Below are 55052 nucleotides of genomic sequence, written 5' to 3' on the forward strand. Positions count from 1 at the left end.
AGAACGAGATCTCCACGAAGGCCGCGAAGACGCTGCTGGGCAAGATCAGCGAGCGCAAGCACGTGCTGCTGGTCGCCGAGCGCGACGACGAGTCCGCCTGGCTCTCCGCGCGGAACCTGCCCCAGGTCCACATCCTGGAGCCGGGCCAGCTCAACACGTACGACGTGCTCGTCTCCGACGACGTGGTCTTCACCAAGGCCGCCTTCGAGTCCTTCGTGGCCGGTCCGCAGAAGGCCGCCACCGCACAGCTCGAAGGGAGCGAAGCCTGATGAGCGAGGCGACACCCGCGCAGGCGCCCAGCAAGACGTTCTCGGACCCGCGGGACATCTTGATCAAGCCCGTGGTCTCGGAGAAGAGCTACGCGCTGCTGGACGAGAACAAGTACACCTTCATCGTCGACCCGCGCGCCAACAAGACCCAGATCAAGCAGGCCGTCGAGGCGGTCTTCTCGGTCAAGGTCAGCGGGGTCAACACGATCAACCGGCAGGGCAAGCGCAAGCGCACCCGTACCGGTTACGGCAAGCGCGCGGACACCAAGCGCGCCATCGTGACCCTGGTCGAGGGCGACCGCATCGACATCTTCGGCGGCCCGGTCTCCTGACGGAGACAGGACCGTCCGATATCGGACGAGGACTGAGAAATGGGTATCCGCAAGTACAAGCCGACGACTCCGGGCCGTCGTGGCGCCAGTGTCGCCGACTTCGTCGAGATCACGCGGTCCACGCCGGAGAAGTCACTGGTCCGCCCGCTGCACAGCAAGGGCGGCCGTAACAACGCCGGTCGTGTGACCGCTCGCCATCAAGGCGGCGGCCACAAGCGCGCCTACCGAGTGATCGACTTCCGTCGTCACGACAAGGACGGCGTGCCCGCCAAGGTCGCGCACATCGAGTACGACCCGAACCGCACCGCGCGCATCGCGCTGCTGCACTACGCCGACGGCGAGAAGCGCTACATCCTCGCGCCCGCCGGCCTCACGCAGGGCAGCCGCGTGGAGAACGGTCCGGGGGCCGACATCAAGCCGGGCAACAACCTGGCGCTGCGCAACATCCCGGTCGGTACGACCATCCACGCCATCGAGCTGCGGCCCGGCGGCGGCGCGAAGTTCGCCCGGTCCGCCGGTGCGTCCGTGCAGCTCCTGGCGAAGGAGGGCCGCATGGCCCACCTGCGCATGCCGTCCGGCGAGATCCGGCTGGTCGACGTCCGCTGCCGCGCCACCGTCGGCGAGGTCGGCAACGCCGAGCAGTCGAACATCAACTGGGGCAAGGCCGGCCGCATGCGCTGGAAGGGCGTCCGCCCGACCGTCCGCGGTGTGGTCATGAACCCGATCGACCACCCGCACGGTGGTGGTGAGGGTCGTACCTCCGGTGGCCGCCACCCGGTTTCGCCGTGGGGTCAGAAGGAGGGCCGTACGCGCTCGCCGAAGAAGGCCAGCAACAAGTACATCGTCCGCCGCCGCAAGACGAACAAGAAGCGCTAGGAGGCGGGTTTTAGATGCCGCGCAGTCTCAAGAAGGGGCCCTTCGTCGACGACCACCTGATCAAGAAGGTGGACGCGCAGAACGACGCGGGCTCCAAGAACGTCATCAAGACCTGGTCCCGCCGCTCGATGATCGTCCCGGCCATGCTCGGCCACACGATCGCGGTGCACGACGGCCGCAAGCACGTCCCGGTGTTCGTCACCGAGTCGATGGTCGGCCACAAGCTCGGCGAGTTCGCGCCGACCCGCACCTTCCGCGGCCACGTCAAGGACGACCGCAAGTCGCGTCGTCGCTGATGGCGGGGTGTGAAGACCTATGACTGACACCGAAGGGACAACCATGGAAGCCAGGGCCTCAGCGCGCTATGTGCGCGTCACGCCCATGAAGGCCCGCCGGGTGGTGGACCTCGTCCGTGGCTTGCCTGCCACGGAGGCTCAGGCGGTCCTGCGCTTCGCCCCGCAGGCCGCGAGCGTGCCGGTGGGCAAGGTGCTGGACAGCGCCATCGCCAACGCCGCACACAACTTCGACCACACGGACGCCGACAGCCTCGTCATCTCCGAGGCGTACGTCGACGAGGGCCCGACTCTGAAGCGTTTCCGTCCGCGCGCCCAGGGGCGTGCCTACCGGATCCGCAAGCGGACGAGCCACATCACCGTGGTCGTGAGCAGCAAGGAAGGAACCCGGTAATGGGCCAGAAGGTAAACCCGCACGGGTTCCGCCTCGGCATCACCACCGACTTCAAGTCGCGCTGGTACGCCGACAAGCTCTACAAGGACTACATCAAGGAAGACGTCGCGATCCGCAAGATGCTCACGCAGGGCATGGAGCGGGCCGGTATCTCCAAGGTGGAGATCGAGCGCACCCGTGACCGCGTACGTGTCGACGTGCACACCGCACGTCCCGGCATCGTCATCGGCCGCCGCGGCGCCGAGGCCGACAGGCTCCGGGGCAACCTGGAGAAGCTGACGGGCAAGCAGATCCAGTTCAACATCCTCGAGGTGAAGAACCCGGAGACTGACGCGCAGCTCGTTGCCCAGGCCGTCGCCGAGCAGCTCTCCTCCCGCGTCTCCTTCCGTCGCGCCATGCGCAAGAGCATGCAGACGACGATGAAGGCCGGGGCGAAGGGCATCAAGATCCAGTGCGGTGGCCGTCTCGGCGGCGCCGAGATGTCCCGCTCGGAGTTCTACCGCGAGGGCCGCGTGCCTCTGCACACCCTCCGGGCGAACGTCGACTACGGCTTCTTCGAGGCCAGGACCACCTTCGGCCGTATCGGCGTGAAGGTCTGGATCTACAAGGGTGACGTCAAGAACATCGCCGAGGTCCGCGCCGAGAACGCCGCCGCACGTGCGGGCAACCGCCCGTCCCGCGGTGGCGGCAGCGACCGCCCCCGTCGCGGTGGCGAGCGCGGTGGCCGAGGCCGTAAGCCGCAGCAGCAGAGCGCACCTGCCGAGGCCCCCAAGGCCGAGGCGGCGGCTCCCGCCGGTGCGGCAGCAGAGCCCGGCGCTGCCGGGAAGGAGGGCTGACCGCCATGCTTATCCCGCGCAGGGTCAAGCACCGTAAGCAGCACCACCCGAAGCGCACGGGCATGGCCAAGGGTGGCACCGAAGTCTCGTTCGGCGAGTACGGCATCCAGGCCGTCACCGCCGCGTATGTGACGAACCGGCAGATCGAGGCAGCTCGTATCTCCATGACCCGTCACATCAAGCGTGGCGGCAAGGTGTGGATCAACATCTACCCGGACCGCCCGCTGACGAAGAAGCCCGCCGAGACCCGCATGGGCTCCGGCAAGGGCTCTCCGGAGTGGTGGGTCGCGAACGTCAAGCCGGGCCGGGTGATGTTCGAGCTGTCCTACCCGAACGAGAAGATTGCCAAGGAGGCGCTCACCCGCGCCGCCCACAAGCTTCCGATGAAGTGCCGGATCGTTCGGCGCGAGGCAGGTGAGTCGTGATGGCGGCCGGTACGAAGGCCTCCGAGCTGCGTGAGCTGGGCGACGAGGAGCTTCTCGGCAAGCTTCGCGAGTCCAAGGAAGAGCTGTTCAACCTCCGCTTCCAGGCGGCGACCGGGCAGCTGGAGAACCACGGTCGTCTGAAGGCCGTGCGTAAGGACATCGCCCGGATCTACACCCTGATGCGTGAGCGTGAGCTGGGCATCGAGACGGTGGAGAGCGCCTGATGAGCGAGACGAATGTGACAGAGAAGAAGCAGGAGCGCGGCTTCCGCAAGACCCGCGAGGGCCTGGTCGTCAGCGACAAGATGGACAAGACCGTCGTCGTCGCCGTCGAGGACCGCGTCAAGCACGCGCTGTACGGCAAGGTCATCCGCCGTACCAACAAGCTCAAGGCGCACGACGAGCAGAACGCCGCCGGGGTCGGCGACCGCGTACTCCTCATGGAGACCCGGCCGCTGTCCGCGACCAAGCGCTGGCGCATCGTCGAGATCCTTGAGAAGGCGAAGTAGGCAGTTCCGCTGAGGAATTGGCTTGGCAATCAGCCTGGGTACCTCCCAGGACAGTTCCGCCAGGCTCGGCAGGGCGCACCCCGAGGGTGTGACCCTGCCGGGAACCGGCAGACGATCAGGAGATAGACGTGATCCAGCAGGAGTCCCGGCTGCGCGTCGCCGACAACACGGGTGCGAAAGAGATTCTCACCATCCGTGTGCTCGGCGGCTCGGGCCGGCGCTACGCGGGCGTCGGTGACGTCATCGTCGCTACCGTCAAGGACGCGATCCCGGGCGGGAACGTGAAGAAGGGCGACATCGTCAAGGCCGTCATCGTGCGCACCGTCAAGGAGCGCCGTCGGCCCGACGGCTCGTACATCCGCTTCGACGAGAACGCGGCGGTCATCCTCAAGAACGACGGGGACCCCCGCGGCACCCGCATCTTCGGCCCTGTCGGCCGGGAGCTGCGCGAGAAGAAGTTCATGAAGATCATCTCGCTCGCGCCGGAGGTGCTGTGACGATGAAGATCAAGAAGGGCGACCTGGTCCAGGTCATCACCGGCAAGGACAAGGGCAAGCAGGGCAAGGTCATCGTGGCCTACCCTCGCGAGGACCGCGTCCTGGTCGAGGGTGTCAACCGGGTCAAGAAGCACACCAAGGCCTACCAGACCGCTCGTGGTTCGAAGACGGGCGGCATCGTGACGACCGAGGCCCCGGTCCACGTGAGCAACGTGCAGCTCGTGGTGGAGAAGGACGGCAAGAAGGTCGTCACCCGCGTCGGGTACCGCTTCGACGACGACGGCAACAAGATCCGCGTTGCCAAGCGGACCGGTGAGGACATCTGATGACTGCCACCACAGAAGCACCGCGCCTCAAGCAGCGCTACCGCTCCGAGATCAAGGGCAAGCTGCACGACGAGTTCAAGTACGAGAACGTCATGCAGGTCCCCGGTCTCACGAAGATCGTGGTCAACATGGGTGTGGGCGACGCCGCCCGCGACTCAAAGCTGATGGACGGTGCCATCAAGGACCTCGCCACGATCACCGGCCAGAAGCCGGCGGTGACGAAGGCCCGCAAGTCCATCGCGCAGTTCAAGCTGCGTGAGGGCATGCCGATCGGCGCGCACGTGACGCTGCGCGGCGACCGCATGTGGGAGTTCCTGGACCGCCTGCTCTCCCTCGCGCTGCCGCGCATCCGCGACTTCCGCGGGCTGTCGCCGAAGCAGTTCGACGGGCGCGGCAACTACACCTTCGGTCTCACGGAGCAGGTCATGTTCCACGAGATCGACCAGGACAAGATCGACCGGGTTCGGGGCATGGACATCACCGTGGTCACCACGGCGACCAACGACGACGAGGGCCGCGCCCTTCTCCGTCACCTCGGCTTCCCGTTCAAGGAGAACTGACCATGGCGAAGAAGGCTCTGATCTCCAAGGCGAGCCGCAAGCCGAAGTTCGCTGTCCGCGCGTACACGCGCTGCCAGCGCTGCGGCCGTCCGCACTCCGTCTACCGCAAGTTCGGCCTGTGCCGTGTGTGCCTCCGTCAGATGGCACACCGCGGCGAGCTGCCGGGCGTCACCAAGAGCTCCTGGTAACCCGCGCCGTTCGCTCCTCGTGGGCGAACGGACACGGGCCAGCCAGGACTCTCGGTAAGAGCATCAAGGCCGGCCGGGTGCCCGCCGCACACTGCCCAGCGGCTGTGCGGCAGGCCGCCCGCCGACCGTGACCGTCTTACTACGCCGTAGGTCCCCGCACCCCACCTGTCCCGTCCCTGTACGGGGAGAAGGAGGGCGCATACAGGAAACCCCGGCGAGAGAGGCCGAAGGCCATCACATGACAATGACCGATCCGATCGCGGACATGCTGACGCGTCTGCGTAACGCGAACTCGGCGTACCACGACTCCGTCGCGATGCCGCACAGCAAGATCAAGTCGCACATCGCGGAGATCCTCCAGCAGGAGGGCTACATCACCGGCTGGCGCACCGAGGAGGCCCAGGTCGGCAAGAGCCTCGTGCTGGAGCTGAAGTTCGGGCCGAACCGCGAGCGCTCGATCGCCGGCATCAAGCGGATCTCGAAGCCGGGCCTGCGGGTCTACGCGAAGTCCACCAACCTGCCCAAGGTGCTCGGCGGCCTGGGCGTGGCGATCATCTCCACGTCCCACGGGCTCCTCACCGGCCAGCAGGCACAGAAGAAGGGCGTGGGCGGGGAAGTCCTCGCCTACGTCTGGTAACGGAAGGGAACGGAGGCAAAGCAATGTCGCGTATCGGCAAGCTCCCCATCCAGGTTCCCGCCGGTGTGGACGTCACCATCGATGGCCAGGCGGTCGCCGTGAAGGGACCCAAGGGTTCCCTCTCGCACACCGTTGCCGCGCCCATCGAGATCGTGAAGGGCGAGGACGGCGCGCTCGTCGTCTCGCGTCCGAACGACGAGAGCCGGAACAGGGCCCTGCACGGTCTGTCCCGCACGCTGGTGGCGAACATGATCACTGGCGTGACCACGGGATTCACCAAGGAACTCGAGATCAGCGGCGTGGGTTACCGCGTCCAGGCGAAGGGCTCCAACCTGGAGTTCTCGCTGGGCTACAGCCACCCGATCCTGGTCGAGGCGCCGGAAGGCATCTCGTTCAAGGTCGAGTCGCCGACCAAGTTCTCGGTCGAGGGCATCGACAAGCAGAAGGTCGGCGAGGTCGCCGCCAACATCCGCAAGCTCCGCCGCCCCGACCCGTACAAGGCCAAGGGCGTGAAGTACGCGGGCGAGACCATCCGCCGCAAGGTCGGAAAGGCTGGTAAGTAAGCCATGGCATACGGCGTGAAGATCGCTAAGGGCGACGCCTACAAGCGCGCCGCCGCCAAGCGCCGTCACATCCGCATCCGCAAGAAGGTCTCGGGCACTCCCGCCCGTCCTCGTCTTGTGGTGACGCGTTCGAACCGCCACATGGTCGCGCAGGTTGTGGACGACCTGGTAGCCACACGCTGGCTTCGGCTTCGTCGCTCGACGCGTCGATCCGCGGTGGTGACGGCGACAAGAGCGCGCAGGCCAAGCAGGTGGGCGCCCTCGTCGCCGAGCGTGCGAAGGCAGCGGGTGTCGAGGCCGTCGTGTTCGACCGCGGCGGAAACAAGTACGCAGGGCGGATTGCCGCTCTGGCTGACGCCGCCCGTGAAGCCGGGCTCAAGTTCTGAGCCGGTTCCCGCGCTGAGCGGATAAAGGAGAGAGGTAATTCCAATGGCTGGACCCCAGCGCCGCGGTGGCGGCGCCGGTGGCGGCGAGCGTCGGGACCGCAAGGGCCGGGACGGCGGCGCCGCCGCCGAGAAGACCGCGTACGTTGAGCGCGTCGTCGCGATCAACCGCGTGGCCAAGGTTGTCAAGGGCGGTCGCCGCTTCAGCTTCACCGCGCTCGTAGTGGTGGGCGACGGCGACGGCACCGTGGGTGTCGGATACGGGAAGGCCAAGGAGGTGCCGGCCGCCATCGCCAAGGGCGTCGAGGAGGCCAAGAAGCACTTCTTCAAGGTCCCGCGCATCCAGGGCACCATTCCGCACCCGATCCAGGGTGAGGAGGCCGCGGGTGTCGTGCTGCTCAAGCCGGCTTCGCCCGGTACCGGTGTGATCGCCGGTGGCCCGGTGCGTGCCGTGCTGGAGTGCGCGGGCATCCACGACGTGCTCAGCAAGTCGCTCGGCTCCGCGAACCCGATCAACATCGTGCACGCCACGCGTGCGGCGCTTCAGGGCCTTCAGCGCCCCGAGGAGATCGCCGCCCGCCGTGGTCTGCCGCTCGAGGACGTGGCGCCTGCCGCTCTGCTGCGGGCCCGTGCCGGGGTGAGTGCGTAATGGCCCGCCTGAAGATCACGCAGACGCGCTCCGTCATCGGTACGAAGCAGAACCACAGGGACACGCTGCGGACGCTCGGCCTGAAGAGGGTCCGCGACGTATCCGTACGTGAGGACCGTCCCGAGGTGCGCGGGATGCTGCACAGCGTCCGGCACCTCATCACGGTCGAGGAGGTCGACTGAGATGGCTGACTCTTCGTCGGGCAACCCGCTGAAGGTCCACAACCTCCGGCCGGCCCCGGGCGCCAAGACCGCCAAGACCCGTGTGGGTCGTGGTGAGGCGTCGAAGGGCAAGACGGCCGGACGTGGCACCAAGGGCACGAAGGCCCGTTACCAGGTTCCGGAGAACTTCGAGGGCGGGCAGATGCCGCTGCACATGCGGCTGCCCAAGCTGAGGGGCTTCCGCAACCCTGCCCACAAGCAGTTCCAGGTGGTGAACCTGGAGAAGCTGGCCGAGCTGTACCCCAAGGGCGGCGAGGTCACGGTGGCCGATCTGGTCGCCAAGGGCGCCGTTCGCAAGAACGAGCTCGTCAAGGTGCTCGGCACCGGCGAGATCTCCGTGGCTCTGACGGTGACCGTCGACAAGGTCTCCGGCTCCGCCAAGGAGAAGATCACCGCTGCCGGCGGCACCGTCACCGAGCTTGGCTGAGTTCGTTGACTGACTGGCCGGGGACGTCCCAACGGGGCGTCCCCGGTCCGTCGTTCCACGGCGGGCACCGTCGCCGGTAAGGTGGCGGGCACTGTTGGTATCTGTCGACCCCAAGACCGTCACCTCTCGCGCGAGACGCGGGGGGCGCAGGAGGCACCGTGCTCACCGCGTTCGCCCGGGCGTTCCAGACGCCCGACCTGCGAAAGAAGCTGTTGTTCACGCTCGGCATCGTGGTGCTCTTCCGGTTGGGGCAGCACGTTCCGGTGCCGGGTGTCAGCTTTGAGAACGTCAACCAGTGCATGAACGAGGCCAAGGGAAACCAGGGCCTCTTCGGGCTGGTCAATATGTTCAGCGGTGGCGCGCTGTTGCAGTTGACCATTTTCGCGCTCGGCATCATGCCGTACATCACCGCGAGCATCATTCTCCAGCTCCTCGTCGTGGTCATTCCGCGGCTGGAGGCGCTGAAGAAGGAGGGGCAGGCCGGGCAGGCCAAGATCACGCAGTACACGCGTTATCTGACGGTCGCTCTGGCGATCCTCCAGGCGACGGGGCTCGTCGCCACCGCCCGCAGCGGCACCCTGTTCCCGCAGTGCCAGGTACGCGACCAGATCATCCCGGACCAGTCGGTGTTCACGACGGTCACGATGGTGATCTGCATGACGGCCGGCACCGCGTTCATCATGTGGCTCGGCGAGCTGATCACGGACCGCGGCATCGGCAACGGCATGTCCATCCTGATGTTCATCTCGATCGCCGCGGGCTTCCCCGGTGCGCTGTGGGCCATCAAGAAGCAGGGCAAACTCGCCGACGGCTGGATCGAGTTCGGCGCCGTGATCGTCAGCGGTCTCGCAATGGTGGCTCTCGTGGTGCTGGTGGAACAGGCCCAGCGCCGCGTTCCCGTTCAGTACGCGAAGCGCATGATCGGGCGGCGCAGTTACGGCGGCACGTCCACCTACATTCCGCTGAAGGTGAATCAGGCGGGTGTGATTCCGGTCATCTTCGCTTCGTCGCTGCTCTACATTCCCGCGCTGATCGTTCAGTTCAGCGGTTCTCAGGCGGGCTGGGCGCAGTGGATCCAGGCCCACTTCGTCAAGGGTGACCACCCGCTTTACATCGTCACGTACTTCGTGCTGATCGTCTTCTTCGCGTTCTTCTACGTCGCGATCTCCTTCAACCCCGAAGAAGTCGCCGACAACATGAAGAAGTATGGTGGCTTCATCCCGGGCATCCGGGCAGGTCGTCCCACTGCCGAGTACCTGAGCTATGTGCTGAACCGCATCACATGGCCGGGGTCTCTGTATCTCGGACTGATCGCTCTGGTGCCGACCGTCGCGCTGATCGCGTTCGGTGCCCAGCAGAACTTCCCGTTCGGCGGGACGAGCATTCTGATCATCGTGGGCGTCGGGCTCGAGACCGTGAAGCAGATCGAGAGCCAGCTTCAGCAGCGCAATTACGAAGGGTTCCTCCGCTGATGCGTATCGTCCTCGTCGGACCGCCTGGCGCGGGTAAGGGAACGCAGGCCGCGTTCCTCGCCGAGAACCTGTCGATTCCGCACATCTCCACGGGTGACATCTTCCGCGCGAACATCAGCCAGGGCACCCCGCTCGGGCAGCAGGCCCAGGAGTACATGCGTGCGGGCCAGCTCGTACCCGACGAGGTCACGATCGGCATGGCGACGGACCGGATGTCGCAGCCGGACGCGGTGGACGGATTCCTGCTCGACGGTTTTCCGCGGAACATCGCGCAGGCCGAGGCGCTCGACCGTCATCTAGAGGAGCAGGGGCAGCGGCTCGACGCGGTCCTCGACCTGGAGGTCCCGGAGGAAGAGGTCGTCAAGCGGATCGCGGGCCGCCGGATCTGCCGCAGCGACAGCAGCCACGTCTTCCACGCCGAGTACAGCCCGCCGAAGAAGGACGGGGTGTGCGACGCGTGCGGCGGCGAGCTGTATCAGCGGGACGACGACCGCGAGGAGACCGTACGCAAGCGGTTGGCCGTCTACCACAGCGAGACGGAGCCGATCATCGACCACTACAAGCGTCAGGACCTCGTCACCACGATCTCGGCGCTGGGCGAGGTCGGCGAGGTGACCGGGCGCGCGATGCAGGCTCTGGACGCCGCCAGGGACTCGGTCGCCGACTGACGTCCCGGCCGGACGGGACGAAGCGTTCCGTCAGCTCAGCCCGCCGGCATCCGGCTTCGTACACGGTCGCGGTCCCTGGAGGGGCCGCGACCGCGGTGCATACGGCACAGGGCGCATACGGCACACTGAGTGAAGCGGCCCGGCGGGGGCCCGGGGCCGTCACGGCACGACCCCGGCGCCGAGCGGCCAGACCGCAGGACCTGATCCGTAAGACCCGACACGTACGTACCGGCCGAGGCAGGCCGTCAGACACCCGGAAGCAGAAAGAAGGGCACCGCCGCATGGTGGAGATCAAGACCCCGGAGCAGATCGCGAAGATGCGCGAGGCGGGCCTTGTCGTCGCGGCGATGCACGACGCCTGCCGGGCGGCGGCCGTGCCGGGCGCCAGCACCAAGGACCTGGACGAGGTCGCCGCGAAGGTACTCGCCGACCATGGAGCCAAGCCCAACTTCCTTGGCTATGGCGGCTTTCCTGGCAACATCTGCACTTCCGTCAACGACATCGTCGTACACGGCATCCCCGACCGGGCGACCGTGCTCAAGGACGGCGACCTCCTCTCCATCGACGCGGGCGCCATCGTCGACGGCTGGCACGGGGACGCCGCGATCACCGTGTTCGTGGGCGAGGGGCACTCGGCGGAGCTTCACGAGCTGAGCCGGGTCACCGAGGAGTCGATGTGGGCGGGCATCGCGGCCGTGCGCAAGGGGCACCGGCTCGTCGACGTCTCCCGCTCGATCGAGAGCTACATCAAGCGCCAGCCGCGTCCCGCCTCCGGCTCGTACGGCATCGTCGAGGACTACGGGGGCCACGGCATCGGCTCGCAGATGCACATGGATCCGCATCTGCTGAACTACGTGGACCGCAGGCGCGGCCGTGGGCCCAAGCTGGTGCCCGGCCTGTGCCTGGCCATCGAGCCGATGGTGACCTTGGGGACGCCCAAGACGCACGTCCTCTCCGACGACTGGACGGTCAAGACCAACGACGGCACCTGGTCCAGCCACTGGGAGCACTCGGTGGCGCTGACCGAGGAGGGCCCGCTGGTGCTGACGGCTCCCGACGGCGGCAAGGCGAAGCTCGCCGAGCTGGGGATCACGATCGCGCCCGATCCGCTCGCCTGACCGGGACTCCTGAGCCGGACCCTGGCCCTCGCCGGTCTCCCTCCGGCCCGGAGCCCGGCTGCCCCGCGGCCCGTACGCCGGAGTCCGATCGGCCCACCTGGCATAACGATCTTGATAGCCGGGGAGGCTACCCGAATTCGTCTTTGCGGGGCGCTTACCGTAGACTGGCTCGTCGGTCCCGGGGCATCGGTATGCCCGGGGGTCACCCCAGGTAGCCGATCCCGGAAGGTGAAGCGCTAGAGCATGGCCAAAAAACAAGGGGCCATCGAGATCGAGGGCACGGTCGTCGAGTCTCTGCCGAACGCGATGTTCAAGGTGGAGCTTCAGAACGGGCACCAGGTTCTCGCGCACATCAGCGGCAAGATGCGGATGCACTACATCCGTATCCTTCCCGACGACCGGGTCGTGGTGGAGCTCTCTCCGTACGACCTGACCCGCGGGCGGATCGTCTACCGCTACAAGTAGCTCGACAGATCGAGCCGTTGTCCCACTCGAAGGGGCGGCGGCCTGACCCGGAGAACCTCATCGAATGAAGGTCAAGCCGAGCGTCAAGAAGATCTGCGACAAGTGCAAGGTGATCCGCCGTCACGGCCGGGTCATGGTCATCTGCGACAACCTGCGCCACAAGCAGCGCCAGGGCTGAAGCACCCCGACCGCAAGCCTTCGCACGGCTCGCATTCTTCGCGCGACGCAAACGACAAGTACATACGCAGACGCCCGACCCCCCGCCTTGTGATTCTTGTCGGTGGGGACGACACCCCCGGTCGGAGGCCGGGGACCCTGTCCGTCGGCAGTGCGCACGAGCGCGGCTCGTACGGCACTCGCGTACAGGGGACGGTGCTGCGTCAGACCTCCGCAGAAGCAATCAGGAGCCTAAGGAATGGCACGCCTCGCAGGCGTCGACCTCCCGCGCGAGAAGCGCGTCGAGGTCGCCCTCACCTACGTCTTCGGCATCGGTCGCACCCTTGCCCAGCAGACCCTGGGTGAGACCGGCGTCAACCCCGACACCCGGGTGCGGGATCTGGCCGAGGAAGACCTCGTCAAGATCCGTGAATACGTGGACAACAATCTCCGGGTCGAGGGTGACCTCCGCCGTGAGATCCAGGCCGACATCCGCCGCAAGGTCGAGATCGGCTGCTACGAGGGCCTGCGGCACCGCCGCGGTCTCCCGGTCCACGGTCAGCGCACCAAGACCAACGCCCGCACCCGCAAGGGCCCGCGTCGCGCGATCGCCGGCAAGAAGAAGCCGGGCAAGAAGTAGTCCGCACCGGACTCGCTGCAAGCGGTCCGTGTTGCAGGACCGACGACCTCCACAGGAGTAAATCCATATGCCTCCGAAGGGCCGTACGGCCGCCAAGAAGGTGCGCCGCAAGGACAAGAAGAACGTCCCCGCCGGGCACGCTCACATCAAGAGCACGTTCAACAACACCATCGTTTCGATCACCGACCCGACCGGCAACGTGATCTCCTGGGCTTCCGCCGGACACGTCGGCTTCAAGGGTTCGCGCAAGTCGACGCCGTTCGCGGCGCAGATGGCCGCCGAGAACGCCGCCCGCCGTGCTCAGGAGCACGGCATGCGCAAGGTCGACGTCTTCGTGAAGGGTCCCGGCTCCGGCCGTGAGACCGCGATCCGCTCCCTCCAGGCCACCGGCCTCGAGGTCGGGTCCATCCAGGACGTCACCCCGACCCCGCACAACGGCTGCCGCCCGCCGAAGCGCCGCCGAGTCTGACGAGCTGAAACAGGAGAACTGAGACAAATGGCGCGTTACACCGGGGCCGACTGCAAGCGTTGCCGTCGGGAGAAGCAGAAGCTCTTCCTCAAGGGGAGCAAGTGCGAGAGCGCGAAGTGCCCGATCGAGATCCGTCCTTACCCCCCGGGTGAGCACGGTCGCGGGCGCACCAAGGACTCCGAGTACCTGCTTCAGAAGCGTGAGAAGCAGAAGGCAGCTCGTATCTACGGCGTCCTGGAGAAGCAGTTCCGCGGGTACTTCAACGAGGCCAACCGCCAGCAGGGCAAGACTGGTGAGAACCTGCTGCGCATTCTGGAGACCCGTCTGGACAACGTGGTCTACCGGGCCGGCTTCGCCAAGTCCCGCGACCACGCCCGTCAGCTTGTACGGCACGGGCACATCACCGTCAACGGCCGCAAGACCGACATCCCGTCGGCGCGTGTGTCCGTGAACGACATCGTCGAGGTCCGTGAGTCCTCCCGCAACATGACGCCTTTCCAGGTGGCGGCTGCGGAGGCAGGCGAGAAGACCGTTCCGGCGTGGCTGGAGGCCATCCCGTCGAAGATGCGGATCCTCGTCCACTCGCTGCCCGAGCGCCAGGTGATCGACACCCAGGTGCAGGAGCAGCTCATCGTCGAGCTGTACTCGAAGTAGCAGCTCGTACGGGACGGGTGGTACGGCACTCGCACGTGCCGTGCCGCCCGTACCCTGTCAGTACGGCATCAAATAGCGGTTGCCGAAGACTGGAGGCATCACCACATGCTGATCGCTCAGCGCCCGTCCCTGACCGAAGAGGTCGTCGACGAATTCCGCTCACGGTTCGTTATCGAGCCGCTGGAGCCGGGTTTCGGCTACACCCTCGGTAACTCCCTGCGTCGTACGCTCCTCTCGTCGATTCCCGGAGCGGCTGTCACCAGCATCCGGATCGACGGTGTCCTGCACGAGTTCTCGACCGTGCCGGGCGTCAAGGAGGACGTCACCGACCTCATCCTCAACATCAAGTCCCTGGTCGTCTCCTCCGAGCACGACGAGCCGGTCGTGATGTACCTGCGCAAGCAGGGTCCCGGCCTGGTCACCGCGGCGGACATCGCGCCGCCGGCCGGTGTCGAGGTCCACAACCCCGACCTGGTCCTCGCCACGCTCAACGGCAAGGGCAAGCTGGAGATGGAGCTGACGGTCGAGCGTGGCCGCGGCTATGTGTCCGCCGTGCAGAACAAGCAGATGGGTCAGGAGATCGGGCGCATCCCGGTCGACTCCATCTACTCGCCGGTGCTCAAGGTCACGTACAAGGTCGAGGCGACCCGTGTCGAGCAGCGCACCGACTTCGACAAGCTGATCGTCGACGTCGAGACCAAGCAGGCCATGCGCCCGCGTGACGCGATGGCCTCGGCCGGTAAGACCCTGGTCGAACTCTTCGGCCTGGCACGCGAGTTGAACGTCGACGCCGAGGGCATCGACATGGGCCCGTCGCCGACGGACGCCGCGCTCGCCGCCGATCTGGCGCTGCCGATCGAGGAGCTGGAGCTGACCGTCCGCTCGTACAACTGCCTGAAGCGCGAGGGCATCCACTCCGTGGGCGAGCTGGTGGCGCGTTCCGAGGCGGACCTGCTCGACATCCGCAACTTCGGTGCGAAGTCGATCGACGAGGTCAAGGCGAAGCTCGCCGGGATGGGTCTGGCCCTGAAGGACAGCCCGCCCGGATTCGACCCGACGGCCGCCGCCGACGCCTTCGGCGCGGACGACGACACTGACGCAGGTTTCGTCGAGACCGAGCAGTACTGAGCAAGAAGTACTGAACGGGCAGTACGAGCCGGGCAGTACGGGCGAGCAGTACTGAGCGGCACCCTGCGGCTCTGATCTACGGGGCGGGCCATGCGTCCGTCCCGTCGCCCCGGCCGGGAATCCGCCCGGCCGGGCTTCCCCTCGGCCCCGGCGGGCCTGGGGGACCACCGATTCCGGTACCTGATACGGCCGGAACTGCCATCGGTACCTGATACGGCCGGTGCAGGAACAGCGAAGGAGAAGCACGATGCCGAAGCCCACCAAGGGTGCCCGCATGGGCGGCAGCGCCGCGCACCAGAAGGCGATGCTGGCCAACCTGGCCACGAACCTCTTCGAGTACGGGCGCATCACCACCACCGAGGCGCGTGCCCGCCGGCTGCGTCCCGTAGCGGAGCGTCTGATCACCAAGGCAAAGAAGGGCGACCTTCACAACCGCCGCCAGGTCATGCGCACGGTCACGGACAAGAGCGTGGTCCACACCCTCTTCACCGAGATCGGCCCCCGCTTCGAGAACAGGCCGGGCGGTTACACCCGCATCACCAAGATCGGCAACCGCCGTGGGGACAACGCGCCCATGGCAGTGATCGAGCTGGTGGAAGCCCTGACCGTGCAGCAGGAGGCGGTCGGCGAGGCCGAGGCCGTCACCAAGCGGACGGCCAAGGACGCCGAGAGCGCCAAGGCCGCGGGCGGCGCGAAGAAGAGCGCCAAGACCAAGGCCAAGGCCGACGAGGCCAAGGCCGAGGAGAGCAAGGCCGAGGAGGCCAAGGCCGAGGCGGACGAAGCCGAGGCCGAGGGCTCCGAGTCCAAGGACGCCTGACGCTCGTAGAGCTCGTGAGCGGGCCCGTTCCCTTCGGGGGGCGGGCCTGTTCGTTCTCGTACGGAGAGGGACGGCTGCGTGCCCGCAAGGAGAGGAGCGGCTGCGTGACGGACGTGACCGACGCCGTGAAGCCCGGCAAGGTACGGGTCCGGCTCGACCTGAGCTACGACGGCAGGGACTTCTCGGGCTGGGCCAGGCAGCGGGGGCGGCGGACCGTTCAGCAGGAACTGGAGGACGCGATCGGCGTGGTGCTGCGCCTCGGGCGGCGCGGCGGTGACGCGGACGGTGATGTCGCCGGTGGCGCGGAGGGCGAGAGCGAGCACGGCGGCGAGGGCCGTCGGAAAGCCGACGGCCGTGCCGGCGACGGGGATTCGGCCGCGCCCGTGAGCCTGACCGTCGCGGGCCGTACGGACGCCGGTGTGCACGCACGGGGCCAGGTCGCCCACGTCGATCTGCCCGAGGACGTATGGGCCGAGCACGGCGGCCAGTTGCTGAGGCGCCTGGCGGGACGGCTGCCGATGGACGTGCGGGTGTGGCGGGTGACCGCGGCACCCGAGCACTTCAACGCGCGCTTCTCGGCGATCTGGCGGCGCTACTCGTACCGCGTCAGCGACCACGCCGCCGGTGTCGATCCGCTGTTGCGTTCGCATGTGCTGTGGCACAACCGGCCGTTGGACGTGGACGCGATGAACGCCGCCGCTCGGCATCTGCTGGGCGAGCACGACTTCGCGGCGTACTGCAAGAAGCGGGACGGCGCGACGACCATCCGCACGCTCCAGCGGCTGCACTGGGAGCGTCACGCGGACGGCGTGCTGGAGGCGACGGTGAAGGCGGACGCCTTCTGCCACAACATGGTGCGGGCGCTGGTGGGCGCGATGCTCTTCGTCGGCGACGGGCACCGTCCCCCGGAGTGGCCGGGACAGGTGCTGGCCGGGCGGGTACGGGACTCGGCGGTCCATGTCGTACGGCCGCACGGGCTGACCCTGGAGGAGGTCGGCTATCCACCGGACGAGGAACTGAAGGCACGCAACTCGGCCGCACGCAACCGGCGTTCACTGCCTACGGCGAGCGGGTGCTGCTGAGGCGCTCCGCTGTCGGCGGCACCGAGGCCGGGGAGCCGACGCCGGGGCGACGAGGTCGAGGGACGGGTCAGGGGCACGAGGGCCGGACTCGACGAAGTGTCCGGCCCCTCGGGTGAGGTGCCTCACTCCTCGGGTGAGGCCCCCACCGCTGCCGCCGCCTGGTCCTTGCCGCGCTTGAGGATGCGGGCGTAGGCGTACGTCGAACCGTCGCGCCCCGCCTGCTCCGCCTTCTTGTCGGCCGCGGTGGACGGCTTGCCGTTGGTGCGCCCGGCGATCGTGAAGTAGGCGTAGCGGCCGAAGGAGTTGGCGGTCGTACGGCAGGTGACGGTGCGGCAGAAGTCGGGGACTCCGCCGCCCTTGAGGGCCACGAGGTTCGGCTTGTACTGGCTCTTCACCTTCGCTGCCGTACGGGCGTCGTCGAAGACCGCGATGCCCACCGTGACGGCGAGTCCGGCGCGGGTGTAGGTGGCGCGGAAGAGGCTCTCGCAGCCGTTCTTGCTCAGCACGGGGCCGAGTCCGGCGTGTGCGGCGTCCGTGCAGCCCCTGCTCGTATCGGTCGAAGTGCGCTTGTACGGGCGGCCGTTGATGCTGACGGTCTTGGAGGGGTAGAGCGTGCCGACGTTGAGCGGGGCCTTGTCGCGCTTGGCGTTCGAGACGAAGTCGCGGGGCGGCGGGGGCGGCGGCGGCTCGTCCTTGAACGTCGGGTCGGCACCGGTGTCGGACGGCAGGTCCTCGGGCGTGGGGAGGGTCTCCGACGGCTTGTCGGAGGCGCGGCCACCGCCGCCGCCCTCGTTGACCACCGCGAAGGCGACGATTCCCGCCACGACGACCGTGGCGAGCGCACCGGCACCGGCGATCATCCAGCGGCGCTTGCGGTTGCGCTCACGCTCCGTCTCGTCGGCGAGCGCCGCCCAGTCGGGGGTGGAACCGCCTGGACCCTGACCCGGTCCATCCTGCCCAAAGCTCATGGGCGCATCATATTCGGTCGGTTTCGGGGTGACGCCACCACGAGTACGTCCAACTCCCTTATCCGGCGGGGCGAATGGCATGCAGAGCGCTCACAGGCCGAACTCCCTTGACGGCAGGGGCTGTTGGGGTCTCCGTGCCCTTCGGCTCGGTCCCGTAAGGGCGACAGCGCTCGCGCACTGAGGGCACCGTCGCGGCGGGCGGATGCCCGGACGGAAGCGGTGATGCGACGGTGACGCGGCCCGAGACGCGAACGTCGAAGCGGGCGCTGAGGCGGGCGGAGCGAGGTGCGGGAGAGCACGGATCGGAGGTGGTCACGGGCGGTGCACGGGCCGCTTTGACCCGTACGGGTGCGCCCCGGTAAGCTGCCTCTTCGTTGTGTATTGGCTTGCTCATTCTCACGTGGGAGGGCCTTACACCCGGCCCACCGGCCGATGACCAGCGATCAGCACACGCGGCTCGCGTCACCGCAGTGCGGTCAAGGCTGTCGTGATCTGCCAGGTGGCCTTGTCAGGACCTTTCCCCTGAGCTTCGGGCCCAGGGTGACCCACTCACAGAAGCGAAGGCTACGACCGTGCGTACGTACAGCCCCAAGCCCGGCGATGTTCAGCGCCAGTGGCACGTCATCGACGCGCAGGACGTTGTCCTGGGCCGTCTGGCCACCCAGGCCGCCACCCTTCTCCGGGGCAAGCACAAGCCGGTGTACGCGCCTCACGTCGACACCGGTGACTTCGTCATCATCATCAACGCCGACAAGGTGCACCTGTCCGGCAACAAGCGGACCCAGAAGCTGGCCTACCGCCACTCCGGCTACCCGGGTGGTCTGCGGTCCGTCCGCTACGACGAGCTGCTGGAGAAGAACCCCGCGAAGGCCGTCGAGAAGGCCGTGAAGGGCATGCTCCCGAAGAACACGCTGGGCCGTCAGATGCTCTCGAAGCTGAAGGTGTACGCGGGCGACCAGCACCCGCACGCCGCCCAGCAGCCCGTGCCGTTCGAGATCAGCCAGGTCGCGCAGTAAGTCCGGCCACCCGCCGATACAGAGAGAAGTTGAGGAGAACCGTGGCCGAGACCACTGCTGAGACCCCCGTAGAGGGCGTCGAGGAGTACACGACCGAGACCCCCGAGGCGCCGGAGGAGTTCACCTCCGAGTCGCTCGCGTCCCGCTTCGGCGACCCGCAGCCGGCCGCCGGCACCGGGCGCCGCAAGAACGCCGTAGCCCGTGTCCGCATCGTCCCCGGCAGCGGCCGGTGGAAGATCAACGGCCGCACCCTTGAGGGCTACTTCCCGAACAAGGTGCACCAGCAGGAAGTCAACGAGCCCTTCAAGGTGCTCGAACTGGACGACCGTTACGACGTCGTCGCCCGCATCAGCGGCGGCGGCATCTCGGGCCAGGCGGGCGCGCTGCGCCTCGGTGTGGCCCGCGCGCTCAACGAGGCGGACACGGACAACAACCGTGGCCCGCTGAAGAAGGCCGGATTCCTCACGCGTGACGCCCGCGCGGTCGAGCGCAAGAAGGCCGGTCTGAAGAAGGCCCGCAAGGGCACGCAGTACAGCAAGCGCTGACGCGCACTGCCGGCTGCGCTGCTCGCGGCAGCGATACGGAGACGCCCCGGGGGTACGAAGACGCCCCCGGGGCGTTCGTCTATCGGAGGGCGGGCGGCGCCGGGCCGGTCCCGGGGCTCGGCGGCGGGTTCCGCCGGGTCTGCCGCGTCTCGTCCCCGGTCCGTCCGGCGCCGTGCCCGGCGTACGTGGGGGCTCGGTATACAACGCGTGGTGCAGGGCACTTTTGCTGAGGGCGGGCGGCGTGTGAGCGTGCCGTACACGGGGGAGCGCCGAAGACGGGGGCTCGGCGGCTACCTTGCACGAACGGGCCGGGGCTCCGGCTTCCCGGTGGGGACCGCGTGGTGTGCGGTCCGTGCTCGCCTCGTGTGCATCCCATACGCGGCTCGTACAGCTCGTATCCGGTCGGGAACGCAAGGCGCCCTCGGCCCGGTACGGGGATTCGACTCGGACTCGGAGGAACCACAAGTGGCACGACTCTTCGGAACGGACGGTGTGCGCGGTGTCGCCAACGAGGGCCTGACCGCCGAACTGGCGCTCGGGCTGTCGGTCTCGGCGGCGCATGTGCTCGCTGAAGTGGGCTCGTTCGAGGGACACCGGCCGGTGGCCGTGGTCGGACGGGATCCGCGAGCGTCCGGGGAGTTCCTGGAGGCGGCAGTGGTCGCGGGCCTGGCGAGCGCGGGGGTGGATGTGCTGCGCGTGGGCGTGCTCCCGACCCCGGCAGTGGCGTATCTGACGGGTTCCCTCGGCGCCGATCTGGGCGTGATGCTCTCGGCCAGTCACAACCCCATGCCCGACAACGGCATCAAGTTCTTCGCGCAGGGCGGCCACAAGCTCGCCGACGAGCTGGAGGACCGCATCGAGGCGCTCTACCGCGAGCACGGCACGGGCCAGCCGTGGGCGCGTCCCACCGGCGCCGCCGTCGGCCGCGTCCGTGAGTACGACGAGGGCTTCGACAACTACGTGGCGCACCTCGTGGGCGTGCTCCCGAACCGCCTGGACGGGCTGAAGGTCGTCATCGACGGCGCGAACGGCGCCGCCTCCCGCGTCTCGCCCGAGGCGTTCGCACGTGCCGGGGCGGAGGTCGTCACCATCGGCGCCGACCCCGACGGCCTCAACATCAACGACGGCTGCGGCTCGACGCACCTCGACGGGCTGCGGGCGGCCGTGGTGGAGCACGAGGCCGACCTGGGCGTCGCACACGACGGTGACGCCGACCGCTGCCTGGCCGTCGACGCCACGGGCGAGACGGTCGACGGCGACCAGATCCTCGCCGTGCTTTCGGTGGCGCTGCGGGACGCGGGCCGCCTGCGTAAGGACACCGTGGTGGCCACGGTCATGTCCAACCTGGGCTTCCGGCTGGCCATGGGCCGTGAGGGCATCGAGGTCCTTCAGACTGCGGTCGGCGACCGCTATGTACTGGAGGAGATGAAGCGCGGCGGCTACGCATTGGGCGGCGAGCAGTCCGGCCACGTGATCGCGCTCGACCACGCCACCACCGGGGACGGCACCCTGACCGGCCTGATGCTCGCAGCACGCGTCGCCGCGACGGGCAAGCCGCTGGCGGAGCTGGCGAGCGTGATGGAGCGCCTGCCGCAGGTGCTGATCAATGTGCGCGACGTGGACAAGAGCCGGGTGGACACCTCGGGCGAACTCGCCGCGGCAGTCAACGACGCGGAACGCGAACTCGGCGCCACGGGCCGGGTCTTGCTGCGCTCCTCCGGCACCGAGCCGCTGGTTCGGGTGATGGTGGAGGCCGCCGACAGTGAGCAGGCGGAGTCGGTGGCGGGGCGGCTGGCGGACGTGGTGAAGAGTTCGCTGGGCTGAGCGGGGAGGCGGTCGGGCTTCTTGGAGGCCGGGGCCTGTACGGGGCGGTGCCTGTGCGGGGCGGGGCTTCGGGGCTTGCGGGGGATCAGGGTTTCCGCAGTGACAGCCGCGGACCTTGTGGTCCGCGCCCTTGTGCAGGCGCAGCGTCGCGCGCCCGCGTGTGGGCGCGATGTTCTGCCGCAGGTTCGGTTCGTTGACCGTGCGCCAGGTATGGCGGGCGAACTCCAGCGCCTCGTCCTCCGGCATCCGCGCGTAGCGGTGGAAGTACGAGCGCGGGTCCTGGAAGGCCGTCTCGCGCAGCGCCCGGAAGCGGTCCAGGTACCAGCTCTCGATGTCGCTCGTACGGGCGTCGACGTAGACGGAGAAGTCGAAGTGGTCGGCGAGTGCGAGCCGCGTGCGGCCGTCCTTGCCCGGCTGCGGGGGCTGGAGCACGTTCAGTCCCTCGACGATCAGTATGTCGGGGCGCCGCACGGTCAGGCGCTCCCCGGGGACGCGGTCGTAGGCGAGGTGCGAGTAGACGGGCGCGGTCACCTCGGGCTCGCCCGCCTTCACGTCGGCGACGAACCTGACGAGCGCCCGGCGGTCGTAGGACTCGGGGAAGCCCTTGCGCGACATCAGGCCGCGTTCCCGCAGTTCGGCCGTGGGCAGGAGGAAGCCGTCGGTGGTCACGAGTTCCACCCGGGGGTGTTCCGGGCGGCGCGCGAGGAGTGCGCGCAGCAGCCGGGAGACCGTGGACTTGCCGACGGCGACGCTGCCCGCGACGCCGATCACGAAGGGGGAGCCGGGCTCTGCGGTATGCCCTTCGCGCCCTTCGCGCCCTTCGCGCCCTTCTCGCCTCTCGCCCCTCTCGCCTCCGGCGTCGCCGAGGAAGGTGTGGACGGCGGAGCGAAGACCACGCGTTGCCGCCACATAGAGGCCGAGCAGCCGGGAGAGCGGCAGGTAGATCTCGCGGACCTCGTCGAGGTCGACCGAGTCGCCCAGGCCGCGCAGCTCCTCCACCTCGTCGGCGGTGAGCGGCAGGGGAGCGCGTTCGTGCGGCGCGCTCCATTCGGCGCGTGAGAGGTCCACATACGGGCTCGGCACGAGGCCATTCTGCGCCGCGCGCCGACCGGAACGACGCCCGGTGCGGAGATGCCGAGGAGGCCGGTGGGGCGGAAGAGGCCGGAGAGGCAGAGTGCCCCGAAGAGTTCGAGGAGACCGTACGAATCCTCCGTGAAAACGGGATGTGCGGACGGTGTACGGGCGGTGGGTTTTGCCGCTACGTTTCCCGGCATGTCCCTCCGCATCGGCCGCTTGAGCCTCAAGTACCACATACGAAGACGACCCGCCCGGCCGCAGCCGCCCCTGGGCGGGGACTTCGCGGCGCGAATACAGAGCGATCTGGCGCTCGACGACCTTCCCGACGAAGACCTGGCGGAAGACCTCTCCGAGAGCCTCGACATGTACGTGCTGGGCAGCAAGCCGCGCTGCGAGGAAGCGGAGTATCTGGAGCTGATGGAGGACGCCATAGAGCGCATCGCGCGGGGGCCCCGAAGCAACTGAACGGCGCGGCACACGCCCCCCGGGGTCGCTGCTTCGCCGTGCGCCCCCGGCCCCCGGTGCCTTACGTGTCTTCCAGCGCGGCCGTGGTGCCTGGCGGCGTCCGGCGTCATGGAGACGTTCTAGGGTGCTCGCATGTGCGGAATCGTTGCGTACGCGGGAGGGCGGTCCGCCCTGGGAGTCCTCCTCGACGGCCTGCGCCTCCTGGAACGTCCGGACTACGACTCCGCCGGGGTCGCCCTGCTCGTCGACGGAGGGCTGGCGGCGGCGAAGAAGGCGGGGACCTTCGAGGACGTACGGCAGGAGCTGAGAGTGCGTCCGCTGCCCGCCGCCACGGCGGGGATCGGGCACATCAGGCGTGCCACGCAGGGCCCGCCGTCGGACCTCAACGCACACCCGCACCTGGACGCCTCGGGACGTGTCGCGGTCGTACACAACGGCGACATCGACGACCACGCCCGGCTGCGAGCCGAACTGACGGCCCGCGGGCATGAGTTGGTGTCGGAGACGGACACCGAGGCGGCGGCGCACCTTCTGGCCGAGCACTACTCCGCGTGCGGCGACCCGGCGGAGGCCATGCGTCAGCTCTGCCGGCGCCTCACCGGTACGTTCTCGCTCGTCGCGGTGCACGCCGACGAGCCGGAGGTGATCGTGGGGGCATGCCGTGGGCTGCCGCTGGTGGCGGGGATCGGCGACGGTGAGACGTTCCTGGCGTCCGAGGCCGCGGCGTTCGCGCCGTACACCGGCGAGGCGGCGCATGTCGGCGAGGAGGGGCGGGTGGTGACGGTGCGTCCCGAGGGCGCGTGGATCACGGACCTCGAGGGGGTGCCGGTGGATCCGCAGACGTATGAGGCGGGGCCCGGCGCGGCCGGCGGGCCCGGCACCGGCGGACGCCGGGGCGAGGGCGAGGCCGTCGGGGGTGCCAGGTGATCGTGGGCGTCGGCATCGACGTGGCCGCGGTCGACCGGTTCGGCGAGGCGCTGGAGCGTACCCCGGCGCTGGCCGAACGGCTTTTCGTGGAGGGGGAGTTGTGGCTTCCCGGCGGTGAGCGCAGGGGCGTGGCCTCCCTGGCCGCACGCTTCGCCGCGAAGGAAGCGCTGGCCAAGGCGCTCGGCGCACCCGGCGGCATGAACTGGACGGACGCGGAAGTGCTACAGGCCGACTCCGGGCAGCCGTCGCTGAGCGTGCGGGGGACGGTGGCGGCGCGGGCGAAGGCGCTGGGCGTACGGGGGTGGCATCTGTCCCTGTCGCACGACGCGGGGATCGCCTCGGCCGTGGTGATCGCCGAGGGGTGAGGAGCGGAAGGCCGTCGTGCCTGAGCCCTCAAGGCCTCTTCGTGGCTGAGCCCTCATCACGTTCGTGTGGTCCGTAGCGCTCGCGCCCCGTCAGACTGGAGGCATGAGGACTGCCTACAGCGTGGAGACCGTACGGGCCGCCGAGCGCGCGCTGATGGAACGCCTGCCGGACGGTGTGCTGATGCAGCGCGCGGCGGCCGGGCTCGCGGCGGCGTGTGCCGGGATGCTCGGGCGTACGTACGGAAGCCGCGTCGTACTGCTCGTCGGGAGTGGCGACAACGGCGGCGACGCGCTCTTCGCGGGGGCGCGACTGGCCAGGAGGGGCGCCGGTGTGAGCGCCGTACTGCTGTCGCCGGAGAGGGTGCACGAGGGCGGTCTGGCGGCGCTTCGGGCCGCGGGCGGCAGGGTGCTCACCGCGCCGGGCGCGGTCGTGGAGGGCGAGCCGGTGCCTGTCGAGCCGGTGCTGGCGCGGGCGGATCTCGTCGTGGACGGAATCGTCGGGATCGGCGGCAAGGGCGGGCTGCGGCCGGAGGCGGTGCGGCTGGTGGAGATGGTGCGTTCGCCGGTCGTGAGCGTGGATCTGCCGAGCGGCGTGGACGCGGACACGGGCGAGGTGCCGGGGGTTGCGGTACGGGCCGACGCCACCGTGACGTTCGGCGCGTACAAGCCGGGGCTGCTGCTCGATCCGGCGCGGGAGCACGCGGGTGCGCTGCGCCTGGTGGACATCGGGCTCGGTCCTCTCCTGGAGGCGGACGGCGGGGTTCCGGCGGCCGAGGCGCTTCAGCACGCCGATGTGAGCGCGCTGCTGCCGCGGCCCGCGGCGGAGAGCGACAAGTACCGGCGGGGAGTCGTGGGAGTCGTCGCAGGGTCGGCCCGCTATCCCGGTGCGGCGGTGCTCGCCGTTTCGGGGGCGCTGCGCGGTGGAGCGGGCGCGGTGCGCTATGTGGGGCCCGCCGCGGACGCCGTGATCGCCCGCCATCCGGAGACCCTGGTCTCGGACGGGCCGCCGAGCAAGGCGGGCCGTGTGCAGGCGTGGACGGTGGGTTCGGGGCTCGGCGAGGACCGTGAACGGCTGGAGGACGTGCTCGGCGCCCGTGTGCCGGTGCTCATCGACGCCGACGGGCTGCGTCTCGCGGGCGAGGCGGCGCTGCGCGCACGCAGGGCGCCGACCGTGCTGACACCGCACGCCGGCGAGGCCGCCGCGCTGCTCGGCTGGGAACGCACGGAGGTCGAGGCGCGACGCCTGTCGGCGGTACGCGAGTTGTCCGAACGTACGGGCGCGACCGTGCTGTTGAAGGGGTCGACGACGGTCGTCGCGGGGGCGAGCGGTGTGCGCGTCAACCCCACGGGAAGCGGATGGCTGGCCACGGCCGGCACGGGGGACGTGCTCTCGGGGCTGATCGGTTCGCTGCTGGCCGGAGGGCTCGACGCGCTCGACGCGGCGTCCGCGGGGGCGTATGTGCATGGTCTCGCGGGCCGGTTGGCGCCGCGGCCCGCCGGGGCGTCGGATGTGGCGGAGGCGCTGACCGAGGCATGGCGGGATCTGCTGCGGGGCGACGGGCGCCGGCCCGGTTCGCAGCCGTAGCCGTTTCGGTCGGGGTCCTCGGTTAGGGCGCTCGGTTCGGCCCCTCCGGACCGGGCTCAGTCCAGTCGCTTCTCGAAGAAGTGCTCTGCGTAGGGATCGTCGTGGTACGGGTCGATCTCCGCGTATCCATGGCGTGCGTAGAGGCGGCGGGCCTCCACCAGGTCGCTGCGGGTGTCCAGCCGCATCGTCGTCGCGCCCAGGCCGGCAGCGGCCTGCTCGGCGGCGGCCAGCATCCGGGAGCCGAGACCGTGCCGCCGGGCCTCCGGGCGCACCCAGACCCGCTTCAGCTCCGCGATCACGGGGGTCAGCAGCCGTACACCGGCGCAGGCAGCGGCAAGGGCGGCGGAGCCCCCGGAGTCCCGTTCCCTCGCTATCAGCAACACACCGCGCGGCGGCGTGATTTCGGCGGCGGACATGCCCGCCAGCTCCTCGTCGACTTCCTCGCGCGTCGCGGGGCGCCCGTAGTAGCGGCTCACGACCTCGTCGAGATACGCGCGGTGCAGGGCCACGGCGTCCTCGTCGCCGACCGCTTCGGGGTTGATCGTCCAGCTCATGCCGGACATCCTCCTCGCTGCGGCAGCCTGTCCTCATGCCCTTTTTCGCGTCCTCGTACGGGTGAGTTCACATCTCCTACGGCAGGGACTTCCACCGGAGTTCGGCCCCGCGTCGCGGCGCCTGCCCCGGTCCCGTGGCCGCCCCGTGCCCCTCGTAGCGAAAGCCCGTACACGGGCCTGTGAAGGGGCGCCTGCGACACTTGCACCGTGAACGACCGCTCCAGCACAACCGCTCTCACCGCGCCACACGGCCCGGACACCCTTCGCGCACGCGCCGAGATCGACCTCGACGCCGTGCGCGCCAACGTGCGTACGCTGCGGGCCCGCGCGCCCCGCGCGGAGTTGATGGCGGTGGTGAAGGCCGACGGATACGGACACGGCGCGGTGCCCTGCGCACGCGCCGCCCGCGAGGCAGGAGCGACCTGGCTGGGCACAGCCACGCCGCAGGAGGCGCTGGAGCTGCGTGCCGCCGGTGACGAGGGGCGCCTGATGAGCTGGCTGTGGACGCCGGGCGGCCCGTGGCAGGAGGCGATCGAGGCGGACGTCGACGTCTCGGCGAGCGCGCTGTGGGCGATCGAGGAGATCGTCGGAGCGGCCCGAAGCAGCGGACGTACGGCGAGAGTTCAGCTCAAGGCCGACACCGGGCTGGGCAGGGGCGGTTGTCAGCCCGCCGACTGGCCCGCCCTCGTGGCGGCGGCACGGTCCGCGGAGGCGGAGGGCGCGCTCAGGGTGACCGGCGTGTGGTCGCACTTCGCCCGCGCCGACGAGCCGGGTCACCCCGCGAACGCCGCCCAGCTCGAAGCGTTCCGCGAAGCGATCGCGCACGCCGAGCGCGCCGGACTCGACCCCGAGGTGCGGCACCTCGCCAACTCGCCCGCCACGCTGACCCTTTCCGAGTCCCACTTCGATCTCGTACGGCCGGGCGTCTCCGTCTACGGGCTGTCGCCGTCCCCGGACGTCGGGGTCGCGGCGGAGCTCGGCCTGCGCCCGGCGATGACGCTGAGCGCGTCGCTGGCGCTGGTCAAGGAGGTGCCGGCGGGGCACGGCGTCAGCTACGGCCATACGTACCGGACACCGGGGCCGACAACTCTCGGGCTTGTGCCGCTGGGCTACGCGGACGGTGTGCCGAGGCATGCCTCCGGTACGGCGCCGGTGCTGGCCGCGGGGAAGTGGCGCACGGTGGCGGGACGCGTGGCGATGGACCAGTTCGTGGTGGACCTCGGCGGCGACGCGGCCTCGGCGGGCGACGACGTCGTGCTCTTCGGGCCGGGCGACCGGGGCGAGCCGACCGCGGAGGACTGGGCGCGCGCCGCGGGCACCATCTCGTACGAGATCGTTACGCGTATCGGCGCCCGGGTATCACGAATCCATACGAACGCACGGGCGAATACGGGGGGTTGAGCCGATGGCAGCGGGGGCGGGCAAGGGGGCGTCTGCGATCACTTCGCCGGCCGGGCGGATCGCCGGGGCCGTGGCGGAGACCGCGGCGACTTCGGCGGAGGCGGCGACGAACGCCGCGGCCATGAGCGGTGCCGTCGACGCCGTAAGCGGTGGCGGTGGCGGTGGCGGAGGCGCCTGGGGCCGCCGTGCCGGGCTGGCCGGTGCCACCCTCGGACTGGTGGCGGCGGGCGTCGCGGTGGAGCGCCTTACGGTCAACCGGACGGTACGGCGCAAGGCCCGGCTCGCCCTGGACGCGACGGGGCCGTACGGCTCGCTGCGCGGGACCCCGGGGACGGCGTACGCGGATGACGGCACCGAGCTGTACTTCGAGACGGACGAGCCCGGTCAGTACGAGGGCGGGAACGGCGACGGCACGGGCGGTGCGGCGGCGGCAGCCGGTGACGGCGCCGGCGGTCCCACCGTGGAGCCCGTACGTATCGAGTCCGCGGAATCCCGGGGATCGAAGGACTCCAGGGAGTCCGCGAAAGCCGGAGAGTCCGGCGAGCAGCAGACAGAGGGCAGCGGCGACCGGGTCACGGGGGCGTCCGCCGACGCCTCGGACCCGCCGACCCCGCAGCGAAACCGCCTGCTGAGGCTGCTCGGACGGCGGCCGAACCGCGGCCGCAGACCGTCGGCGGCCAGGTCCGGGCTGCGTTCCGGAACCCGTTCCGGAACCCGTTCCAGGGGACGGCTCGGAGGAAGGGACCGGCAGGACGACGACGGCACTCGGCCGCCCACCGTCGTCTTCACCCACGGCTACTGCCTCAGCCAGGACGTCTGGCACTTCCAGCGCGCCGCCCTGCGCGGCGCGGCACGCGCCGTCTACTGGGACCAGCGCAGCCACGGGCGTTCCGGTCGTGCCACGGCCGGTGAGGCCGTGACCATCGACCGACTGGGCCGGGATCTCAAGGCCGTGCTCGACGCTGCCGTGCCCGAAGGGCCGATCGTGCTCGTAGGCCACTCCATGGGCGGCATGACGGTGATGGCCCTGGCCGACCAGTACCCGGACTTCGTCGCGGAGCGCGTCACGGGCGTCGCCCTCATCGACACCAGCGCGGGCGGTCTCGGCGAGGTGACATACGGGCTGCCGCTTCCTTCGCTGGGCGTCAAGGCGGTACGGCGGGCCGTGCCCGGAGTGCTCAGGGCGATGGTCGCGCAGAGCGCCCTGGTGGAACGCGGGCGCCGGGCGACGGCCGACCTTCTGGCCGGGCTGGTCAAGCGCTACTCCTTCGGGGACGTACGCAACGTCGACCCCGGGGTGGCGCGGTTCGCGGAGCGGCTGATCGAGGCGGTGCCGATCGACGTGGTCGCCGAGTTCTACCCGGCGTTCGAGGCCCATGAGAAGACGGCAGCGCTCGCCGCCTTCGACGGGCGCCCGGCGCTCGTACTGGCGGGGGAGCGCGACCTGCTCACGCCGTACGCGCACAGCGAGTCCATCGCCGCGGCGCTGCCTTCGGCCCGGCTGCTGATCCTGGAGCGGACCGGGCATCTGGCGATGCTGGAGCGTCCGCACGAGGTCAACGAGGCGCTGGCACAGCTCATCGCGCGCTCCCTCACGGGGGATTGAGCACGCGGCACGGGCGGCCGCTCCGCGCGTACCATCCGGACGCATGGAAGCACCACAGTCGTCGGCGGCGGCCGGACCGCTCGCCGTACAGCGCACCGCCCTCGTACCGACCGCCGAGCGCATGCAGGAGGTCGGGCGCCGCATCGCCGGTCTGCTCGGCCCCGGCGACCTCGTACTGCTCACCGGGGAACTGGGGGCGGGCAAGACCACGCTCGCCCGTGGCCTCGGGGCGGGGCTCGACGTGCGCGGCGACGTCACCTCGCCGACCTTCGTGATCGCACGGGTGCACCCGCCGCTCGGTGACGGGCCGCCGCTGGTGCACGTGGACGCGTACCGGCTGGGCGGGCGCGGCCTGGAGGAGATGGACGACCTGGACCTGGACGTCTCGCTGCCCGAGTCGGTGGTGGTCGTGGAGTGGGGCGAGGGAAGGGTCGAGGAGCTTTCGGAGGACCGGCTGCACGTGGTCATCGAGCGGGAGACGGGCGGAGCCGCCGACTCCGGCTCGGGGGAGGGCGCGGGCTACGGCACCGGGGCTCCCGACGACGTGCGGACCGTCACGCTGACCGGTGTCGGCGAGCGGTGGCGCGGGGTGGATCTCTCCGTGCTCGACTGACGTCGCTCCTGACGTTCCGCCAGGCAGAGGGGCTGCCGAACGCGTGCCGACAGGTTGTCGGCAAGATGTTGCACGCGCGGCGGCGGGCGTGGTCAGATGTGCGGGAGAGCGGGGTTAGGTCTGCCTCACTTGACCAGCCCGCCAGGAGCCACGGGAGGACCCATGCCCGCCGAAGACCGAGCGCGAGAGCCCGGCGCGCCGCCGACGGCTACGGGGGAGAGCGGCGTCTCGATGCGTGCGCTGCTCGCGTCGTGTGCGGCGGCGGACGCGGTCTCGACGCCGCCCTCGGACGCGGAGACCCTGGCGGACGGTGCCGACGGTGCCGACGGCCCGGGAGGCGCGGACGACCTGGACGGCGAACGCCCGGTGCACCACCACGGGCAGGACGCGGCCTGAGCGCGTCTTTCGTCAACAGCCCCTGTGCGTAAGGGATTACGGCGTCGAGGCGTGCGTCGACCCGTACGGCGCCGCAAGGGGGCCGGGCTGGTCCAGCCCCCGGGGATTTGGCCACGGGGGACTTTTCCGCGGGCTCTAGCGGACGACGACGACCTTCGTGCCGATGGTCGCGAACAGCCACATCGCCTCGCCGTCCGCCCGGCGCTCACGGATACCGCCGGTCTGCCCGCCGGGCTCGGCCTCCGGCAGCGACCCGTCCAGCGCGGAGCTGAACCCTATGGTCGTGCCCTGGTTGGTCGCGAAGCGCACCACGTTCTCCACGGGCACGCCGTCCGAGCCCGTCACATGCGGAGCGCGTGACTCGACCTTGTACGTGCCCGGCTGCGGGTCCACGGAGCTGGGAGCCACCCGGAAGGTGCGCTTGACCTCCTGGTCGCGGCCCATCAGCCAGACCCGGTCGCGGTCGAGGTCGTACACCACGCGCTCGCCGACTCCGGAGAACGCCGGGAGGTTGGTCTCCCTCTCCCGCTTCTCACGTTCGCGCGGTCCCTCGGAACCGCCCGTTCCGCCGCGTTCGTCGGACGAGCCCGCCTTCGCACGGTCCTGCGCCGCGCTCGCCTGGTAGGTGAAGAAACCGATGACCGCGAGCGCCGCCGCCGTAAGCCCGGCCACGACCGCTCCCGCGCTGCTGCCACGTGCCACCGTGCGCCGCCACCTCTCAGAGTCCGCGTTACGGCGTCGACGGTAGCAGCAGGTGACGGTGTACAGGCCGGGCTGCCGGGCACCTCCGGGCCTGCTCCAGGGGGCCGGTCCCAGGTCCGCTCCCGGACCCCTCGCGGCCCCGCTACGGAAGCAGCTCCTCCGCCGCCTCGCGCCCCTCCCCATCGCCGCTTCGGGCGTCGTCCGAAGCCGTCCGGGAGTCCCGACTGCCTTTCCACAGGCGCGAGTTGGAGATTATGTGGCCTCTGTGTTCGCATAAGGTGATGAGCGCGCACCGACCCCCGGCAAGTTCCACAGGTTGGACAAGTACGGCACCGAATCCTTACGAGGAACTGGCGTCGCCGGACGCGCCCCCGCTCGCTCCCGACAGACCCAGTCCGTACGACGCGCTCGCGGCCGGACCCGGCCGTCCGGACCCCGGCGCCGCCGCCCGCCCCGGCCCGGACGGTCTGCCCCCTGCCGGTTCCGGCCTCTACGGCAGTCCGTACGACGACTTCAGCGGCGACGCCCACGAGGTGTACGGGGAGGGGCCTCTCGGCTTCGCGCTGCGCCCGGACCCCGACGGCGGAGCCGACGACGACCCGCACGACGTCCCGGACCCCGTCGGCCGGGACGGGGCCGTCGACCGCATGCCGTATCTGCGGGCCGTGCGCCGCCGACGCGCCTCGCTCATCGGCAGGAGCGTCAAGACCGCGGTCGCGATCGTCGTCCTGCTCGCCTTCCTCTTCGTCGGCGACCGCTGGGCGGCCCTCTACGCGGAGAACAAGGCCGCCGAGAAGGTGCGCAGCGCTCTGAAGCTGCACGCCGAACCCGAGGTGCACATCCGGGGGTTCCCCTTCCTCACCCAGGTCGCGAGCGAGCGGCTCGACCACGTCGACATCGCGGTGCCCGACATGCCCGCGGGGCGGATATCCGTGGCGCAGGTGAGGGGTTCGGTCGACGACGTACGGATCGTGGGCGGCGCCCCCTCCGCCATCAAGGGCGCCGTGCTCGGCCGCATGAAGGGCCATGTGCTGCTCGACTTCGACGATCTCGACCGCGAACTCGGCACCTCCCAGGTCGACTTCACCGCCGGGGGCCGGAACTCCGTACTGGCGCACGGGGAGTTGCCGGTCGCGGGCAAGCGGGTCGAGGTGGGGGCGCGGGCCCAACTGCGGCGCACCGGCGACAACGGCGTGGGCACCACCGTCGACCGCATGCGGCTGAGGGTCCCCGGACTCTTCTCGTACACACCGGGGGACGACGGCGGTCTGCGGCTGGACCGCCCGGTCGCCCGGCGCATCCAGCGGGACGCGGCGGAGGCGAAGGCGCTCTTCCAAGTCGGCGCCGTGGCCGAGCGGTTCGGGCTCACGCCCGAGCGTGCCGCGCTGGTGCGCGGCAGCGAGACGGAACTGCGCCGTACGACGGGGTCTCCGCGCTTCGTCGACCGGCTGACGAGGATCAACATGCTGGACGTCCTGGTCGAGCACCCGTGGCTGCTGAAGCGGATCGGCGTCGATCCCGCCCTGATCGAGAGCCTGAAGAAGATCGAGGAGCCGAAGCTGGCGGAGAAGCTGTCGCTGTCGGTGCGGCTGCCGGAGCTTCCGGGGGACGTACGGCTGCGCGGGATCTCCGTGGAGAAGGACGGCATACGGGCCAGGCTCACGGGATCGGACATGCCCTTCGGGGGCGCGGGCCATATGACGCAGGGACCTGCGGGGCAGCGCTGAGGCAGAGGACGTCCGGCAAGGCGCCCGCACGCGAGGGACCGCGCCCGGCAGGGCCCGTGCGACGGCGCCCGCACCAGCGCCCGGCACCGGCTTCGGGCGCCAGCTCCGCCCACCGCTCCCGCCGCCCCGCTCCCGCCGAGCCCCCCCTCACGCGATCACCCGAAAGCGTCGCACCCCGGACCCCGGGACCTGCCGTCCTCATTCCGCCGTAGGCTGGCTACCGTGCTGCTGCTCGCTCTAGACACCGCCACCCCGGCCGTCACCGTCGCCCTGTACGAGACCGACGGCGACCGCCTCCTCGCGGCCTCCGACCAGACCGACGCCCGCCGCCACGGTGAGCTGCTGCTGCCGTCGGTCGACCGTGTGCTGCGCGAGGCCGGACGCCCCCTGCAAGAGGTCGACCGCGTGATCGTGGGCACGGGCCCCGGTCCGTACACCGGGCTGCGCGTCGGCCTCGTCACAGCGGAGACCTTCGGCGCCGCCCTCGGCATCCCGGTGCTGGGGCTGTGCACGCTCGACGGGATCGCGTACGCCTCCGGCCTGGAGTCCCCCTTCGTCGTGGCGACGGACGCCCGCCGCAAGGAGGTCTACTGGGCGCGGTACGCGGACGCCCGTACCCGCGTGGGCGACCCAGCCGTCGACCGCCCCGAGGAGCTGCCCGCCGAGGTCACCGCGCTGCCCGCGATCGGTGCGGGAGCCCGGCTCTACGAGGAGGTCTTCAAGGGCGCCTGGCAGGAGGGCGGGACCGGGGACCAAGGGGGCCCGGGCGCGGAGCCGCCGCTCGGCCAGTCGGCAGCCGCGCTCGCCTGCCTCGCGGCGGAGAAGCTGGCGAAGGGCGAGGAGTTCCCGCCGCCGCGGCCCCTGTATCTGCGCCGCCCGGACGCCCGCGTCCCCGCCAACTACAAGGTGGTCACGCCGAAGTGACCCGTACCGCCGCGGAGGGAGCCCACCGAGCCGGCGCCGAGGTGGTGCTGCGCGAGATGCGCTGGTGGGACGTGGAGCCGGTGCTCGGCCTGGAGCGGGTCCTCTTCCCCGAGGACGCCTGGTCGGCCGGGCTGTTCTGGTCCGAGCTGGCACACGCACGCGGTCCCGGCGCGACCCGCCGCTATCTGGTCGCCGAGGCCCCGGGCGACGGCGGCGGCCAGTCGCTCGTCGGGTACGGCGGCCTCGCGGCCGTCGGCGGCACCGGGGACATCCAGACCATCGGCGTGCTGCCGTCCTGGCGCCGCGCCGGCCTCGGCGCCCGCCTGCTCGGCGAACTCCTCGCCACCGCCGCGGAGTTCGGCTGCCACGAGGTGATGCTGGAGGTGCGCGTCGACAACGCGCCCGCGCAACGTCTCTACGAGCGCTTCGGCTTCACCAGGATCGGCATGCGGCGCGGCTACTACCAGCCGGGCAACGTCGACGCCCTCGTCATGCGGCTGGAGAACCCGGCCGCCGCGCGCACACCCTCGCCCCCCGGCCCAGCAAACCCACCGGACTCCGTGAATTCCTCGGACTCCTCGCCAACCTCGACGAACCCTCCCCAAGGAACGAAGACCCATGGCTGACGAACCCCTCGTCCTCGGCATCGAGACCTCTTGCGACGAGACCGGCGTCGGCATCGTCCGCGGCCACACGCTGCTCGCCGACGCCGTCGCCTCCAGCGTGGACGAGCACGCACGCTTCGGCGGTGTCGTGCCCGAGGTCGCCAGCCGCGCCCATCTCGAAGCCATGGTCCCCACCATCGAGCGTGCGCTGCGCGACGCCGGCGTCTCCGCCACCGATCTCGACGCCGTCGCCGTCACCGCCGGACCCGGCCTCGCGGGGGCCCTGCTGGTCGGCGTCAGCGCCGCGAAGGCGTATGCGTACGCGCTCGGCAAGCCCCTCTACGGCGTCAACCACCTCGCGTCCCACATCTGCGTCGACCAGCTCGAACACGGCGCCCTGCCCGAACCGACCATGGCCCTGCTCGTCTCCGGCGGACACTCCTCACTGCTGCTCGCGCCCGATATCACCGCCGACGTACGCCCGTTGGGCTCGACGATCGACGACGCCGCGGGCGAGGCGTTCGACAAGGTGGCCCGAGTGCTCGGCCTCGGCTTCCCGGGCGGGCCCGTCATCGACCGCTACGCACGTGAGGGCGACCCGGACGCGATCGCCTTCCCGCGCGGGCTGACGGGACCGCGGGACGCTCCGTACGACTTCTCCTTCTCGGGCCTGAAGACCGCCGTCGCCCGCTGGATCGAGGCCAAGCGCAACGCGGGCGAGGAGGTGCCCGTACGGGATGTGAGCGCGTCCTTCCAGGAGGCGGTCACCGATGTGCTGACGCGCAAGGCCGTACGGGCCTGTAGGGACCAGGGCGTCGGCCACCTGATGATCGGCGGCGGTGTGGCCGCCAACTCGCGGCTGCGCGCCATGGCCGAGGAGCGCTGCGCCGACGCGGGCATCGAACTGCGCGTGCCCCGGCCGAAGTTGTGCACCGACAACGGCGCGATGGTCGCGGCCCTCGGCGCCGAGATGGTCGCACGCCGCCGCACCGTGTCCGACTGGGACCTGCCCGCGGACTCCTCGCTTCCCGTCACCGAGCCGCATCTGCCGGGCACTTCGGACCAGCACCCGCACGGCCACTCGCACTCGCACTCGCACGATCATGTGCACGAACTGAGCCGGGAGAACCTCTACTCGTGAGCGCCTCATGACCGTCGCCCTGATGTGGGAGGCCAAGGCGGCCGCGGGCCGCGGCGAAGAACTGCTCTCCTGGGCCCGCGCCCGGCAGCTCGACGGGCCGCCGCAGCGCCGCGAGACCTACGCCGCCCCCGGCGACCGCGTGCTGGTCATCACCTGGTGGGCCGCGGGCCTCTCCGACGAGCTTCCCGAACTCCCGGACCCGCCCGAGGAGTTGACCGCCCGTCCCGTGCACCGCTGGCGCTTCGAGCAGGTCTGAGCGCACGTCGGGCCGAGCGTACGGCACTCCCGGCCCGCTATGCCTCCGACCGGCCCCCGGCAGCCCCCTCCCGTGCCAGCGGCTGCCCCAGCAGCACCGTCGGCGCGCCGGCGACCCTCGTGAGGAACAGCGTGCAGACGCCCGTCCCCTGGAGCTTCAGCTTCTTGCGCAGCTCCTCCGGTTCCACGGCCGAGCCGCGCTTCTTGACGGTCACCACGCCGACACCTCGCTCACGCAGCAGCGCCCGCAGCCGCTTGAGCTGGAAGGGCAGCACATCGGTGATCTCGTAACCCGTCGCATACGGCGTGGACTTGGCCTCGTCGCACGTCACATAGGCGATCGACGGGTCGACGAGCCTGCCGCCCAGCTCCTGCGCCACCTCTGCGACGAGATGCGCGCGTACGACCGCACCGTCCGGCTCGTAGAGAAATCGGCCCACCGGTCCGGCGGGCGGATCGGGCAGTCCACGCGACGCGAGTGAATGCCCGCCCGGCAGCAGCGTCGCTCGTACGAGTGAACTCTGCGCGCCGTCCCCGGAGTTGGCCCCTGGAGCCGGCGACCGGCCCGCGCCGCGACGCGTCGTCCCACGTCCCGAACCAGAGCACGGCCTCCTTCACATCGCCCGAGTCCGAGATCCACTCCGCCTCGGCGTCGTACGGGACGGCCTCGTGCGGAATGCCGGGCGCCACCTTCAGCGCCGCGTGCGAGACCCGCCGTGCCGCCTCGACCGCCCACGAAAGCGGCGGCGAATAGCTCTCCGGATCGAAGATCCGCCCTCGGCCGCCCCGGCGCGCGGGGTCCACGAACAGGGCGTCGCAGTCGGAGACATCGGCGTCGCGCACGTCCTGGCAGCGGACCTCGACGCGGTCGCCGACACCGAGCGCCGCCGCGTTCGCCCGTACGACGTCGCACGTCAACGGGTCGCTGTCGACGGCCAGTACATCGACACCCGCCCGCGCCAGCGCGATCGCGTCGCCGCCGACACCGCAGCACAGATCGGCCAGCCTCGGCACGCCGAGCGCGGAGAAGCGCCCCGCCCGGTACGCGGCGACACTCGCCCTCGTCGACTGCTCCAGGCCGTTCGGCGTGAAGTACATCCGCGCCGCGTCCTCTTCGCCGAACTTCGCCGCCGCGCGCTGCCGCAGCCGGGCCTGTGCGAGGGCCGCCGAGACCAGCTCCGGCGCATGGGTACGGCGCAGCCGCGTCGCCACCGCCAGCTCGCGGTCCGGTTCGTAGCCTTCCAACGACCCCAGCAGCGCCTGTCCTTCGTCGCCGAGCAGAGCGGCGAACGCCTCACGGTCCACGCGGTCATTCTCCCGTCCGGCCAGGGCCTCGGGGCCGCGGGGGCGGGAGGCGCGGCTCGCAGCGTCTGGCACTCTGGTTGACGGAGTGCTAACCGCGGCATAATGTCGACCCTGGCACTCTCCCATGGCGAGTGCCAAACGACAGCGACGGGGAGATCCGGCACCCGCGACGACGGATCTACCAGGTCGCCACCCCAGACATAAGACCCCGTTATGAGATCTCCGAAGGGGGAGGTCGGATCGTGACGACCGCCAGCAAGGTTGCCATCAAGCCGCTTGAGGACCGCATCGTGGTCCAGCCGCTCGACGCCGAGGAGACCACGGCCTCGGGCCTGGTCATTCCTGACACCGCCAAGGAGAAGCCCCAGGAGGGCACTGTCCTGGCCGTCGGACCCGGCCGCTTCGAGAACGGCGACCGTCTGCCGCTCGACGTGAACGTCGGCGACATCGTGCTGTACAGCAAGTACGGCGGCACCGAGGTGAAGTACAGCGGCGAGGAGTACCTCGTCCTCTCGGCTCGCGACGTTCTCGCGATCGTCGAGAAGTAAGTCACCGAAGCCGGAAGACACTTCTGATCCGCGCCCCGGTCCCTCCCGCATCACTTACGAGATGTACCGGGGCCGGGGCGCGGTTCGTTTTGAGAGGACTCGAAAGCTCCCATGGCGAAGATCCTGAAGTTCGACGAGGACGCCCGCCGCGCCCTCGAGCGCGGCGTCGACAAGCTGGCCGACACCGTGAAGGTGACCATCGGCCCCAAGGGCCGCAACGTCGTCATCGACAAGAAGTTCGGCGCACCCACCATCACCAACGACGGCGTGACCATCGCCCGTGAGGTCGAGGTCGAGGACCCCTACGAGAACCTCGGCGCGCAGCTCGTGAAGGAGGTGGCGACCAAGACCAACGACATCGCGGGTGACGGCACCACCACCGCCACCGTGCTCGCCCAGGCGCTGGTCCGCGAGGGCCTGCGCAATGTGGCGGCCGGCGCCTCGCCCGCCGCCCTGAAGAAGGGCATCGACGCCGCCGTGAAGGCCGTCTCCGACGACCTGATCGCCAACGCCCGGCCGATCGACTCCAAGGAGGACATCGCCTCCGTCGCCGGTCTGTCCGCACAGGACAAGCAGGTCGGCGAGCTGATCGCCGAGGCGATGGACAAGGTCGGCAAGGACGGCGTCATCACCGTCGAGGAGTCCCAGACCTTCGGCCTGGAGCTCGACTTCACCGAGGGCATGGCCTTCGACAAGGGCTACCTGTCGCCGTACATGGTCAGCGACCAGGAGCGTATGGAGGCCGTACTCGACGACCCGTACATCCTGATCCACCAGGGCAAGATCAGCTCCATCCAGGACCTGCTGCCGCTGCTGGAGAAGATCATGCAGGCCGGCGGGTCCAAGCCGCTGCTGATCATCGCCGAGGACGTCGAGGGCGAGGCGCTGTCCACCCTCGTGGTCAACAAGATCCGCGGCACCTTCAACGCCGTCGCGGTGAAGGCCCCCGGCTTCGGCGACCGCCGCAAGGCGATGCTCGGCGACATGGCGACGCTCACCGGCGCCACCGTCATCGCCGAGGAGGTCGGCCTCAAGCTCGACCAGGCCGGTCTGGACGTGCTCGGCACGGCCCGCCGCGTCACCGTCACCAAGGACGACACGACGATCGTCGACGGTGCCGGCAAGCGTGAGGACGTCGAGGCCCGCGTCGCCCAGATCAAGGGCGAGATCGAGGCCACCGACTCCGACTGGGACCGCGAGAAGCTCCAGGAGCGTCTGGCCAAGCTGGCCGGCGGCGTCTGCGTCATCCGCGTCGGCGCCGCGACGGAGGTCGAACTCAAGGAGAAGAAGCACCGCCTTGAGGACGCGATCTCCGCGACCCGCGCGGCCGTGGAGGAGGGCATCGTCGCCGGCGGCGGCGCCAGCCTCGTGCACTCCGCGAAGGTCCTGGAGGGCTCGCTCGGCAAGACCGACGACGAGGCCACCGGTGTCGCCGTCGTGCGCCGCGCGGTCGTCGAGCCGCTGCGCTGGATCGCCGAGAACGCCGGCCTCGAGGGCTACGTCATCACCTCGAAGGTCGCCGAACTCGACCGGAACCAGGGCTTCAACGCCGCCACCGGCGACTACGGCGACCTGATCAAGGCCGGTGTCATCGACCCGGTCAAGGTCACCCGCTCCGCGCTGGAGAACGCGGCGTCGATCGCCTCGCTGCTCCTCACGACCGAGACCCTGGTCGTCGAGAAGCCGGAGGAGGAAGAGCCGGCGGCAGCGGGCCACGGACACGGCCACGCGCACTGACGCGGGCACGCCCAGCCGGACGAACCAGCCGTACGAAACCGAGGCCCGGCACCCCGAGCGGGGGCCGGGCCTCGGCCGTGCGTCGTTCTTCGTGAACTGTCCCCGCTCCAGGGTCGGTCGGGCCGGTTCACCCGGGTCCGGTCAGCGCGGCCCGTACCGGCGCCCCGTCTTCGTCGACGCCCTCGCCAGCAGCTCACGCGGCAGCAGCCGCGACGCCCCCATGAGTGCCTTGTAGCGCGCGTCCGGGATCGACAGGGTCTTACCGCGCGCCAGATCCTTCACCGCCGCGCCGACGACCGCGTCCGCGTCCAGCCACATCCACCCCGGCACGCTCTCCGCGTCCATCCCGGCACGCTGGTGGAACTCCGTACGTACGAACCCGGGGCACAGCGCCATCAGCCGCACCCCCGACCCCGCCAGGTCCTTCGCCGCGCCCTGCGTGAACTGCACGACCCACGCCTTGCTCGCCCCGTAGGTACCGCGCGGCACGAACGCCGCAACCGAAGCGACGTTGACGACGCCGCCGCGCCCGCGCTCCCGCATGCTCGCCACCGCCGCCGAGGTGAGCCGTAGCACCGCCTCGCAGTGGACCTTGAGCATCGTCAACTCGTCCTCGACCGGGACTTGAAGAAACTTGCCCTTGTTGCCGAACCCCGCGTTGTTGATCAGTAGATCCACGGGGTGGTCCCCGTCCCCCAGCCGCTCCTCGACCGCGGAGATGCCCTCGTCGGTGGCGAGGTCCGCCACCAGCACGGACGCCTCGACGCCGTGCCGGTCGTGCAGCCGGGTGGCCTCCTCCCACAGGCGTTCCTCGTTACGGGCGACCAGTACGAGGTGGTGCCCGTCCCGCGCGAGCCGCCGGGCGAAGGCGGCTCCGAGACCGGCGGTGGCTCCTGTGATCAGCGCTGTCGTCATGGGGGCACGCTATCGGCGGCTCAACTCTCCGTACGCCGCAGGGCTTTGCGGCGGGCCTCCGCGTGCAGCGCGTCCCCCGCGGCGAGCACTCGCGGCAGCAGCTCCGGCTCCAGGGTCAGCGCACGGAAGAGGAAGCTCACCGTCACCTCGTGGTCCGGCCGGTGCACGACGTTGATCTCGTCCCCGCCCCGCACCGCTCCCGGCTCGACGACCCGCAGATACGCACCGGGCAGCGCCCGGTCGGTGAAGCGCTTGACCCAGCCACGCTCGTCGAGCCAGCCCGCGAACGTACGGCAGGGAATGCGCGCCGCGGCCACCTCCAGCACGACGCGGCTCCCGACGAGCCAGCGCTCGCCGATGCGGGCACCGTTCACATCCACGCCCCGGGTGGTGAGGTTCTCCCCGAAGCAGCCGTTGGACAGTTCCCGCCCGAGTTCGGCGGCCCAGCCGTCGAGGTCCTCGCGGGCGTAGGCGTAGACGGCCTGGTCGTCCCCGCCGTGATGGCGCATGTCGCCGATGATGTCCTCCGCGAGCCCGCTCCCGCCCGTGCCCTTCGCGCCGGGCGCGGCCACCTCGACGGGCCCGGAGGCGGGACGCTTGTCGATGCCGGTCAGATTGCCTGGGGCGTCGGTGAACTCGGGAGCGCGCAGCGGCTTGGCGAGGTTGACGGACAGAAGGTTCATGGCCGTCAGGCTAAGCGGGTGAACCTCCGCGGACGACCGGTTTCCAGACCGCCCGATCACGACGCGACCCGCGGGGCAGCGCCCGACGCGAGGGAGATCCGAGGCGGCGGCGGAGGTGCGGGGGAGAGAGACCGGGGAGAGGGGGGGCCGGGAACGGGCACAACAGCAGATCCCCACGTGAAAACGTTTCTTCTCAGCTCTGTCCATCGGGCACGGCGACGAGTCTGCTACGTGCCCGCCCCATCAGCTCCTCGCGCTCGTCCTCCGTCAGACCGCCCCACACCCCATACGGTTCACGCACCGCCAGAGCGTGCGCCGCGCACTCCGAGCGGACGGGGCAGCGCATGCAGACTTCCTTGGCCGACGCCTCGCGGGCGCTGCGGGCCGCGCCGCGCTCGCCCTCGGGGTGGAAGAAGAGCGAGCTGTCGACTCCGCGGCAGGCGGCGAGGAGCTGCCAGTCCCATAGATCGGCGTTGGGGCCCGGGAGGCGGGAGAAGTCTGCCATTGCGTGTCCTCTCGTCGGCGTACGTCGGCGTACTTGAGGCTCGCTCTCGCTCCATCCATTTATAGACAAATATGACTCATTGCGAACCTAGTCGAAAGAAAGCGAGAAGCAGCACTAAGTCTGCTAAATAGTGCAAAAGGTAAAAGACGCCACTCGGGGAACCCCTTCAGCGCGACGCGGGCTGATCCGTGTACGTGCGATCACGTAGAGTGCTGATGGCGGTGTTAGAACCCGTAACTCTTTCGGGTGACCGTCGTTGAGTGTGCGGAGGCGGTTGGCGGAATGATCTCGGGCACTGTTGTCCGACGCCGTCAATCGCACAGGTGACGATTCGTAACAGCCTGGAGGCTCAAGGTGACGCGCATCAGCAGCGGAGGGCGGTCATGACATCCGTCCTCGTGTGTGACGATTCCCCGCTTGCCCGAGAGGCGCTCCGCCGCGCGGTCGCGACCGTGCCCGGCGTCGAGCGTGTGACGACGGCGGCCAACGGCGAGGAAGTCCTCCGCCGCTGGGGCGCCGACCGGTCCGACCTCATCCTGATGGATGTCCGCATGCCCGGTCTCGGTGGTGTTGAGACCGTGCGGCGGCTGCTGTCGGCCGACCCCGGCGCCCGCATCATCATGCTGACGGTCGCCGAGGACCTCGACGGAGTGGCACTGGCCGTGGCCGCGGGCGCCCGCGGCTACCTGCACAAGGACGCCTCGCGTGCGGAGCTGCGGGCCACGGTCACGCAGGCGCTCGCCGATCCGACGTGGCGGCTCGCTCCGCGCAGGCTGCGTTCCGCCGAGATGGGCGCGGCCCCCACGCTCACCGCCCGTGAGATCCAGGTGCTGGAGGGCATGAGCCACGGCCGGTCGAACGCCGAGATCGGCCGCGAGCTGTTCCTCTCCGAGGACACCGTGAAGACGCACGCCCGGCGCCTGTTCAAGAAGCTCGGTGCCTCGGACCGGGCACACGCCGTGGCTCTCGGATTCCGCTGGGGCCTCGTCCGATAGATAGCTCACGTTCGCCCAATGCCCGCCCGTCCCCGCCTGCGAGTTCCGCCGCCCGCGAAGCGCGGGGCCGGCCCGGGGGGAAGGGCGGGGCGGCGTATGCGGCCCCAGGAATCCCGCGAGTGCCGCATGCTTGTTGTATGGAGTTCCTCGGGGACCGATCGGTCAGGCGTGAGGGGAGGGCGCGGGGATGAGTGCCAGTGCCCCTGCTCATAACGCTTCGGTGCACAACCAGGGACGCGGTGCGACGGATCGCGGGGCCGCGGTGCACCATGGACCGATGCGCAACGACGGGGTCGACGACACAGCGGTCGTGAGCGCACTCGTACGACGTGCCAGGGAGGGCGACGAGCAGGCCATGCACGACCTGCTCGCACATGTGCAGTCGCTTGCGCTGCGGTACTGCCGCAGACGGCTGACCCGACTCCCGGGCGACGCGCGGCACTTCGTCGACGATCTCGCGCAGGAGGTCTGCATCGCGGTGCTCTGCGCGCTGCCGCGCTACCGCGACACCGGGAAGCCGTTCGAGGCCTTCGTCGTGGCCATCGCGCAGCACAAGGTCGCGGATCTTCAGCGGGCCGCGATGCGCGGGCCCGGCAGTACGGCGGTGCCCTCCGACGAGATGCCCGAGCAGCCCGACGACTCGCTGGGCCCGGAGGAGCGCGCGCTGCTCAGCAGCGACGCGGCCTGGGCCAAGAAGCTGCTCGCGAACCTTCCCCAGCACCAGCGCGAACTGGTGCTGCTGCGCGTCGCGGTGGGGCTCACCGCGGAGGAGACCGGCGAGATGCTCGGGATGTCCCCGGGCGCTGTGCGGGTCGCCCAGCACAGGGCGCTGAGCAGGCTCAGGGCACTGGCCGAGCAGTAGGTCCGGGGCGTTTAGCATGGACTTTCACCCCGGGCAAGCATTGGAAAGGTGTCATGACAGCCAACGACGCAGCCGGAGCCGTAACCGGGGCCGGCGTGCCCCCGAAGTTCGCCATGCTCGGGCTGACCTTCGACGACGTCCTGCTGCTGCCCGGCGAGTCGGACATGGCTCCCGGTGAGATCGACACCGGTTCGCTGATCTCTCGCAACGTACGTGTGAACGTTCCGCTGCTGTCGGCGGCGATGGACAAGGTCACCGAATCCCGGATGGCCATCGCCATGGCCCGTCAGGGCGGCGTCGGCGTGCTGCACCGCAATCTTTCGATCGAGGACCAGGCGGCCCAGGTCGACAGGGTCAAGCGTTCCGAGTCGGGCATGGTCACCGACCCGATCACGATCCGTCCGGACGCGACGCTGGGCGACGCCGACGTGCTGTGCGGCCGTTTCCGTATCAGCGGAGTGCCCGTCACCGACGAGGCGGGCAAGCTGCTCGGCATCGTCACCAACCGGGACATGGCCTTCGAGTCCGACCGTGAGCGTCCCGTACGCGAGTTGATGACCCCGATGCCGCTCGTCACGGGCAAGGTCGGCATCTCGCGTAACGACGCGATGGAGCTGCTGCGCCGTCACAAGATCGAGAAGCTGCCGCTCGTCGACGACGCGGGTGTGATCAAGGGGCTCATCACCGTCAAGGACTTCGTGAAGGCGGAGCAGTACCCGCAGGCCGCGAAGGACTCCGAGGGACGGCTGGTCGTGGGCGCGGCCGTCGGCGTGACGGGCGACGCGTACGAGCGTGCGCAGGCATTGATCGAGGCGGGCGTGGACTTCGTGGTGGTGGACACCGCGCACGGGCATTCGCGCCTCGTCGGCGACATGGTCGCCAAGATCAAGTCGAACTCCCCGGTCGACGTCGTCGGCGGGAACGTCGCCACCCGCGAAGGCGCACAGACGCTCATCGACTCGGGCGCCGACGGCATCAAGGTCGGTGTCGGGCCGGGCTCCATCTGCACGACCCGGGTCGTCGCCGGCATCGGCGTCCCGCAGGTCACGGCGATCTACGAAGCCTCACTCGCCGCGCGGGAGGCCGGAGTTCCGGTCATCGGCGACGGCGGCCTCCAATACAGCGGCGACATCGCCAAGGCCCTCGTCGCGGGCGCCGACACGGTGATGCTCGGCTCGCTGCTCGCCGGCTGCGAGGAGTCGCCGGGCGAGCTGCTGTTCATCAACGGCAAGCAGTTCAAGTCGTATCGGGGCATGGGCTCGCTGGGCGCCATGCAGTCGAGGGGCGAGCAGAGGTCGTACTCCAAGGACAGGTACTTCCAGGAGGACGTCGGCGGCGACGACAAGCTCATCCCGGAGGGCGTCGAGGGACAGGTGCCCTACCGGGGCCCGTTGAGCGCCGTGGTCCACCAACTCGTGGGCGGGCTCAAGCAGTCGATGTTCTACGTGGGCGGGCGCAGCGTTCCGGAGATGAAGGAGCGCGGCCGGTTCGTACGGATCACATCGGCGGGCCTGAAGGAGAGCCACCCGCACGACGTCCAGATGACGACCGAGGCGCCCAACTACTCGCGGCGCTGAGCCCCGTACCCGCCGGGCCGTCCGGCGTGGGGCGTCGGTGATACTTACTGGAGCGGCACAGCACAGCGCACGCGAGAAGGGCTTCACAGGTGACTGAGATCGAGATCGGGCGCGGCAAGCGCGGGCGCCGGGCGTACGCCTTCGACGACATCGCAGTGGTGCCGAGCCGCCGCACGCGCGACCCCAAAGAGGTCTCCATCGCCTGGCAGATCGACGCCTACCGCTTCGAACTGCCCTTCATGGCCGCCCCGATGGACTCGGTCGTCTCACCCGCCACCGCGATCCGCATCGGTGAGCTGGGCGGCCTCGGCGTGCTCAACCTCGAAGGCCTGTGGACGCGTTACGAGGACCCCGAGCCGCTGCTCGCGGAGATCGCGGAGCTGGACGAGCGCACCGCCAACCGCCGTATGCAGGAGATCTACGCGGAGCCGGTCAAGGAGGAGCTGATCGGCGAGCGGATCAAGGAGGTGCGCGACGCGGGCGTCGTCACGGCCGCCGCGCTCTCGCCGCAGCGAACTGCCCAGTTCTCCAAGGCGGTTGTGGACGCGGGCGTCGACCTCTTCGTCATCCGCGGCACGACGGTCTCCGCGGAGCACGTCTCCTCGGCGGCCGAGCCGCTCAATCTCAAGCAGTTCATCTACGAGTTGGACGTGCCGGTCATCGTGGGCGGCTGCGCCACGTACACGGCGGCGCTTCATCTGATGCGTACGGGCGCGGCCGGAGTCCTGGTGGGCTTCGGCGGCGGCGCAGCGCACACCACGCGGAACGTGCTGGGCATCCAGGTGCCGATGGCGACCGCCGTGGCCGATGTGGCCGCCGCCCGCCGTGACTATCTCGACGAGTCGGGCGGCCGTTACGTCCATGTCATCGCGGACGGCGGCGTCGGCTGGTCCGGCGATCTGCCGAAGGCCGTGGCGTGCGGTGCGGACGCGGTGATGATGGGTTCGCCGCTGGCACGGGCCACGGACGCGCCGGGGCGCGGGCACCACTGGGGCATGGAGGCCGTACACGCGGACGTTCCGCGCGGCAAGCGGATGGACCTCGGCGCGGTCGGCACGACGGAGGAGATCCTGCTCGGCCCTTCGCACACGCCCGACGGCTCGATGAACTTCTTCGGCGCGCTGCGGCGGGCGATGGCGACGACGGGCTACTCGGAGCTGAAGGAGTTCCAGCGGGTGGAGGTCACGGTCGCCCGGTGACGAGCGGGGCGCGGGCTCCTCGGCGTGAGTCCGTAGCCACGCCGTACGCGGTCACAGGCGGTGTGCCGCGCCCGTCGGGCTCGCGCCCCTCGTGTCGAAGAGCAGCCGCGCCTTGGCGGCCAGCCCTTGCAGGTCGTAGCGGCGGTGGTGCTGGAGCAGCACCGTCAGATCGGCGGTCGCCGCGGCCTCGTAGAGCGAGTCGGCGCGGGGCACCGGCTGCCCGGCGGCCTGCCATTCCATGACGTAGGGGTCGTGGAAGCTGAGCTGTGCGCCGAGTTGCTTGAGACGCAGTGCCACCTCACGCGCGGGCGCTCCCTCCTGGTCCGCCAGGTCCGGCTTGTAGGTGACGCCGAGCAGCAGTACGCGTGCGCCGCGAGCCGACTTGCCGTGCTCGTTGAGGAGTTCGGCAGCGCGCTGGCAGACGTAGCGCGGCATCCGGCCGTTGACCTCCTGGGCCAGCTCGACCATACGCAGCGGATAGCCCAGTGAACGGCTGCGGTACGAAAGGTAGTTGGGGTCGATGGACACGCCGTGGCCGCCCACGCCGGGGCCCGGCCGGAACGCGTGGAAGCCGAACGGCTTGGTCTCCGCACAGCGGATCACGTCCCACAGGTCGACGCCGATGTCGTGGCAGAAGACCGCCATCTCGTTCACGAGCGCGATGTTGACCTGCCGGAAGTTGGTCTCCAGCAGCTTCGCCGCCTCCGCCTCGCGCGGGCCGCGCGCCCGTACGACCTTCACCGCGAGGCGACCGTAGAAGGCGGCAGCGCGCTCGGTGCAGGTGGGAGTGAGGCCGCCGACGATCTTCGGGGTGCCGGTGACTCCGTAGCGGCGGTTGCCCGGATCGAATCGGGCGGGCGAGCAGGCGAGATGGAAGTCACGGCCGGCACGCAGACCGGAGCCCTCTTCGAGCAGGGGGCGGAGGAACTCCTCGGTGGCCCCCGGGTACACCTCGGATTCGAGCACGACAGTCGTACGGGGCCGCAGCCGGGAGGCGAGCGACAGGGCAGCGGTGCGTACCGCGTCGAGGTTCAGCGCACGGTCCGGACCGAGGGAGGTCGGGGCGCAGATCACGGCGGTGCGGACCTCGCTGAGGACATCGGGATCGGTGGTGGCGCGGAAGCCGCGGGAGTTCATGCGGCGTACCGCGGCGGCGGTGAGGATGCCGTCGGACGGAGGGCGGCCCGCGTTGAGAGCGGCGGTGGTCTCCTCGTCCTCGTCGTAGCCGACGGTCTCGATCCCGGCGGCGACGGCGGCCTGCGCGAGCGGAAGACCCGAATGGCCCAGTCCGAGGACGGCGAGATCTGCGGGCATTGCGGCGGACATCCTTCCCCTCTGCTTCCTCGCTCGTTCCCGGTGGGGGCGGCGAGGCCCCGTGCGTGCCACTTCGGGAGGCTCCCCCGAAGATCGCGTCGGGCCGCGCGATCCTTTGCTGCGCGGCGCTATAGCAAGTTAATCGGCAATATGACGGATATCTGGGATTACCCGCATTGCGGTGTCCGCAGCGCGGCCGAAGTCAGGGAATTGGAGGACCATCGGCGGGGGAACACTGCCTACGTTCTGACAACACCACCGACGAACGCACGACCACACGGGAGGCAGCGGTGAGGACGGCGACACTGGGACCGGAGCAGCGTGCCAGGGCGCTGGCGCAGATGTCCGAGCGCGAACTCGACGTGCTGGTCGTGGGCGGCGGCATCGTGGGTGCCGGGACCGCGCTGGACGCCGTCACGCGCGGGCTGTCCACGGGCATCGTGGAGTCGAACGACTGGGCGTCGGGCACCTCCAGCCGATCCAGCAAGCTCATCCACGGCGGGTTGCGCTATCTGGAGATGCTGGACTTCGCCCTCGTCAGAGAGGCGCTGAAGGAACGCGGGCTGCTGCTACAGCGGATCGCGCCGCATCTGGTGAAGCCGGTGCCGTTTCTCTATCCCTTGCAGCACAAGGGCTGGGAGCGGTTGTACGCCGGTTCGGGCGTCGCGATGTACGACATCATGTCCGTCTCCTCCGGGCACGGGCGCGGGCTTCCGATGCACCGGCACCTCACGCGGCGTCATGCGCTGCGCGTGGCACCGGCGTTGCGGAAGGACGCGCTCGTGGGTGCGCTTCAGTACTACGACGCGCAGATGGACGACGCGCGCTATGTGGCGACCGTGGTCCGCACCGCCGCCGCGTACGGCGCTTACACCGCCAACCGGGCCCGCACCGTGGGCTTCCTGCGTGAGGGCGAGCGCGTCGTGGGGGCGCGCGTGCGCGATCTGGAGCAGGGCGGCGAGTACGAGGTGCGCGCACGGCAGGTCGTCAACTCCACAGGCGTCTGGACGGACGACACACAGGGACTCATCGCGGAGCGCGGGCAGTTCCATGTGCGGGCGTCGAAGGGCATCCACCTCGTCGTGCCGAAGGACCGCATCAACTCGACCACGGGGCTGATCCTCCGTACGGAGAAGAGCGTTCTGTTCGTCATCCCCTGGGGGCGGCACTGGATCATCGGCACCACCGACACCGGCTGGGAGCTCGACAAGAGGCATCCCGCCGCCTCCAGCGCCGACATCGACTATCTGCTGGACCACGTCAACTCGGTGCTGGCGGTGCCGCTCACGCGTAACGACGTCGAGGGCGTGTACGCCGGGCTGCGACCGCTGCTGGCGGGCGAGTCGGAGGCGACGAGCAAGCTCTCGCGGGAGCACACGGTGGCGCATCCCGTGCCCGGCATGGTCGTGGTGGCGGGCGGCAAGTACACGACGTACCGGGTGATGGCGAAGGACGCCGTGGACGAGGCCGTGCACGGACTGGACCGCAGGGTCGCCGACTGCGTCACCGAGGAGGTGCCGCTGGTCGGCGCGGAGGGCTATCACGCGCTGTGGAACGCGCGGGCGCGCATCGCGGCCAGCACGGGCCTGCATGTGGCACGTGTGGAGCATCTGCTCAACCGCTACGGCACGCTGACCGAGGAGCTTCTCGAACTGATCGCGGACGACCCGAAGTTGGGCGAGCCGCTGCCCGCGGCCGACGACTATCTCAAGGCCGAGATCGTCTACGCCTGTACGCACGAGGGCGCCCGGCACATCGACGACGTGCTCACGCGGCGTACGCGCATCTCGATCGAGACCTTCGACCGCGGTACGCGCAGCGCACGCGAGGTCGCGGAGCTGATGGCGACGGTCCTCGGCTGGGACGCCGACCAGGTCGACCGCGAGGTCGAGCACTACGAGAAGCGGATCGAGGCGGAGCGGGAGTCGCAGCTTCAGCCGGACGATCTGACGGCGGACGCGGCGCGGTTGGGGGCGCCGGACATCGCACCGGTGTGAGGCGGCCTGCGGCTGCGGGGGCGGGCCTGCGGGTCAGCTCTCGCAGCCGTAGCGCTTCTCGACGCCGGGGATGTAGGCGTTGAGGAACTTTTCGAGGCGGTCGGTGGAGACCCTTTCCGGCCTCTCCCGTCGTCGATGCGGATGTACGGGCTTCGGTACGCCACTTTCCGTACGTGGTACGGGGGTTGGGGCTGCCCGGGAGACGTCGAGAAAACGGTCGAGAAGGCGAGTCGCGAAGCCGGTCGCGGAAGAGGGGCGCGGAATGAGGGCGTACGGACGGGCGTCAGCCGTGCGGTGAGTAGGCGGGAGCGGTCGGGGCACACGTCTGGCCAGCCATGACGGGTCGTGGCCGTGACGATGTGTGAGCGGCGTGTGCGAAGGCGTCGGAATGTGCTCGCGCTGCGCCGCCCCCGTACGTCTTGTGACGGTGCGATGGTTCACAATGGGGCAGGGCTGGGGTGGGCTCATCTCTGAGGGGACGCAAGGGGATTCATGAGCGAGGACGAGGGTCGGCTGGTAGGAGGTCGCTATCGGCTCGGGGGAGTCCTCGGCCGGGGCGGCATGGGCACCGTGTGGCGCGGCGAGGACGAGATCCTGGGCCGGTCGGTGGCGGTGAAGGAGCTGCGGTTCCCCTCCAGCGTCGAGGAGGACGAGAAACAGCGGCTCATCACCCGGACTCTGCGCGAGGCGAAGGCGATCGCCCGCATCCGCAGCGGCAGCGCGGTGACGGTCTTCGACGTCGTCGACGAGGACGCCCGCCCGTGGATCGTGATGGAACTCGTCGAGGGCTCCTCGCTCGCCGACCACATCCGCCAGGAGGGCCCGCTCACGCCGCAGCGCGCGGCAGAGGTGGGGCTCGCGGTGCTCGACGTGCTGCGCGCGGCGCACCGCGAAGGCGTGCTGCACCGCGATGTGAAGCCGTCCAACGTGCTGTTGGAGGACGTCACGGGCCGCGTCGTGCTGACCGACTTCGGGATCGCAAAGGTCGAGGGCGACCCGTCGGTGACGTCCACGGGGATGCTGGTGGGCGCGCCCTCGTACATCTCGCCGGAGCGCGCACGCGGCAAGCCGCCGGGCCCGCCCGCCGATCTGTGGTCCCTGGGAGCCCTGCTGTACGCGGCGGTCGAGGGACGTCCCCCTTACGACAAGGGCTCGGCGATATCGACGCTCACGGCGGTGATGACCGAGCCGGTGCCGCCGCCGAAGCAGGCCGGCGAGCTGGAAGAAGTGATCTTCGGGCTGCTGACGAAGGACCCGGACAAGAGGCTCGATGTGGCGGGCGCACGCGCGCTGTTGGAGCCGGTGGCCTCGGGTGCGGGCGGCGCGGCGACTGCTGCGGCTGCCGCTCCCGTGCGCGACGGCGGTACGACGGCCGTGGTGCCGCCGAAGCCGGACGGCGGCGAGGGCGAGGAGCGGGCCGTAGAGACGCCGGGGGAGACCGGGACGTCCGGGCCGTCCAAGGGGTCCGGGCCGTCGCGCGGGGACAGCGCGGGCGGCAAGCAGCGGCGTCGTCAGCGGGGCAAGGGGGCGGCGGCTGCGAAGTCCGCCTCCGCGCAGGGGAGTTCAGCGCAGAAGAGTGCTACGAAGACAGCGGCGGCGGGGGCGGCGGCAGCAGCGGGCACCGCGGCGGCCACCGGCACCGGCACCGAAGCCGGCACGGGCGCCGGGGGCCGGGAGGACGCCGACGGGGAGCGCTCCGGGGAGGATCTCGGGAACGGCGGTGAGTCCGCGGCGTCCCCCGCGTCCGGCAAGGCCGCCCACGAAGGCGGCACCAGCGGCGCTGCCGGTGACGACGGTGAAAAACCGTCCACCTCCGGCACGTTGGCGTCCCGCTCGGCGTCCCGATCCGCGTCCCGTTCGGCCTCGTCGCCCGGCGGCGGCACGGGCACCGGCGGTCTCGCGGCGGCTACGACGGCGGTCTCGGAATTCGCCGGACGGTTCTCACGGCGCACGCTGACCCTCGCCGGCGTAGCGGTGGCCGCCGTACTGGCGCTGATCGCGATCCTCACACTCGGCGACGGGGGAGGCGGCGAGGGCGGCAAGTCCCCCGGAGGCTCGGCCAGTTCGGACAAGGGCGGCGCCGGAGGCGGCGGGGAGAAGCGGGACAGCGGCTCCGGCAAGCGGCAGGACGAGGGCGGTAAGGCCAAGAAGGACAGCAAGGAGGACCCCGCCCCCGGGAAGGGCGCCTCCGCAGGCGAGGGCGGCAAGGAGTCTGGAGAGTCCGGCGACGGCGCGTCACTGCCCGACGGCTACGCCCAAGTCACGGACAAGCGCTTCCACTTCGCCATGGTGATGCCGGAGGGCTTCAAGCGTTCGGGCGTGGCCGGACAGAATTCGGGCGCCAAGTACTCCGACGGCGGACTGCCCAAGCTGCAAGTGGACTTCAGCCCGGACCCGTTGAAGGACGCCGCCGCGGGCTGGCGCGACCTGGAGCCGGCCGTGAAGGGCAACAGCAGCGGCTATCGGAAGATCAGCATCAAGAGCGTGAGCTGGCGAGGCTATCCGACCGTCGGGGACTGGCAGTTCGAGCGCGACGAGGACGGCGAGAGGGTGCGGGTGCTCAACCGCGGCTTCCGGGTGGACGATTCACATGGCTACGCCATCATGATCACCTGCAAGGCGGGCGAGTGGGACGACGACGAGTGCCGGACGCTCCGTAAGACCGCCTTCAAGACCTTCGAGCCGCTCGACTGAAGCCTGAAGCCGTAAGACGTGGTTCCGGGCCGCTGTTCCGGGGGACGTTGGGGTTGAGGCGGAATCGGGCAAGCGTTTTAGGCGGATGAATCCGGCGGCTGCCCGCGAACGACCGGGGAGTCCCCGAGTCCGCCCGCACCGGACAGCTCAGGCACGTATCGTGATTGGCCGCAGACCGGCATCCGTCCGCAAAGATACGGATGCAGCGGGGAATTGACGGTCTTGCGGCTGTGGGGAGGCGTCGTGGACGACTACGCGGAAGAGGCGGGGCGGCTGCTCGCCGACCGCTACCGCCTGCCCCGGCCTCTCGCCGCCTCCTACCAGTTGACGGAGTCGGTGGCCTACGACACGGCCAGCGGTCAGGAAGTGCTCGTACGGCAGGTGCCGTTGCCGGAGGTCGTCGAGGCGGAGGTGCTCAGCGCCGGAGGCGCGGCGGGAGCCGCGGGGCCCGGGGACGACCGTCTCGGGAGTCCCGGTGGCGGCGAGGCGGGCGCGGCAGCACAGGGCGGCTCCTTCCGGGGCTCGATAGGGCGCGCTACGCGCATGCCCGCGGACCCGGTCGTGAGGAGGGCCGTCGAGGCCGCGATAGCGGCTGCCCGGCTGCCCGACCACCCCAGGCTCGACCAGGTCTTCGACGTGTTCGTCGAGGGCGACGGGCTGTGGATCGTCAGCGAGTTGCTGCCCGCGACGCCACTGGCGACGCTGCTGTCGCACCAGACCCTGACGCCCCATCGGGCGGCGGAGATCGCCGCCGATCTGCTGACCGCGCTGCGTGTGGTGCACGCCCATGGCTGGACGCATCGGAACGTCACCCCAAGCACCGTCCTCATCTGCGACGACGGTCGCGCGCTGCTGACCGGGCTCGCGGTGGGCGCGGCGCAGGAGGCGCTGTGCGGCTACAACCCGTTGCCCGACTCCGGGCGTGTGGCGTCGCCGCCGAGCGGCGAGATCCCCGGCTCACCGCGCCCTGGCGGCGGCGAGGCGGAAGGCCGCGGCAGCGGCCGCGGCGCCGTGAACAGCGGTGACGACGACAAGACGGACGGGCCCGGGGCAGCGCCCCTGCCGGGCATCTCGCTGCCCGAGGGCTTCGACGTACGGGACGACGAGCCGTATGGCCGTGACGACCGTCCCGGCTCCGGACGGGGTTTCGGCTCGCGCGAGGACTTCGGCTCTCGTGGGGGGTACGGCTCGGGCCAAGAGCACGTCTCCGGCGGTGAGCCGGGCTCCGACGGCGACTACGGGCCGGGTCCCGCGTCCGGCTCCGGCCACGGTGGCGCTGGCTCGGGCGGCGGACCGCGCGGCATCTTCGGGCTCCAGGGGCTGGGGCACGACGACGAGACGGGGGAGCCTCCGAGGCCTGTGCGCCACGGGTACGAGACGGGCGGGCGCGGTCCGCGTGCCGGTGCCGTAGCGGCGTACCAGGAGGGTGCGCGCCGGGGTGCCGCAGCCCGTGCGTATCTGCCGGACCAGGAGAGCGCCGAGTCCCACGAGGGCGGGCGCCGTCCGGACGGTACGAACGGGCCGGAACGCACGGAGGGCGCGGACGGTCGGGTCGGTCAGGCGGGCCAGGGCGACCGACGTGGCGGGGAGGACCGGCAGGACCGGCAGCCCCAGGGGGACGTGCAGAAGGACTGGTGGAAGTCGGCCTCGTCGCCGCCCCCGGCCGCGGGCCCGCACACCACCCCTGACGACTTCGTGCGCTGGCTTCCGTCCGGAGAGGACGAGGTCACCCCGAGCGATCTGCCGGGTTCACGTCCGCCCAACAGCCTTCCGGTGAAGGCCACTTGGCGCCCGGCCGAGCCGGGGCCCGACGCGGGGTCACGGGCACGGCCGGACCAGGGCGGGGAACCCGACGCGAACACCGCAGACTCATACGGGCGCGGCTCGTACGGCGGCTCGTACGGGGACTCGCCAGGCGACTCGCACGGTGCCCCGTATGACGACCCGTACGACGACGGCATCGACGCGGACGACCCGGAGAGCCGTCCCTGGGGCGGCGAGGGCGCCGAGGAACCCGGTTCGCCGGGGGCGGGCGACGGGCCCGAGGGCTTCCACGGCCCCGCGACCGCGCTGGCCGCCGAGCGTGCACGGCAGGCGCGTATGACGGTCGTCGGACCTGTCGGTGAGCGCTGGGCGCCCGAGCAGGCGGGGCCGGTCCACCGCAACTGGCGGCTCGCGCCTCCCGTCGGCCCCTCCGCCGACCTGTGGGCGCTGGGCGTGCTGCTCTTCCGCGCGGTGCAGGGCCATGCCCCCTACCCCGAGGACGATGTGGCCGAGCTGGTGCAGATGGTGTGCGGCGAGCCCCCGGCCTTCGCGGAGGAGTGCGGTGCGCTGCGGCCCGTCGTCGAGTCGCTGCTGCGTCAAGACCCCACGGAACGCCCGGACTTCGAGGAGCTGAGGGGCTGGCTGCGTTCGCTGGTGCGCTCCGCGCCGGAGCCCGACGCGGGCTGGCACACGGTGTACGCACCGTCGCTGGACCCCGGTGGTACGTCGGATCCGCGGCGGCTTCCGATACTGCGCCGCCGCGGCGAACTCGTACGCAGAAGACGGGCGGCGAGACGCGCGGCACGCACCGAGCAGAAGCAGCAGAAGCAACAGAGACAGCAGAGGCAGCAGAGGCAGCAAAGACAGCCCAAGCCGCCGCGGCCGCCGAAGCAGCGCGGACGGCGGCGAACAGCGCAGCCGCCGTATCAGCCACCGCAACAGCCGCCGCATCAGCAGCCGTTGCAGTCAGAGCAGCCCATGCAGCCGCCGGTGCAGCGGCAGCACGCGCCGGAGCCGCCGCCTTGGCAGGCTCCGCCTCCGCAGTCGACGCGGCAGCAACCACCGCAGCAGAGCGCGGCGTTCGAGCAGGCCGCGGCCATGGCGCCGCCGAAGCCGAAGCGGGCGCCCAGGCCGCAGCGTGCACCGAAATCCGAGTCCGTGGGCGGCCGGCGTCCGGGAGCGGGCGGCCAGAGCCCGCGACGCCTGGG

Annotated in this window: 60 protein-coding genes and 4 pseudogenes (2 of these 64 running past the window's edge); 55 read left to right on the plus strand and 9 right to left on the minus strand. The window is 70.4% G+C overall.

The annotated features are described in order from the left end of the window. The 30 genes and pseudogenes from rplD to truA all read left to right on the plus strand — a co-directional run. Window positions 1-269, plus strand: the 3' end of a protein-coding gene (gene rplD / locus MMA15_RS17250) for a 50S ribosomal protein L4 (RefSeq protein ID WP_241060845.1). 397 nt of this gene lie to the left of the window's left edge; the window shows 269 of its 666 coding nt (coding positions 398-666); the start codon falls outside the window, past its left edge; its stop codon occupies window positions 267-269. After that, window positions 269-601, plus strand: a complete 333-nt coding sequence (gene rplW, locus MMA15_RS17255; RefSeq protein WP_241060847.1) for a 50S ribosomal protein L23 — start codon at window positions 269-271, stop codon at window positions 599-601. Before rplD ends, rplW begins: the two co-directional genes overlap by 1 nt. 39 nt (window positions 602-640) lie before the next feature. Beyond that, window positions 641-1477, plus strand: a complete 837-nt coding sequence (rplB, locus tag MMA15_RS17260) for a 50S ribosomal protein L2 (RefSeq protein ID WP_070017416.1) — start codon at window positions 641-643, stop codon at window positions 1475-1477. 14 nt (window positions 1478-1491) lie between these two features. Next, window positions 1492-1773 carry a 30S ribosomal protein S19 gene (gene rpsS / locus MMA15_RS17265; protein ID WP_055485903.1) on the plus strand — a complete coding sequence of 94 codons (282 nt, stop codon included), beginning with the start codon at window positions 1492-1494 and terminating at the stop codon, window positions 1771-1773. Window positions 1774-1816: 43 nt separating this feature from the next. Beyond that, window positions 1817-2164: a 50S ribosomal protein L22 gene (gene rplV / locus MMA15_RS17270; RefSeq protein WP_241060849.1), complete on the plus strand. Its 348-nt coding sequence runs from the start codon at window positions 1817-1819 to the stop codon at window positions 2162-2164. Beyond that, window positions 2164-3000 (plus strand): 30S ribosomal protein S3, encoded by an 837-nt coding sequence (gene rpsC / locus MMA15_RS17275; RefSeq protein WP_241060851.1) that lies wholly within the window; start codon window positions 2164-2166, stop codon window positions 2998-3000. Before rplV ends, rpsC begins: the two co-directional genes overlap by 1 nt. Window positions 3001-3005: 5 nt before the next feature. Next, complete coding sequence (rplP, locus tag MMA15_RS17280; protein ID WP_028433867.1) at window positions 3006-3425, plus strand: 50S ribosomal protein L16; 420 nt, start codon at window positions 3006-3008, stop codon at window positions 3423-3425. Next, window positions 3425-3649, plus strand: coding sequence for a 50S ribosomal protein L29 (gene rpmC / locus MMA15_RS17285; protein ID WP_028433254.1), 225 nt, complete (start codon window positions 3425-3427; stop codon window positions 3647-3649). Before rplP ends, rpmC begins: the two co-directional genes overlap by 1 nt. Beyond that, on the plus strand, window positions 3649-3933 hold the full coding sequence (rpsQ, locus tag MMA15_RS17290; protein WP_241060853.1) for a 30S ribosomal protein S17: 285 nt from the start codon (window positions 3649-3651) through the stop codon (window positions 3931-3933). The genes rpmC and rpsQ overlap by 1 nt, the downstream gene beginning before the upstream one ends. Before the next feature lie 128 nt (window positions 3934-4061). Continuing rightward, window positions 4062-4430, plus strand: coding sequence for a 50S ribosomal protein L14 (gene rplN / locus MMA15_RS17295; protein WP_027738919.1), 369 nt, complete (start codon window positions 4062-4064; stop codon window positions 4428-4430). Window positions 4431-4432: 2 nt separating this feature from the next. Beyond that, window positions 4433-4756, plus strand: a complete 324-nt coding sequence (gene rplX / locus MMA15_RS17300) for a 50S ribosomal protein L24 (RefSeq protein ID WP_241060854.1) — start codon at window positions 4433-4435, stop codon at window positions 4754-4756. Next, on the plus strand, window positions 4756-5316 hold the full coding sequence (gene rplE, locus MMA15_RS17305; protein ID WP_241060855.1) for a 50S ribosomal protein L5: 561 nt from the start codon (window positions 4756-4758) through the stop codon (window positions 5314-5316). The genes rplX and rplE overlap by 1 nt, the downstream gene beginning before the upstream one ends. 2 nt (window positions 5317-5318) lie before the next feature. Beyond that, window positions 5319-5504 (plus strand): type Z 30S ribosomal protein S14, encoded by a 186-nt coding sequence (locus MMA15_RS17310; protein ID WP_028433259.1) that lies wholly within the window; start codon window positions 5319-5321, stop codon window positions 5502-5504. 238 nt (window positions 5505-5742) lie between these two features. Next, the gene (gene rpsH, locus MMA15_RS17315) at window positions 5743-6141 is read left to right on the plus strand and encodes a 30S ribosomal protein S8 (protein WP_241060856.1); all 399 of its coding nucleotides are present in this window, start codon (window positions 5743-5745) and stop codon (window positions 6139-6141) included. A gap of 23 nt (window positions 6142-6164) precedes the next feature. Beyond that, complete coding sequence (gene rplF, locus MMA15_RS17320; protein ID WP_241060858.1) at window positions 6165-6704, plus strand: 50S ribosomal protein L6; 540 nt, start codon at window positions 6165-6167, stop codon at window positions 6702-6704. Between the two features lie 3 nt (window positions 6705-6707). Next, a pseudogene (rplR, locus tag MMA15_RS17325) lies at window positions 6708-7090 on the plus strand (50S ribosomal protein L18). Between the two features lie 43 nt (window positions 7091-7133). Then, complete coding sequence (gene rpsE, locus MMA15_RS17330; protein WP_028433263.1) at window positions 7134-7736, plus strand: 30S ribosomal protein S5; 603 nt, start codon at window positions 7134-7136, stop codon at window positions 7734-7736. Then, window positions 7736-7918: a 50S ribosomal protein L30 gene (rpmD, locus tag MMA15_RS17335; RefSeq protein WP_241060860.1), complete on the plus strand. Its 183-nt coding sequence runs from the start codon at window positions 7736-7738 to the stop codon at window positions 7916-7918. Before rpsE ends, rpmD begins: the two co-directional genes overlap by 1 nt. A 1-nt stretch (window position 7919) precedes the next feature. Continuing rightward, the gene (gene rplO / locus MMA15_RS17340) at window positions 7920-8384 is read left to right on the plus strand and encodes a 50S ribosomal protein L15 (RefSeq protein WP_241060862.1); all 465 of its coding nucleotides are present in this window, start codon (window positions 7920-7922) and stop codon (window positions 8382-8384) included. 158 nt (window positions 8385-8542) lie between these two features. After that, entirely contained in the window at window positions 8543-9856 is a 1314-nt protein-coding gene (gene secY / locus MMA15_RS17345; RefSeq protein ID WP_241060865.1) for a preprotein translocase subunit SecY, read from the plus strand. Further along, entirely contained in the window at window positions 9856-10524 is a 669-nt protein-coding gene (locus MMA15_RS17350; protein WP_241060866.1) for an adenylate kinase, read from the plus strand. Before secY ends, MMA15_RS17350 begins: the two co-directional genes overlap by 1 nt. Window positions 10525-10805: 281 nt before the next feature. Then, window positions 10806-11642, plus strand: coding sequence for a type I methionyl aminopeptidase (map, locus tag MMA15_RS17355; protein WP_241060868.1), 837 nt, complete (start codon window positions 10806-10808; stop codon window positions 11640-11642). 243 nt (window positions 11643-11885) lie between these two features. After that, a complete protein-coding gene (gene infA / locus MMA15_RS17360) occupies window positions 11886-12107 on the plus strand; it encodes a translation initiation factor IF-1 (protein ID WP_003948620.1) in 222 nt (73 codons plus the stop codon). 64 nt (window positions 12108-12171) lie between these two features. Beyond that, window positions 12172-12285, plus strand: coding sequence for a 50S ribosomal protein L36 (rpmJ, locus tag MMA15_RS17365; protein WP_003956441.1), 114 nt, complete (start codon window positions 12172-12174; stop codon window positions 12283-12285). Window positions 12286-12522: 237 nt separating this feature from the next. Then, window positions 12523-12903 carry a 30S ribosomal protein S13 gene (rpsM, locus tag MMA15_RS17370; protein ID WP_241060870.1) on the plus strand — a complete coding sequence of 127 codons (381 nt, stop codon included), beginning with the start codon at window positions 12523-12525 and terminating at the stop codon, window positions 12901-12903. 67 nt (window positions 12904-12970) lie between these two features. Next, window positions 12971-13372, plus strand: coding sequence for a 30S ribosomal protein S11 (gene rpsK, locus MMA15_RS17375; protein WP_241060872.1), 402 nt, complete (start codon window positions 12971-12973; stop codon window positions 13370-13372). A gap of 27 nt (window positions 13373-13399) precedes the next feature. Continuing rightward, window positions 13400-14026, plus strand: coding sequence for a 30S ribosomal protein S4 (gene rpsD, locus MMA15_RS17380; RefSeq protein WP_241060873.1), 627 nt, complete (start codon window positions 13400-13402; stop codon window positions 14024-14026). A gap of 105 nt (window positions 14027-14131) precedes the next feature. Further along, on the plus strand, window positions 14132-15154 hold the full coding sequence (locus tag MMA15_RS17385) for a DNA-directed RNA polymerase subunit alpha (RefSeq protein ID WP_070017430.1): 1023 nt from the start codon (window positions 14132-14134) through the stop codon (window positions 15152-15154). Window positions 15155-15401: 247 nt separating this feature from the next. After that, the gene (gene rplQ, locus MMA15_RS17390) at window positions 15402-15971 is read left to right on the plus strand and encodes a 50S ribosomal protein L17 (protein ID WP_241060874.1); all 570 of its coding nucleotides are present in this window, start codon (window positions 15402-15404) and stop codon (window positions 15969-15971) included. A gap of 113 nt (window positions 15972-16084) precedes the next feature. Continuing rightward, window positions 16085-17053 carry a tRNA pseudouridine(38-40) synthase TruA gene (gene truA, locus MMA15_RS17395; protein WP_241063254.1) on the plus strand — a complete coding sequence of 323 codons (969 nt, stop codon included), beginning with the start codon at window positions 16085-16087 and terminating at the stop codon, window positions 17051-17053. A gap of 122 nt (window positions 17054-17175) precedes the next feature. Here the strand turns inward: truA and MMA15_RS17400 are convergent, their stop codons facing one another. Then, complete coding sequence (locus MMA15_RS17400; protein WP_241060876.1) at window positions 17176-18021, minus strand: hypothetical protein; 846 nt, start codon at window positions 18019-18021, stop codon at window positions 17176-17178. 572 nt (window positions 18022-18593) lie between these two features. On the opposite strand from MMA15_RS17400, the gene rplM reads away from it, so the two are divergent. From rplM to glmM, 3 genes are all read left to right on the plus strand, one after another. Next, window positions 18594-19037 (plus strand): 50S ribosomal protein L13, encoded by a 444-nt coding sequence (gene rplM, locus MMA15_RS17405; RefSeq protein ID WP_241060877.1) that lies wholly within the window; start codon window positions 18594-18596, stop codon window positions 19035-19037. A 41-nt stretch (window positions 19038-19078) separates the two neighbouring features. Continuing rightward, the gene (gene rpsI / locus MMA15_RS17410; protein ID WP_241060879.1) at window positions 19079-19582 is read left to right on the plus strand and encodes a 30S ribosomal protein S9; all 504 of its coding nucleotides are present in this window, start codon (window positions 19079-19081) and stop codon (window positions 19580-19582) included. Window positions 19583-20047: 465 nt separating this feature from the next. Further along, window positions 20048-21406, plus strand: a complete 1359-nt coding sequence (gene glmM / locus MMA15_RS17415) for a phosphoglucosamine mutase (protein WP_241060881.1) — start codon at window positions 20048-20050, stop codon at window positions 21404-21406. Window positions 21407-21491: 85 nt separating this feature from the next. On the opposite strand, the pseudogene coaA reads toward glmM, so the two are convergent. Continuing rightward, a pseudogene (gene coaA / locus MMA15_RS17420) lies at window positions 21492-22489 on the minus strand (type I pantothenate kinase). 189 nt (window positions 22490-22678) lie between these two features. Between coaA and MMA15_RS17425 the strand changes: the two are divergent. The 4 genes and pseudogenes from MMA15_RS17425 (at window position 22679) to MMA15_RS17440 (ending at window position 25825) form a co-directional block, all read left to right on the plus strand. Then, window positions 22679-22948 (plus strand): hypothetical protein, encoded by a 270-nt coding sequence (locus MMA15_RS17425; RefSeq protein ID WP_241060883.1) that lies wholly within the window; start codon window positions 22679-22681, stop codon window positions 22946-22948. A 132-nt stretch (window positions 22949-23080) separates the two neighbouring features. Continuing rightward, a pseudogene (locus MMA15_RS17430) lies at window positions 23081-23794 on the plus strand (class II glutamine amidotransferase); the annotation flags it as partial. 77 nt (window positions 23795-23871) lie between these two features. Then, the gene (locus MMA15_RS17435; protein ID WP_241060885.1) at window positions 23872-24240 is read left to right on the plus strand and encodes a holo-ACP synthase; all 369 of its coding nucleotides are present in this window, start codon (window positions 23872-23874) and stop codon (window positions 24238-24240) included. Between the two features lie 103 nt (window positions 24241-24343). After that, window positions 24344-25825 (plus strand): NAD(P)H-hydrate dehydratase, encoded by a 1482-nt coding sequence (locus tag MMA15_RS17440; RefSeq protein WP_241060887.1) that lies wholly within the window; start codon window positions 24344-24346, stop codon window positions 25823-25825. A gap of 56 nt (window positions 25826-25881) precedes the next feature. Here the strand turns inward: MMA15_RS17440 and MMA15_RS17445 are convergent, their stop codons facing one another. Continuing rightward, entirely contained in the window at window positions 25882-26379 is a 498-nt protein-coding gene (locus MMA15_RS17445) for a GNAT family N-acetyltransferase (protein WP_241060889.1), read from the minus strand. Window positions 26380-26586: 207 nt separating this feature from the next. On the opposite strand from MMA15_RS17445, the gene alr reads away from it, so the two are divergent. From alr to MMA15_RS17465, 4 genes are all read left to right on the plus strand, one after another. After that, on the plus strand, window positions 26587-27780 hold the full coding sequence (gene alr / locus MMA15_RS17450; RefSeq protein ID WP_241060890.1) for an alanine racemase: 1194 nt from the start codon (window positions 26587-26589) through the stop codon (window positions 27778-27780). A 121-nt stretch (window positions 27781-27901) separates the two neighbouring features. Then, window positions 27902-29386, plus strand: coding sequence for an alpha/beta fold hydrolase (locus MMA15_RS17455; protein WP_241063255.1), 1485 nt, complete (start codon window positions 27902-27904; stop codon window positions 29384-29386). A 43-nt stretch (window positions 29387-29429) separates the two neighbouring features. Further along, window positions 29430-29999 (plus strand): tRNA (adenosine(37)-N6)-threonylcarbamoyltransferase complex ATPase subunit type 1 TsaE, encoded by a 570-nt coding sequence (gene tsaE, locus MMA15_RS17460; protein ID WP_241060892.1) that lies wholly within the window; start codon window positions 29430-29432, stop codon window positions 29997-29999. 162 nt (window positions 30000-30161) lie between these two features. Beyond that, on the plus strand, window positions 30162-30395 hold the full coding sequence (locus MMA15_RS17465; protein WP_241060894.1) for a hypothetical protein: 234 nt from the start codon (window positions 30162-30164) through the stop codon (window positions 30393-30395). A gap of 135 nt (window positions 30396-30530) precedes the next feature. Here the strand turns inward: MMA15_RS17465 and MMA15_RS17470 are convergent, their stop codons facing one another. Next, window positions 30531-31097, minus strand: a complete 567-nt coding sequence (locus MMA15_RS17470) for a hypothetical protein (RefSeq protein WP_241060896.1) — start codon at window positions 31095-31097, stop codon at window positions 30531-30533. A gap of 281 nt (window positions 31098-31378) precedes the next feature. Here MMA15_RS17470 and MMA15_RS17475 point away from each other — a divergent pair, with 281 nt between their 5' ends. The 5 genes from MMA15_RS17475 to MMA15_RS17495 all read left to right on the plus strand — a co-directional run bounded on the left by MMA15_RS17475 (window position 31379) and on the right by MMA15_RS17495 (window position 35750). Further along, window positions 31379-32824 carry an LmeA family phospholipid-binding protein gene (locus tag MMA15_RS17475; RefSeq protein ID WP_241060897.1) on the plus strand — a complete coding sequence of 482 codons (1446 nt, stop codon included), beginning with the start codon at window positions 31379-31381 and terminating at the stop codon, window positions 32822-32824. Between the two features lie 222 nt (window positions 32825-33046). Further along, window positions 33047-33748 (plus strand): tRNA (adenosine(37)-N6)-threonylcarbamoyltransferase complex dimerization subunit type 1 TsaB, encoded by a 702-nt coding sequence (tsaB, locus tag MMA15_RS17480; protein ID WP_241060898.1) that lies wholly within the window; start codon window positions 33047-33049, stop codon window positions 33746-33748. A 56-nt stretch (window positions 33749-33804) separates the two neighbouring features. Continuing rightward, complete coding sequence (gene rimI / locus MMA15_RS17485) at window positions 33805-34374, plus strand: ribosomal protein S18-alanine N-acetyltransferase (protein WP_241063256.1); 570 nt, start codon at window positions 33805-33807, stop codon at window positions 34372-34374. Further along, complete coding sequence (gene tsaD, locus MMA15_RS17490; RefSeq protein ID WP_241060899.1) at window positions 34367-35494, plus strand: tRNA (adenosine(37)-N6)-threonylcarbamoyltransferase complex transferase subunit TsaD; 1128 nt, start codon at window positions 34367-34369, stop codon at window positions 35492-35494. Before rimI ends, tsaD begins: the two co-directional genes overlap by 8 nt. Window positions 35495-35501: 7 nt before the next feature. Beyond that, window positions 35502-35750, plus strand: coding sequence for a hypothetical protein (locus MMA15_RS17495; RefSeq protein WP_241060900.1), 249 nt, complete (start codon window positions 35502-35504; stop codon window positions 35748-35750). A gap of 37 nt (window positions 35751-35787) precedes the next feature. On the opposite strand, the pseudogene MMA15_RS17500 reads toward MMA15_RS17495, so the two are convergent. Beyond that, window positions 35788-37054, minus strand: a pseudogene (locus tag MMA15_RS17500) (class I SAM-dependent methyltransferase). 239 nt (window positions 37055-37293) lie between these two features. On the opposite strand from MMA15_RS17500, the gene groES reads away from it, so the two are divergent. Both groES and groL read left to right on the plus strand, forming a co-directional pair. Beyond that, the gene (gene groES, locus MMA15_RS17505; RefSeq protein ID WP_028431119.1) at window positions 37294-37602 is read left to right on the plus strand and encodes a co-chaperone GroES; all 309 of its coding nucleotides are present in this window, start codon (window positions 37294-37296) and stop codon (window positions 37600-37602) included. Between the two features lie 111 nt (window positions 37603-37713). Beyond that, entirely contained in the window at window positions 37714-39339 is a 1626-nt protein-coding gene (gene groL / locus MMA15_RS17510; protein WP_241060902.1) for a chaperonin GroEL, read from the plus strand. A gap of 141 nt (window positions 39340-39480) precedes the next feature. Here the strand turns inward: groL and MMA15_RS17515 are convergent, their stop codons facing one another. From MMA15_RS17515 to MMA15_RS17525, 3 genes are all read right to left on the minus strand, one after another. Continuing rightward, entirely contained in the window at window positions 39481-40254 is a 774-nt protein-coding gene (locus tag MMA15_RS17515; RefSeq protein WP_241060903.1) for an SDR family NAD(P)-dependent oxidoreductase, read from the minus strand. Between the two features lie 20 nt (window positions 40255-40274). Then, complete coding sequence (locus MMA15_RS17520; RefSeq protein ID WP_241060904.1) at window positions 40275-40937, minus strand: MOSC domain-containing protein; 663 nt, start codon at window positions 40935-40937, stop codon at window positions 40275-40277. Between the two features lie 193 nt (window positions 40938-41130). After that, complete coding sequence (locus MMA15_RS17525) at window positions 41131-41442, minus strand: WhiB family transcriptional regulator (RefSeq protein ID WP_070016534.1); 312 nt, start codon at window positions 41440-41442, stop codon at window positions 41131-41133. A 383-nt stretch (window positions 41443-41825) separates the two neighbouring features. Here MMA15_RS17525 and MMA15_RS17530 point away from each other — a divergent pair, with 383 nt between their 5' ends. From MMA15_RS17530 to MMA15_RS17545, 4 genes are all read left to right on the plus strand, one after another. Beyond that, window positions 41826-42437 carry a response regulator transcription factor gene (locus MMA15_RS17530; RefSeq protein WP_003948568.1) on the plus strand — a complete coding sequence of 204 codons (612 nt, stop codon included), beginning with the start codon at window positions 41826-41828 and terminating at the stop codon, window positions 42435-42437. Between the two features lie 277 nt (window positions 42438-42714). Then, window positions 42715-43299: an RNA polymerase sigma factor ShbA gene (gene shbA / locus MMA15_RS17535; RefSeq protein WP_241060905.1), complete on the plus strand. Its 585-nt coding sequence runs from the start codon at window positions 42715-42717 to the stop codon at window positions 43297-43299. Window positions 43300-43352: 53 nt separating this feature from the next. Then, window positions 43353-44876, plus strand: coding sequence for an IMP dehydrogenase (gene guaB, locus MMA15_RS17540; protein WP_241060907.1), 1524 nt, complete (start codon window positions 43353-43355; stop codon window positions 44874-44876). An 89-nt stretch (window positions 44877-44965) separates the two neighbouring features. Then, window positions 44966-46075: a GuaB3 family IMP dehydrogenase-related protein gene (locus MMA15_RS17545; RefSeq protein ID WP_241060908.1), complete on the plus strand. Its 1110-nt coding sequence runs from the start codon at window positions 44966-44968 to the stop codon at window positions 46073-46075. A 51-nt stretch (window positions 46076-46126) separates the two neighbouring features. On the opposite strand, the gene MMA15_RS17550 is transcribed toward MMA15_RS17545, so the two are convergent. After that, entirely contained in the window at window positions 46127-47389 is a 1263-nt protein-coding gene (locus MMA15_RS17550; RefSeq protein WP_241060910.1) for a nucleotide sugar dehydrogenase, read from the minus strand. Window positions 47390-47679: 290 nt separating this feature from the next. Here MMA15_RS17550 and MMA15_RS17555 point away from each other — a divergent pair, with 290 nt between their 5' ends. From MMA15_RS17555 to MMA15_RS17565, 3 genes are all read left to right on the plus strand, one after another. Continuing rightward, window positions 47680-49386 (plus strand): glycerol-3-phosphate dehydrogenase/oxidase, encoded by a 1707-nt coding sequence (locus MMA15_RS17555; RefSeq protein ID WP_241060912.1) that lies wholly within the window; start codon window positions 47680-47682, stop codon window positions 49384-49386. 492 nt (window positions 49387-49878) lie between these two features. Beyond that, window positions 49879-52080 carry a serine/threonine-protein kinase gene (locus MMA15_RS17560; RefSeq protein ID WP_241060914.1) on the plus strand — a complete coding sequence of 734 codons (2202 nt, stop codon included), beginning with the start codon at window positions 49879-49881 and terminating at the stop codon, window positions 52078-52080. A gap of 243 nt (window positions 52081-52323) precedes the next feature. Further along, window positions 52324-55052, plus strand: partial view of a serine/threonine kinase C-terminal domain-containing protein gene (locus MMA15_RS17565; RefSeq protein ID WP_241060915.1) — the 5' portion only. 706 nt of this gene lie beyond the right edge of the window; 2729 of the gene's 3435 nt are visible here — the first part of the coding sequence; the start codon lies at window positions 52324-52326; its stop codon lies beyond the right edge, outside the window.

Source organism: Streptomyces marispadix (assembly GCF_022524345.1).
In the GTDB taxonomy this organism is placed as follows: domain Bacteria; phylum Actinomycetota; class Actinomycetes; order Streptomycetales; family Streptomycetaceae; genus Streptomyces; species Streptomyces marispadix.

Bases quoted from the DNA above. Each gene is read 5' to 3' on its own strand.
- MMA15_RS17400 (WP_241060876.1), bottom strand. From the start codon at position 18,021: ATGAGCTTTGGGCAGGATGGACCGGGTCAGGGTCCAGGCGGTTCCACC.
- MMA15_RS17495 (WP_241060900.1), top strand. From the start codon at position 35,502: ATGACCGTCGCCCTGATGTGGGAGGCCAAGGCGGCCGCGGGCCGCGGC.
- rplO (WP_241060862.1), top strand. From the start codon at position 7,920: ATGGCTGACTCTTCGTCGGGCAACCCGCTGAAGGTCCACAACCTCCGG.
- MMA15_RS17475 (WP_241060897.1), top strand. From the start codon at position 31,379: ATGAGCGCGCACCGACCCCCGGCAAGTTCCACAGGTTGGACAAGTACG.
- rpsC (WP_241060851.1), top strand. From the start codon at position 2,164: ATGGGCCAGAAGGTAAACCCGCACGGGTTCCGCCTCGGCATCACCACC.
- infA (WP_003948620.1), top strand. From the start codon at position 11,886: ATGGCCAAAAAACAAGGGGCCATCGAGATCGAGGGCACGGTCGTCGAG.
- tsaE (WP_241060892.1), top strand. From the start codon at position 29,430: ATGGAAGCACCACAGTCGTCGGCGGCGGCCGGACCGCTCGCCGTACAG.
- rplF (WP_241060858.1), top strand. From the start codon at position 6,165: ATGTCGCGTATCGGCAAGCTCCCCATCCAGGTTCCCGCCGGTGTGGAC.
- rplV (WP_241060849.1), top strand. From the start codon at position 1,817: ATGGAAGCCAGGGCCTCAGCGCGCTATGTGCGCGTCACGCCCATGAAG.
- rplP (WP_028433867.1), top strand. From the start codon at position 3,006: ATGCTTATCCCGCGCAGGGTCAAGCACCGTAAGCAGCACCACCCGAAG.
- rplX (WP_241060854.1), top strand. From the start codon at position 4,433: ATGAAGATCAAGAAGGGCGACCTGGTCCAGGTCATCACCGGCAAGGAC.
- MMA15_RS17525 (WP_070016534.1), bottom strand. From the start codon at position 41,442: ATGGCAGACTTCTCCCGCCTCCCGGGCCCCAACGCCGATCTATGGGAC.
- rpsQ (WP_241060853.1), top strand. From the start codon at position 3,649: ATGAGCGAGACGAATGTGACAGAGAAGAAGCAGGAGCGCGGCTTCCGC.
- rpsH (WP_241060856.1), top strand. From the start codon at position 5,743: ATGACAATGACCGATCCGATCGCGGACATGCTGACGCGTCTGCGTAAC.
- guaB (WP_241060907.1), top strand. From the start codon at position 43,353: ATGACAGCCAACGACGCAGCCGGAGCCGTAACCGGGGCCGGCGTGCCC.
- rpsE (WP_028433263.1), top strand. From the start codon at position 7,134: ATGGCTGGACCCCAGCGCCGCGGTGGCGGCGCCGGTGGCGGCGAGCGT.
- MMA15_RS17550 (WP_241060910.1), bottom strand. From the start codon at position 47,389: ATGCCCGCAGATCTCGCCGTCCTCGGACTGGGCCATTCGGGTCTTCCG.
- rpmD (WP_241060860.1), top strand. From the start codon at position 7,736: ATGGCCCGCCTGAAGATCACGCAGACGCGCTCCGTCATCGGTACGAAG.
- map (WP_241060868.1), top strand. From the start codon at position 10,806: ATGGTGGAGATCAAGACCCCGGAGCAGATCGCGAAGATGCGCGAGGCG.
- groL (WP_241060902.1), top strand. From the start codon at position 37,714: ATGGCGAAGATCCTGAAGTTCGACGAGGACGCCCGCCGCGCCCTCGAG.
- rpsK (WP_241060872.1), top strand. From the start codon at position 12,971: ATGCCTCCGAAGGGCCGTACGGCCGCCAAGAAGGTGCGCCGCAAGGAC.
- MMA15_RS17515 (WP_241060903.1), bottom strand. From the start codon at position 40,254: ATGACGACAGCGCTGATCACAGGAGCCACCGCCGGTCTCGGAGCCGCC.
- MMA15_RS17385 (WP_070017430.1), top strand. From the start codon at position 14,132: ATGCTGATCGCTCAGCGCCCGTCCCTGACCGAAGAGGTCGTCGACGAA.
- rplQ (WP_241060874.1), top strand. From the start codon at position 15,402: ATGCCGAAGCCCACCAAGGGTGCCCGCATGGGCGGCAGCGCCGCGCAC.
- rplW (WP_241060847.1), top strand. From the start codon at position 269: ATGAGCGAGGCGACACCCGCGCAGGCGCCCAGCAAGACGTTCTCGGAC.
- MMA15_RS17520 (WP_241060904.1), bottom strand. From the start codon at position 40,937: ATGAACCTTCTGTCCGTCAACCTCGCCAAGCCGCTGCGCGCTCCCGAG.
- MMA15_RS17465 (WP_241060894.1), top strand. From the start codon at position 30,162: ATGCCCGCCGAAGACCGAGCGCGAGAGCCCGGCGCGCCGCCGACGGCT.
- MMA15_RS17440 (WP_241060887.1), top strand. From the start codon at position 24,344: ATGAGGACTGCCTACAGCGTGGAGACCGTACGGGCCGCCGAGCGCGCG.
- rpsD (WP_241060873.1), top strand. From the start codon at position 13,400: ATGGCGCGTTACACCGGGGCCGACTGCAAGCGTTGCCGTCGGGAGAAG.
- MMA15_RS17560 (WP_241060914.1), top strand. From the start codon at position 49,879: ATGAGCGAGGACGAGGGTCGGCTGGTAGGAGGTCGCTATCGGCTCGGG.
- shbA (WP_241060905.1), top strand. From the start codon at position 42,715: ATGCGCAACGACGGGGTCGACGACACAGCGGTCGTGAGCGCACTCGTA.
- MMA15_RS17455 (WP_241063255.1), top strand. From the start codon at position 27,902: ATGAGCGGTGCCGTCGACGCCGTAAGCGGTGGCGGTGGCGGTGGCGGA.
- MMA15_RS17445 (WP_241060889.1), bottom strand. From the start codon at position 26,379: ATGAGCTGGACGATCAACCCCGAAGCGGTCGGCGACGAGGACGCCGTG.
- rplB (WP_070017416.1), top strand. From the start codon at position 641: ATGGGTATCCGCAAGTACAAGCCGACGACTCCGGGCCGTCGTGGCGCC.
- rpmC (WP_028433254.1), top strand. From the start codon at position 3,425: ATGGCGGCCGGTACGAAGGCCTCCGAGCTGCGTGAGCTGGGCGACGAG.
- rimI (WP_241063256.1), top strand. From the start codon at position 33,805: ATGCGCTGGTGGGACGTGGAGCCGGTGCTCGGCCTGGAGCGGGTCCTC.
- MMA15_RS17350 (WP_241060866.1), top strand. From the start codon at position 9,856: ATGCGTATCGTCCTCGTCGGACCGCCTGGCGCGGGTAAGGGAACGCAG.
- MMA15_RS17530 (WP_003948568.1), top strand. From the start codon at position 41,826: ATGACATCCGTCCTCGTGTGTGACGATTCCCCGCTTGCCCGAGAGGCG.
- rpsM (WP_241060870.1), top strand. From the start codon at position 12,523: ATGGCACGCCTCGCAGGCGTCGACCTCCCGCGCGAGAAGCGCGTCGAG.
- tsaD (WP_241060899.1), top strand. From the start codon at position 34,367: ATGGCTGACGAACCCCTCGTCCTCGGCATCGAGACCTCTTGCGACGAG.
- MMA15_RS17310 (WP_028433259.1), top strand. From the start codon at position 5,319: ATGGCGAAGAAGGCTCTGATCTCCAAGGCGAGCCGCAAGCCGAAGTTC.
- MMA15_RS17425 (WP_241060883.1), top strand. From the start codon at position 22,679: ATGTCCCTCCGCATCGGCCGCTTGAGCCTCAAGTACCACATACGAAGA.
- rpsS (WP_055485903.1), top strand. From the start codon at position 1,492: ATGCCGCGCAGTCTCAAGAAGGGGCCCTTCGTCGACGACCACCTGATC.
- rpmJ (WP_003956441.1), top strand. From the start codon at position 12,172: ATGAAGGTCAAGCCGAGCGTCAAGAAGATCTGCGACAAGTGCAAGGTG.
- rplE (WP_241060855.1), top strand. From the start codon at position 4,756: ATGACTGCCACCACAGAAGCACCGCGCCTCAAGCAGCGCTACCGCTCC.